This is a genomic window from Rhizobium sp. YS-1r (assembly GCF_000757525.1).
In the GTDB taxonomy this organism is placed as follows: Bacteria; Pseudomonadota; Alphaproteobacteria; order Rhizobiales; family Rhizobiaceae; genus Neorhizobium; species Neorhizobium petrolearium.
Map to the genome: position 1 here is coordinate 518,139 of NZ_JPYQ01000056.1, position 57,671 is coordinate 575,809.

Below are 57,671 nucleotides of genomic sequence, written 5' to 3' on the forward strand. Positions count from 1 at the left end.
CATCCGCCGATGGAACGGCAGACATAGTGGAACCGACGGAGGAACTCGTTCCGGACACGGAGACTACAGAGGTCGTTGCGGTCGAACAGGCTGCACCCGCAGCAGCAATCGATGCCGAGTCCGCACCGAGAACACCCGTGGTCCGCACTCTTACATCCGAACCGTCGGCCTTCGCCTTCCGCCGCGACGGCCGTGCCACCCGTTTTGTCTGGAAGATCGATGCGGAGGGCCGGTTCAGCGAGGTTTCGAGCGAATTCGCCGATGCGGTCGGCCCGCATGCGGCTGATATCAACGGCATGGCCTTTACCGATCTCGCTGCGCTCTTCCATCTCGATCCGGACGGAAAGATCGCAGAACTGCTCAACAAGCGCGATACCTGGTCCGGCAAGACCATCTGGTGGCCGGTCGAGGGAACATCGCTCATGGTGCCGGTCGATCTTGCCGCCTTGCCGACTTATACGCGCACCCGCGAGTTCGACGGTTTCCGGGGGTTCGGCATCGTGCGGATCGGCGACGCGACCGAGGACCCGAACGCAATCGGCCTCACGCTGACCCGCACCGTACCGGAGGACGCCGTCGGGCCGGAGACAGATACGACCGCAGAACCGATTGAGACTTTGCAGGAAGCGCCTGAATTGCAGGCGGAAGAGATCACCCTCCAGCCTGACGAAGAAAACGCCGCCGAAGAGCGCTCTTCGGATCGGCCATCGGAGGAGGCTCAGGCGCCCGCGTTCGGCGGACAGGCCCCCTCCCTGCTCGACTGGCCGGAAGGCGAACGCCCTGCGCTTAAGATCGTGGAAAATCCTGGCCGTCGCCATTCCGACAAGGTGATCCAGCTCGAAGAGCGGCGCTCCAACCGCCGCGATGGATTGACGCCCGGCGAGCAGGCGGCATTTCGCGAGATTGCCCGCCAGCTTGACGATTTCGTCGGTCGACGCGACGAGGAAACGCCTGAAACTCCGGCTGAACCGGAAACGCCCGCCGTGGAGCGGATCGAACCAGTTGCAAAGGGGGCCGAAACGCCGCAGGGCGAAGGCTTCAACCTTACAGCACCCGAAGCGGTTGACGATGCTTCGCCGGAAAGCCTGATCGAGGCGCAGGACACATCGAAAGAGCAGGCCGCTCTCGAAGAAGAAATTTCCGACGCCGAAGCGGCGGCTTTCGCGGAGACAGCGAACGAGGCTTTGGCCGATATGCCGGACGGGCCAGCCGAGGACAGTGAGACGGCTGCGGAAGAGCCGGCAGACCTGCAATCGGAGTTTTCCGACCGCGAGATCCTGAACCGGATGATCCCGGTGCGGGAAAGGATCGGTTTTTCCGCCGAAATCATCGACCAGATGCCGGTGGCGCTTCTGATACATAGCGGCGACCGGCTGATCCACGGCAATCCGGAATTCCTACGGCTCACCGGCTATGCGTCTATCGATGCACTGGTGGAAGTCGGCGGCCTTGACGCGCTCCTGCAGCGCCAGGATTTGGAAGGCAAGACGACGGAGGCCGGCGGCATGGTCGTCGTGCGGGCCGACGACGTCATCGTACCGGTGACGGCCCGCCTGCAGTCCGTCCGCTTTGACGATACAACCGCGCTGATGCTGGCCCTGATGCCCGTCTCCGCCGAAAGTTCGGCAATATCCGAGAGCGGCGAAGCGAGCGAGGTCATCCCGATTCGGCCCCTGCGGCCCGCCGACCAACTGGCAAGGCTCCAGGTCGAAGTGGAGGAGTTGCGCGCCATCCTGGAAACGGCGACCGATGGTGTCGTGATCATCGGCGCGGAAGGCGATATCCGTTCCCTGAACAGGGCGGCGAGCGCGCTTTTCAACTACGACAACGAAGAAATCAACGGCAAACCCTTCGTCACGCTCTTTGCGCATGAAAGCCAGCGGGCCATTCTGGATTACCTCAGCGGGCTTTCGGGCCACGGCGTCGCGAGCGTGCTGAACGACGGCCGCGAGGTGATCGGCCGCGAGGCATCGGGCGGATTCCTGCCGCTCTTCATGACGATCGGCAAGCTCACCTCCTCCAACGGCTACTGCGCCGTCATCCGCGACATCACCCAGTGGAAACGCACGGAAGACGAGTTGCGCACCGCCAAGCGTGCCGCCGAAACGGCGAATGCCCACAAGAGCGAGTTCCTCGCCCATGTGAGCCATGAGATCCGTACGCCGCTCAACGCGATCATCGGCTTCGCCGACATGATGGCGACCGAGCGCTTCGGGCCGATCGGCCACCCGCGCTACGTCGAATATGCCAACGACATCGGCCGCTCGGGCCGGCATGTACTCGACATCGTCAACGACCTGCTCGATATTTCCAAGATCGAAGCGGGCGAGATGGAACTCGATTTCGTCTCCGTCGGCCTCAACGAGACTGTTTCGGAAGCCGTTTCGCTGGTGCAACCGCAGGCAAACAGCCAGCGGGTGATCATCCGCACCGCGCTGTCGCATGCCGTGCCGCCTGTCGTCGCCGATCTTCGCTCGATCAAGCAGATCGTGCTCAACATCCTGTCGAACGCCATCCGCTTCACGCCTTCGGGCGGGCAGATCGTCGTCTCGACGGCCTACGAGTCGAACGGCAACGTGGTGCTGCGCATCCGCGACACGGGTATCGGCATGACCCGCTCGGAACTCGAGCTTGCCATGAAGCCGTTCCGGCAGGTAGCAGGCAGTTCCCGCAGGCGTGGCGACGGCACCGGGCTTGGCCTGCCGCTCACCAAGGCGATGGTGGATGCGAACCGGGCCGCCTTTGCGATCACCTCCGCGCCGAACGAGGGCACGCTGGTGGAAATCAGCTTCCCCTCGCCAAGGGTGCTTGCGAACTGAGCCGGCGCGCTTTAGCACTCCTCCTATAAAGAGGAGTGGAGTTTGCAGGTTTCAGTATCTCCCGTCGTGGCGCCAAAAGCGCGTCAGCCACGCCGATCGTTGTCCTTGATCGCGATGGGGATAGCGGTCATCGTCGCGATGCCGATCCTGGCCATCATCTGGATTGCCGCATCGGGCGGCGACGACACTTGGCAGCATGTGATCGCCAACGTCGTGCCGCGCGCCACTGGCAGGACTATCCGGCTGCTGTTCTTCACCGGAATGGTGACCGCCATTTTCGGCATTCTTACAGCCTGGCTGGTGACGAGCTTCGAGTTTCCCGGTCGCCGGCTGCTCTCCGCCGCCCTGGTGCTGCCGCTTGCGATCCCTTCCTATCTTGCCGCCTACGCTTTCGGAGAATTCCTGGATTTCACAGGGCCCATGCAGACCTGGTACCGGCAAATCTTTGGTTACCGGACAGCCCGCGACTATTGGTTTCCGGATATCCGCTCGCTCGGCGGAGCGGTGCTCGTGCTTTCTTCCGTGCTTTACCCCTATGTCTATCTCGCCTGCCGATCGATGTTCATGATGCAAGGACGCGCGGCCGCCGATGTCGCGCGCACGCTCGGTGCCGGACCGCTTCGCGTATTCCTCAAGGTGCAGATACCGATGGCACGGCCGGCGATCATGATCGGCCTGACGCTGGTGATGATGGAGACGCTGAACGATATCGGCGCGGTGGAATTCCTCGGCGTCAATACGCTGACCTTTGCGATCTATGATACCTGGCTCAACCGCGGCAGTCTTTCCGGCGCAGCGCAGATCGCCGCCATCCTGCTGCTCTTCGTCGCTGTGGTGATCCTCATCGAGCGCACCGCCCGCCGCCAGCAACGTTTTGCAGGCAACAGGACGACCGCGCCTGCCAGTGGTGTCACCCGGCCGCAGCTTCCCCGAACAAGGGCCTGGCTCGCGACCGCCTTCTGCGCCCTGCCTGTGGCGATCGGCTTCCTCATCCCGTTCCTGGTCATGGGCCGCTTTGCAGTGGCACGCATCGAGGACTTTGCCGATCCGCGGCTCATCAATGCATTCTGGAACAGCGTCGCCGTCTCGGCGGCGGCGGCTCTCTGTGCGGTCTGCCTTGGCTTCATCCTCTCCTATGCTGCCCGCAGCGAACGATCCGCTTTGACGGGCTTTGCCGGACGGGCTGCTTCTCTCGGCTACGGAGTTCCGGGTACGGTGCTGGCCATCGGCGTTCTCATTCCGCTTGCCGGCTTCGACAATGCCGTCGACGGCCTCCTGCGGACCAGCTTTGGAATTTCGACCGGACTTCTGCTTTCGGGCACCGGATTTGCGATCGTCTATGCCTGCACGGTACGGTTCATGACCATGGCGGAGGGCAATCTCGATGCCGGCTTTCAGAAACTTTCGCCGCATCTCGATATGGCGGCTCGTGCGCTCGGTCGGAACCGCCGCCAGACGCTTTGGTCAGTGCTTCTACCCAACATGCGCCCCGCACTGCTGACCGCTGCACTCTTCGTCTTCATTGAAACTATGAAGGAACTGTCCGCGACGATCCTGCTTCGCCCGTTCAACTTCAACACACTTGCGACCCTCGTCTACGAAGACGCTTCGCGAGCGAGGATCGAAGATTCATCCGTCGCCTCAATCATCATCGTCCTGGCCGGACTCATTCCCGTAGTGCTGGTTTCGCGATCCCTGGACAAATTGCATTAAGTCGTGACAGCAATCTAAAAGTGCAGATCATTTCAAAAGAAAGGCAGCCAAAGCTGCCTTTAAAGTTAAATGCTGTCCAACGAGGGTCGGTGGAGACATCATGTCTATGAAAGCTCGCGGCTACGCGCCTTCCATACACCGGATGAGTCCATGTTGCGCCACTTTTGATCAATGCGGCTTAACGGGAGGTTAACGGCGCCCATTTTTGGGAATTTCCCTCCGGGATGCATCATCCTGACACACCTTGATGCCCGCATTCAGTTCTTCAATTCGGCAAGGCCGGCGAACAGGTCGAGCGCTTCCGGGTTGGCGAGAGCTTCCTTGTTCTTGACCGGCCGGCCATGCACCACGTCGCGGACCGCCAGTTCGACGATCTTGCCCGACTTGGTGCGCGGAATATCGGTTACCTGGATGACCTTGACCGGCACATGGCGGGGCGAGGCGCCGGTGCGGATGCGGTTCTTGATCGCCTTGACGAGATCATCGTCGAGCGTGAGGTCACGGGCTAGGCGGACGAAGAGAATGACGCGCACGTCATCATCCCAATCCTGGCCGATGCAGATCGCTTCCGCGACCTCTTCCATCTGCTCCACCTGATTGTAGATCTCGGCCGTGCCGATGCGCACGCCGCCGGGATTGAGCGTCGCGTCCGAGCGGCCGTGGATGACGATGCCGCCATGCTCGGTCCACTCGGCGAAATCGCCGTGGCACCAGACGTTGTCGAAACGCTCGAAATAGGCTGCGCGGTATTTCTCTCCGTCCGGGTCGTTCCAGAACATGACCGGCATGGAAGGGAAGGCCTTGGTGCAGACGAGTTCTCCCTTCTCTCCCCGTACCGGTTTGCCGTCGTCGTTCCAGACATCGACGGCCAGACCGAGACCAGGCCCCTGGATCTCGCCACGCCAGACGGGCTTCAGCGGATTGCCGAGCACGAAACAGGAAACGATATCGGTCCCCCCCGAGATCGAGGCCAGATGCACATCACTCTTGATGCCTTCGTAGACAAAGGAAAAGCCTTCCGGCGAGAGCGGCGAACCCGTCGAGGTCATCAGCCGAAGCGCCGAGAGATCATGGCTCTCTTTCGGCACGATACCGCCCTTGCGAACGGCATCGATATACTTTGCCGATGTGCCGAACACCGCAAACCGCTCGTCCTGCGCATAGTCGAACAGCACATTGCCATCCGGTGCGAAAGGCGAGCCATCAAACAGGCAGAGCGTGGCGCCGACCGCAAGGCCGGAGACCAGCCAGTTCCACATCATCCAGCCGCAGGTGGTGAAATAGAAGAGCTTTTCGCCGGGCTCGATACTGCAATGGAAGCGATGTTCCTTCAGGTGCTGCAGGAGCGTGCCGCCGGCCGAATGGACGATGCATTTCGGCACCCCCGTCGTGCCGGACGAAAAGAGGATGTAAAGCGGATGCGAGAAGGGCAGCGGCTCGAATTCAATCGCCTTCGCCTTGAAGGGCGCCATGAAATCTGCAAGCGTCCGGCCATCGGCAAGCGACGCGGCCAGCGCCGGCGCATCGCCGGCATAGGGCACGACGAGGACCGGCGCGTTCAGGACCACGGAAACCGCCTTCACCTTGGCGGCGACATCCTGAAGTTTGCCGTTGTACCAGTAGGCATCGCAGGTGATGAAGAGCCTCGGACCGATCTGGCCGAAACGGTCGAGCACGCCCTGCTCGCCGAAATCGGGCGAACAGGAGGACCAGATCGCGCCGATCGAGGCGGTGGCGAGCATGCATGCGATCGTCTCCGGCATGTTGGGCATCATGGCGGCGACACGATCGCCCTTTTCTATGCCGAGTGCCCTGAAAGCCTGCTGGAGGCGGGAAACTTCCTCGCGCAGCCTGTCCCAGGACCAGCGGTAGCTCACTTTGTCCTCACCGCGGAAGATCAGCGCGTCACCCGCGCCGGTTCCGGTCAGAAGGTTCTCGGCGAAGTTCAACCTCGCATCGGGGAAGAAACGGGCGGCGAGCATATCCTCACCGTCGATCAGCGCGCGAGCCCCCCGCTCGCCTCTGACGCCACAGAATTCCCAGACCGCCGACCAGAAATCGCCGCGCTCCATGATCGACCACGTGTAAAAAGAATCGTAATCCGGAAAGCTCTTTCCATAGCGCTCCGCACACCATTCCATGAACTGAAAAAGCGGCGTCTTCTGCTGCGCTTCCTTCGAGGGGCTCCATAGCGGCTGTTCGTTGCCCATTCCCAATCCTCCTCCCATCCGTGTACTGCGAGCGCGAAGCCCAAGCGTCGGCCTGTATAGCATGTTGCACCGCATGATAAAGAGGACAGCAGCAGGACGTGGCGCGGATTTGCGCAGGGTCGTCATTTCCTATATTCGCCTGGAACATGCACACCAACGGGTTTGGAAATCTCTTGAAAAACTTGCGCCGCCCGCTTGGCCGGCGGTGGCGACGCTTGCTGATGACCGCCCTCTCCGTATTGAGCCTTTTTGCGCTTTTTCAGATCGTCGCGCCATTCCTCATCTCCTCGACCGCCGTGCGGGAGGGCATGGAGCGGGCGGTTGCCCAATGGACAGGCCACAATGTAACGATCGAAGGGCAACCGGACATCCGGTTCTGGCCCGAGCCGCGCATCACGCTGCGAGACATCACAATCCGCAAGCCGACAGAGAGCGGCGAGCGGGTACTCGGGCGGGTGTCGCGGCTTTCCGCTTCATTCGATCTTTTCGAAGCCGTGATTGGCAAGCCAGAGTTCCAGGATTTTCGCCTCACCCGTCCGGAGATCTACGTTTTACGGGATGCGAGCGGGCGACTTGATTGGGCAAATGACGGACTGCTCAGTCGTGCTGTTCGGGACGCCAAGGCGGACGGCAATGGTCAGGCACTCGCTTCCGATGACGACGCCCAAATGGGCGAGGTCCGCATCACCAACGGGATTCTGGAAATTTCCGATGTTTCGAGCGGCCACGTCACGCATTTCTCGGCCATCAATGGTACGCTGCAATGGCCCTGGCTTTCCCGTCGCCTTGAGATAATAGCCGATGCGGAATTCAACGGTCGCAGGCTGAGCCTGGACATGAGTTCAACGCAACCTCTGCTGCTGCTCTCCGGCAAAAGCGGCAATGCATCCGGCACAATCCGGTCCGATCTATTCCACGGTCGCTTCGATGGCGTTGCCAACCTTGCGATTCACGGTTTCCTTTCCGGCGAGGCCGATTTTACGGTTCCCGATCTTCCCGCGCTCATGGACTGGGCCAGCGTAAGACTCGCCGGTGCTGAACGGTTAAAAAGCCTTTCGTTCAACGCCCGGTTGGTGACCAATGACGATTTCCTGCGCTTCGAGAACCTGTCCCTCGGCCTCAATGACGCGAAGGCGACGGGCATCCTCGATCTTCTGCTTCCGCCGAACCGATTGCCGAGACTGACCGGCACACTCGCATTCGACCGGATGGATCTTTCCGGGATTCTTGATGCGATCGCCCCCTCGGGCATGAAAGATGCCAATGGCAATGTTGATCTGCACAATGGCCTTGAACTCGACCTCAGACTTTCCGCACAGCAGGCAAGGCTCGGTCCCTTCCAGATCTCCGAGGCTGCCATCAGCGTGATGAAGACCGCAGACCAGTCTCGTATCGACATTGCCGACAGCGATTTCGAAACCGGGCGCCTCACCGGCCGGATCGCCACGATCAAGAACGAAGGGGCCGGCGGGATCGCCTTGCGGCTTTCCGTTCAGAGTGCCGACTTCGGCAACATCGTCCGCGAACTCGGATTGGCCGGGCCACTCCCCATCGCGCGCGGATCGCTGGACCTGTCGCTTGATACCGACCAGCCGCTGACTGCCACGGCGTGGCGGGACGGAAAGGGAAGCATCCGCTTGCGCACGGAACGTGGTTTCCTGCCAGGCGTGAACCTCGCGGGCGTCCGGCAGCTTGCGACGCAGAAAACTTACTTCCCTCTCAGCGAGGCCGGCAGCGGCAACTTCGAGTTCGACAGCATCGACATATCGGCCAATCTTGAAGGCGGTTCGGCCGATATTCTGGACGGCAAAGTCATTAGCGGCGGAGAAACACTCTCACTTTCCGGCGTTATTCCCTATGCCAGCAACAGTCTGGCGCTCTCCGCCAGCATTGAGCCAACGACCTCGACCCCGAACGTCACGCCGTTCATCGTCTTCATCGGCGGGTCCTGGCCGAACCCGGTCATCTGGGCGATTTCGCAAACTCCAGCCAAGCCCGCTCAATAAACGGTCCTGCTGCACTTGCCCCATCAGGTCGCCCCGCGCAGCGCGACATGCTCGTCACGGATACGGCGAAGCTCGGCCCGTTTTGTGCTGATCGACGCGGCGATGACACCCAGCGTGACCAAGCCGATGAGAATGGTACAGATGGCGTTGATTTCCGGCGTCACGCCCAACCTCACCTGGGAATAGATCTTGATCGGCAGGGTCGTCGCGCCGGGGCCGGTCGTGAAACTCGCGATCACCAGATCATCAAGCGACAGCGTGAAAGCGAGCATCCAGCCGGCGATCACCGCCGGCATGATCAACGGCAGAGTGATCCTGAAGAAGGTCTTGACCGGCGGGCAGCCGAGATCGAGCGCCGCCTCCTCCAGGCTGCGGTCGAAGGTCATGAGGCGTGACTGCACGACGATCGCCACATAACACATGGTGAACGTCGTGTGCGCGATGACGACCGTCCAGAAGCCGCGGTCGACCCCAACCGCTACGAACAACAACAGCAACGACAGGCCGGTGATGACCTCCGGCATGACGAGCGGCGCATAGATCATGCCCGAAAACAGCATCCGGCCCGGAAAGCGGGAAAAACGCACGAGCGAAAGAGCAGCAAGCGTGCCGAGAACGGTACCGATCGTGGCGCTAAGGACACCGACCCGTGCCGTAATCCAGGCGGCGTCCATCAGGCCCTGGTTCGACCACATCGTGCGGTACCATTGAAACGAAAAGCCGCCCCAGACCGTCACCAGACGGGAAGCATTGAAGGAATAGATTACCAGGATGATGATCGGGATATAGAGGAAAGCGAAACCCAGCGTCAGGACCGTGGCGTCGAAACGAGACGATTTCATTTCAGGCCACCTTCTTCTGCTGGTTCTGGAAGATCGCGATCGGCACGACCAGCAGGATCAGGAGGATTACCGCCACGGCCGATGCGAGCGGCCAGTCGCGGTTGCCGAAAAACTCCGTCCAGAGCGTCTTGCCGATCATCAGCGTATCGGCGCCGCCCAAAAGATCCGGAATGACGAATTCGCCGGTAATCGGAATGAAGCAGATCAGCGAGCCGGCGACGACACCCGGCAGCGACAGCGGGAACGTGATCTTCCAGAATGCCTTCAGCGGCGTGCAGCCGAGATCGCTCGCGGCTTCCAGCAGCGTATTGTCCATTTTCTCCAGCGCCGAATAGAGCGGCAGGACCATGAAGGGCAGATAGGAATAGACGATACCGATGAAGACGGCGATATCGGTGCGGAATATCTGCACCTGCTCGTTCGGTCCCATGAGGCCGATCGTCTGAAAGAGCAACGTCAGAAGGCCGTCCGGCTTCAGGATGCCGATCCAGGCATAGACCCGGATCAGGAACGAGGTCCAGAAGGGCAGGATGACGAGCATCACCAGGGTCGGCCTGAGCATCGAAGGCGCGCGGGCCATGGCAAGCGCCATGGGATAACCGATCAGCAGCAGCAGGAGGGTGGAGATCAGCGCGATCCTGAGCGACGACAGGTAGGACCTGATGTAGAGCGGGTCCTCCGTCAGAAAAAGATAATTCTCGAAATCCAGCCTGGAGATAAAATCCCCGATCGCTCCCTGGAAGACCGGCACATAGGGCGGCATGGCGATCGCCGTATCCGACAGCGAGATCTTCAAGATGATCAAAAAGGGCGCCACGAAGAAGAGCAACAGCCAGAGATAGGGCACCAAGACCACAAGCCAGCGGGCGGGGCCAGGCTTGTTGGCGGCATGGGTTTCGGAAACGCTCGCCATATCCGTTCTCTCCCGCTCAGCGTGTCAGAACAAGGCCGGCATCGAGCGGCCAGGTGAGCCACACCATGTCGCCGAAGGTTATCGGCCGGTCGACAAGGCGCGAGACGTTGGCCTGGGCGGCGCGGACGATGCGATCGTCGGCAAGCTTGACCAGAAAGACGGAAAAATCCCCGAGATAGCCGATGTCCCAGACTTCGCCGTAGACGGCGTTGACGGAGGTATCGGACGGCTGGTCAGGCGAGATACGCACCTTTTCCGGCCGGATCGCGAAGGTCACCCTGTCGCCCTTCACCGCCTGGCATTCCTGTTCGACGGCCACCGTGATGCCATCGCAATCGATCCGCACGGCCCCCGGCGCGCCAAGCGCGCTTTCGGTCGATGAGACGGTGCCTTCGAAAAGGTTGATGTCGCCGATGAAATCCGCGACGTAACGGCTGTTCGGCGCCTCGTAAATTTCCGCCGGCGTCGCCACCTGCATGATGACGCCCTTGTCCATCACCGCGATGCGGTCGGACACGGTCATCGCCTCCTCCTGGTCATGGGTGACGATCAGGAAGGTGAGGCCGAGATTCGTCTGGATGTCCATCAGCTCGAACTGCGTCTCTTCGCGCAGCTTCCTGTCGAGCGCGCCGAGCGGTTCGTCGAGCAGCAGCACTTTCGGACGCTTGGCCAGCGAACGGGCGAGCGCGACGCGCTGACGCTGGCCACCCGAAAGCTGCGCCGGCTTGCGCCTGGCGAAGGGCTCCAGCTTGACGAGCTTCAGCATTTCCTCGACGCGCGTGGCGATCTCCACTTTCGAGAGACCATCCTGTTCGAGGCCGAAGGCTATGTTTTTCTCAACCGTCATGTGCGGGAAGAGCGCGTAGCTCTGGAACATCATGTTGGTGGGCCGGCGATAGGGCGGCACGCCGGAAATATCCTTGCCCTGCAGCAGGATGCGCCCCTCCGTCGGTTCCTCGAAGCCGGCCAGCATGCGCATCAGCGTCGTCTTGCCGCAACCGGAAGGGCCGAGCAGCGAGAAGAATTCCCGCTCGTAGATATCCAGGGTCAGATTGTCGACGGCAGTGAAATCACCGTAGCGCTTGGTGATATTCTCGAAACGGATGAAAGGAACGGCCGAGGGATCGGTCCAGGGAGAGAATTTGCGCTTTACCGGTCCAAGAGATTTCGCCATGCCTTGCCCCATTTCGCCCCATCACAGCCTGAAAGCATTCGGGGCAGACGTTTCCGCCTGCCCCGCCTTTGTTCAGCTACCGGTCTTGATCTGCGTCCAGACCCGGTTCAGCACGCGCTGCTCTTTAGGCCCGTAGGGCGAGATGGTGAAAAGTTTCGAAACGACGTCTTCCGGCGGATAGACGGACGGGTTTTCGAGCACTTCCTTGTCGATAAATTTCTGGGAAGCAAGATTGCCGTTGGCATACTGCACGTAGTTCGAGGCCTTGGCGATGATTTCCGGCTTCATCAGATAATTGATGAAGGCATGCGCCTCTTCGACGTTCTTCGCATCCGCGGGGATCGCGAGGTTGTCGAACCACATATAGGTGCCTTCCTTCGGAATCACATATTCGACATTGACGCCATTCTTGGCTTCCTCGGCGCGGCTCTTCGCCTGGAGGATATCGCCCGACCAGCCGATCGTGACGCAAATGTCGCCATTGGCGAGTTCATCAATATAGGCTGAAGCGTTGAACGACCTGACGTTGGGCCGAATTTTCTTATAGACCTCGCCACCCGCTTCCAGATCAGCCGTCTCCTTGCTGTCGGGGTTCTTGCCGAGATAATTGAGCGCGATCGCAAAGGTTTCGTCGGAAGCGTCGAGGATGTTGATGCCGCAGGATTTCAGCTTCTCGGCATTCTCCGGCTTGAACAGCACATCCCAGCTATCGACAGGCACGTCGCCAAGGGCGGCCTTAACCTTGTCTACATTGTAGCCGATGCCAGTGGTGCCCCACATGTAGTTGACGGCATATTCATTGCCGGGGTCGTATTTGGCGAGACGTTCCGTGACCTGCGGCCACATATTCGAAAGGTTCGGCAGCTTGGATTTGTCAAGTTTCTGGAAGACGCCGGCCTGGATCTGACGTGCGAGGAAGGGAGCTGTCGGAACGACGACGTCGTAACCCGAACCGCCGGCCAGCAGTTTGGTTTCGACAAGATCGTTGCTGTCAAAGACGTCATATACGACCTTGATGCCCGTCTCCTTGGTGAAGTCCTCCAAGATCGATTCATCGATGTAATCGGACCAGTTGTAGACATGGACTTCCCGCTCCTGCGCCATGACAGCATTCGCGGAAAAAGCCGACGCGGCCAAGGCTGCGGCGAGGCTGAGCAAACGGTTTTTCATGATCTCTCCAGTTCCAGTTTTTCCGCGCGGTTATGGAGCCGTGCGCAAATTCCCTTATCGTTTTTGCGAGAGTAGAAAGGAATTTTTCTCCCCACAAGGGGGAATGTGCAGTGCCGAAAAGGTCACTGGAAATCAAAGGCACTCAAGCCGGTTACCATTTCGTCAAGTCCGAGCGGTCGGGTAACCGGCGGCTCAGCGCGCGAAAGACAGCCCTGCCGCTCGCAAAGACGGCAGGCCGTGCCGGCAAGTACAGTACCGGTCGCTCGGGGAAGCGCCTCGCCATAAACGGTGTCACCTGCGCTCGAAAGATCACAACCGAGCAGGACCGCGGTGCGGCGGATGCGCTCACCGAACCCCGCCTGCGGCCCTTCGAGCGTGCGCGAGAGTGTCAGAAATGCACTCCCGTCGGGCATTTCGACGCGATCGGCAAGAATCTGGCCCGGCTGAGCAAAAGCGGAATGAATGCCGAGCTTCGGACAGAGACCGCCGAAACGGGCCTGCGGAAACCCTTGCGCGCCGGCCCGCCGGATCACATTGCCCGCATGATCGAGTTCGAGCAGGAAGAACGGTATTCCACCGGCATCCACACGGACCAATGTGGTCAACCGGTTGGCGGCCTGCTCAAAGGAAACCTCGAAGCGCGAACGCAGCACCTCAAGGTCATAGCGGGCACGGTGGGCTGCCCCGAGAAACGCGCCATAGGGCATCATCAGTGCATGGGCGGCATAGCGGGCAAGTTCAAAACGGCCGATGCGCCGCGCCTCGTTGGTGGAGAAGGAGAGTTCGTCGAGCTCCGCCGCGATCTCCTGCCCCAGAGCTAGAAGCGCCGCCTCCATGGCCAATTCCCGGGTGCGATCGAAGGGCGACAGCCGCTCCGAAAGGAACAGCCGCATCGAATGGCGGTCGTAGCGGCGGCGCAGATTCGGCATGGCATGGACGGGAAGCGTGCGCACGACGATGCCATGCTCGCTCTTCAGCCAGGCCTTCAGGGCGCCGGGCAGTTCGTCACCCGTTCCAAGTCTCGCTGAGAAAGCCTCCGCAGCATCCTCGATGCGCGCGAAGAAATTCGGCCGCCGCTCCAGGGCCTCCCGCACTTCGTCGATCGGCAGGCGCGTGCCGGCAATCGAGGTTTCATGCCCTTCGCGCGCCAGAAGATCGGAAAGGTCCGAAAGCCGGGCCGCCTGTTCGCGATAGGCGCGGTAGAGCTTCATCATGCCAAGCGCCGCATTCGGCGCAGCCTCGGCGACCTCGATGATTTCCTGATCGCCGGGGATTTCGCCAGCCAGCAGCGGATCGGCGAACACTTCGCGAAGCTGGCTCGCCAGGCCGCCGCCCTCGCCCTGCAGCGCATCGAGATCGACCTTGTAGACGGAGGCGAGCTTCAAGAGGAGCTGGACCGTCAGCGGCCGCTGGTTGCGCTCGATCAGGTTCAGGTAGGAAGGCGAGATGCCGAGTGCCTCGGCCATCGCCGTCTGGGTCAGCCCGAGACCCAGACGCACCCGCCGCACGCGCGGGCCTGCAAAAATCTTCCGCTCGGCCATTTGTCACCATTTTTACAAATTCGGGTCATCACCCGATTTTACAATTTTGACATTTTCACCGAAGTCTTTGTGAAAGACAAGACATCCTAACTTCTTTCCCAATCCATATTTCGCTTATTTTCTGGCAGTGCAGCATTCTTCTCTGTAAATTCAGTCACATCAAAATCAGATTGACTCCGTCACCGGTTTTACATGGGAGAAAGAAATGACAGGTTTTTACACGCTGATTCCAGGGGCATCCAAAGGCCGTTTCGACGGTATTGAGCGCCCCTATGGCGCCGAAGAGGTCAAGCGACTGCGCGGATCGGTCGATATCCGATATTCGCTGGCTGAAATGGGTGCGAACCGGCTCTGGAAGCTCATCAACGAGGAAAACTTCGTCAACGCGCTGGGCGCGCTCTCGGGCAACCAGGCCATGCAGATGGTGCGTGCCGGCCTGAAGGCGATCTACCTCTCGGGCTGGCAGGTCGCAGCAGACGCCAACACGGCTTCCGCCATGTATCCGGACCAGTCGCTCTATCCGGCCAATGCCGCGCCTGAGCTTGCCAAGCGCATCAACCGGACGCTGCAGCGCGCCGACCAGATCGAGACAGCGGAAGGCAAGGGCCTGTCGGTCGAAACCTGGTTCGCACCGATCGTTGCGGATGCGGAAGCAGGCTTCGGCGGGCCGCTCAACGCCTTCGAGATCATGAAAGCCTTCATCGAAGCGGGCGCCGCAGGCGTCCACTACGAAGACCAGTTGGCCTCGGAGAAGAAGTGCGGCCATCTCGGCGGCAAGGTGCTGATCCCCACCGCTGCGCATATCCGCAACCTGACGGCCGCGCGGCTAGCCGCCGACGTCATGGGTGTTCCGACGCTGGTCATCGCCCGTACGGATGCGGAAGCGGCAAAGCTTCTGACCTCCGACATTGACGAGCGCGACCGCCCCTTCGTCGACTACGATGCCGGCCGCACGGTCGAAGGCTTCTACCAGGTCAAGAACGGGCTCGAACCCTGCATTGCCCGCGCCGTCGCCTACGCCCCCTATTGCGATCTCATTTGGTGCGAAACCTCGAAGCCGGACCTCGAGCAGGCGCGGAAATTCGCCGAAGGCGTGCACAAGGCTCACCCGGGCAAGAAGCTCGCCTACAACTGCTCGCCCTCGTTCAACTGGAAGAAGAACCTGGACGATGCGACGATCGCCAAGTTCCAGCGGGAACTCGGCGCGATGGGCTACAAGTTCCAGTTCATCACGCTCGCGGGCTTCCATCAGTTGAACTACGGCATGTTCGAATTGGCCCGCGGTTACAAGGACCGGCAGATGGCCGCCTATTCGGAACTGCAGGAAGCGGAATTCGCCGCCGAGGCCAACGGCTACACGGCGACCAAGCACCAGCGCGAAGTCGGCACCGGTTACTTCGATGCGGTCTCGCTCGCCATTACCGGCGGCCAGTCGTCGACGACCGCCATGAAGGAATCGACCGAGCACGACCAGTTCCGCCCGGCCGCGGAGTAATAGCGTTCCCTCCCGCTCGCCCCCCGCTTTCCTCCCGGAAGCGGGGGGCGGAGAGGACGGAAATTCCATTCAAAAACCCCGACCAAAAGAGAGGAGAAATGCCATGAACGTCCAGACCCGCGTCAAGGAACGCGCAGAAGAACAAGCCAGCAGCATGACCGCCGAACAACAGGCAGCCATCCGAACGCTCGCCAATGACCTGCATCGCCTCAACCACGCTGTCATGAAGGCAGTCGAAGCCGGCGTCTCGGTTGAGCTCGTCCGCTCCGCCCGGCATCACGGCGGCGACGGCCACTGGGGCGACCTGATGATCCCCGTCATCGTCACCAACCGCACCGTAAATTAAGGCCTGCGCCCGGCAAAGAGCTCGGCATGGCCCTTGATGAACTTCACCATGCGATCGACCACCGTGCGGATTTCCCGGCGGTGGCGATCGTCGTTGTTCATTACGGTCCACTGACTATGGCGGAGGCCGGCGATCTCCTCGCCGACGCGCTCCAGCCGCATGTCCTGATCACCTACGAAGCACGGCAATACTGCCGTGCCGGCGCCTGCGAGCGCAAGATCGCGTAGCGAACGGGGCCGGTTGACGGTGACGGCCACCTGATCCGCCCGGTTCTCATGCGGCCAGCGCAGGTAGGCGGAAATGGCATCCTCCTCCGAAACCGCGAGCCATCGGTCTGCAATGGACGGATGGGCGCTGCGGGCGCGATAAGCAGCATAGGCGACTTCACCCAGCTTGATTGCCGCCAGGTTGGGCTCCTGGGGTTCGAAGGCCCTGATACCGATATCGCTTTCCCGATGCGCGAGGCTCGCACGCCGCTCGGCGATATAGAAATCCAGGCGGAAACGATCCTGCTCCGTGCGGACAGCCGAGAAGTTCCGGGCGAACATCCAGGCGAGCCACGTGCCGCAGGCGACCCTTACGAGCGGCGAACCGGTGCCTTCGCGCTTCCAGCTTTCAATGCGGCGAGCCGCCCCCTCCATTTCCAGAATCTGGGCAAACAAGGCCGAACCCTCGGCGGTGAGCCGATAGCCCGTGCGGCTGCGAAGGAAGAGCGGGCGACCGATCGCCTCTTCAAGATCAAGCATGCGGCGGCCGATCGTGGCGGGGCTCAATCCCGTGGCGACGGCGCCACCGGAGAGCCCGCCATGGCGCGCCACCTGCATGAAGAGCTCGTAGGCATCCCAATTGATGTTTTTCATGGGTGAAAAACATAGCCGGATTTATTCCGTACAAGAAGCATATTTTTATCTATAGGAAAGGAGACGGCTTTTTTCGAACGGAGATTTCCGATGTATGAGAATGTCGTCGCTATCCATCTTGCCAGGCAATTCCGTGCAAGGGGCGAGATCTACTGCCGCCAGGCAGAAGATCGCTTTTATGAGCAGTTTAGCGAACCGTTGCCGCGCTGGCTCACCGGTCCAATCCTACTCCTCGGCGGACGAAGAACGGCAAGGAGCGGCATCGCTGCCGCTCCTTCCGATCCTGTTGACGGTCCTCAGGCCACGCGAGAGGCCTGCGGGTGCGCCGACCTTTCTTCGTCGATACGGAACTGCTGCACAAGCTGAAGCAGCGCATCCGCCTCATCCGCCAGGCATCGGCTCGCCTCACTGGTTTCGCCGACCATGGCGCCGTTCTGCTGAGTCATCTGGTCCATGCGGTTGACCGAGTTATTGATGTCCTGCAGTGCCGCCGACTGGTCCTGGCTGGCGGTGGCGATCATTTCCACATGCTGGCTGATACCGGTGATCTGTTGGCTGATCGACGCGAGTACCTCACCGGCATGCTGGACGAGCGAAGCACCTGAACCGACCTCGGCACTCGACTGGCTGATGAGTTCCTTGATCTCCTTGGCCGCACCGGCGGAGCGCTGCGCCAGCTCCCGCACTTCCTGAGCCACGACGGCGAAGCCTTTGCCGGCCTCACCGGCGCGTGCTGCCTCGATGCCGGCGTTGAGGGCAAGCAGATTGGTCTGGAAGGCGATGTCGTCGATAACCTCGATGATGAGTTCGATCTTCTGCGAGGCTTCCTCGATCCGGCCCATCGCATCTATGGCATTGCTGACGACCGTCCCTGAACTGTCGGCGCTCTTCCTCGTCAGTACGACCGCATTGTTGGCTTCGTGCGCCCGCTCGGCAGAGGAGCGGACCGTTGCCGTAATCTCCTCCACGGCGGCAGCCGTCTCTTCCAACGAGGCAGCCTGGGTCTCGGTGCGGCGGGCCAGTTCAGACGACGAATGGCTGAGATCGGCGCTGCTCTTCTGGATGGCGAGCGTGCTTTCCCGAATATGGGAAAGAGTGTCGCGCAGCCGGATGATGGAGCCGTTGAAATCGGTCCGCAGCTGTTCCAGCCGGCCGGAGAATTCCGTTTCGATGGTGCTGGAAAGGTCGCCCTGCGACAACCGCGCGAGCGCGGCACCCAACTCATTCACAGCGACGTCGATCTGCCGGTCGACACGCTGCTTTTCCATGTCGTTGCGATTGCGTTCGGCCTCCGCCTCGGCGCGCTCCTGCGCACTACGGCTTTCGATCTGCAGCTTTTCCCGCGCATTGTCCCGGAATATCTCCAGCGCGCGAGCAATATTGCCGAATTCATTGTGTCGCTCGATATACGGGATTTCGACAGTATCGTTTCCGCCGGAGAGCGTATGAACCGTACCGGTCAGCACGGCGAGCGGACGGAGCAGCACCCTGAGGGTAAAGAAGCTCACCAGACCGACCAGAATCAGAGCGGCGAGCGACGTGCCGACTACGACGTAGCCCGAAGCAGCAATATGTTCGAAATAGACTTCCATCGGGATGCCGATGAAAAGGAGCCCGGTCACCGCGTTGGAGGCATCGGTGATCGGGAAATAGCCGGTCATGAAATCCCTGCCGAACAGGACTGCAGGCCCGAAATAGGCCTCGCCGCGCGCCAGGATGGGCTGCGCCGGGTGATCGGCGGCGAGCTTCGTGCCGACCGCACGTTCGCCCTTCTCGGTCTTCACATTGGTGGAGACGCGGACATAGTCGCTACCGCGCTTTTCGAAAACGGTCGCAACACCTCCGATTGCGCTCGCGGTACGGTCGACCATCCCATGGTCGTTCAGATTGCCCTCACCCTGGGTGACACGAACCAGAGCCCCGTTCTTGATTTCACTCACCGAACCCGGCAGTTCCAGATCATAGAACAGGCTCATGGTGCGCATGGCGTTGCGGGCGTCGACCCTTGCCGTCTCCATGATGTCACTGCGCAGATAGGCATAGGCAAGACCGCCAACTGCCATCACCGCGATGAAGATCATAAACAGACAGAGGAATACGATCCGCGATACGACGGACGTCGGCAGTAATCTCGGCATGACTAGTCTTCCCCAATATGACCAGCTAATCGTTTTAATATTGAGGATATACGTAAAGATTTACTGAATTTAAATGTAACTGCTACGTGCTGCCTCAAGCAGACCTGTATCAGGCGGCGATATGATATTTGCCTTGCAGGGCTGCATTCGATCGGATCGAAGCAGAAGGCGCCTTAATGGAAAAGCGCCGCAACCGACAGAAGCGCTGCGGTGGCGCCGATCGCGATTGCCAAAAGCCTGAACCGCTTCATCCTTGCGTCGTCCTGGACCAGAGCGATGGCAATTGCGCGGGCACGGCGGGTTTTCTGCATAGGTCTTTAACCCCAAAACACTGTTGCTCTTGGCGTCCTGCGGCGAGCCGACAGGCAGCGCATGCCAATACTAAATCGCAGAATTTAGCTGGCATTAAGGCAGGATGGCGAAGGCACATTAAGAAGTGCTGAATCGCGCGATACTACAAAGCCTCCCCACAAACATGGCCCGAGGCCCAGGCCCATTGGAAATTGTAGCCGCCGAGCCAACCCGTCATGTCGACGCACTCGCCGATGAAATAAAGCCCCGGCACCGCCTTCGCCTGCATGGTCTTTGAATCCAGTTCGAACGTATCTATGCCGCCCAGTGTGACCTCTGCCGTGCGGTAACCCTCCGAGCCGGCAGGCCGGATCGTCCAGCTCTGGATAGAGGTGGCAAGCCCATCGATCGCCTTGTCGGAAAGATCTGCGAGATGGGTATTCTGCAGACCGCGACTTTCAGCGAAAAACTGCGCCAGGCGCTTCGGCAGCGTCTCGGCAAGCACAGTCTGCGCCGCTTGCCGTCCATTTGTCTTGCGGGCCGCCCTGAGGATCGCCGCGATGTCGAGATCCGGTTCGATAACGAGCGTAATATCGTCCCCCTCGCGCCAGTAGGAAGAAATCTGCAGGATCGAGGGACCGCTCAGCCCCCGGTGGGTAAAGAGCAACGCTTCGCGGAAAGTCGTCTTGCCGTGACGGACCTCGGCCGGCGCGGCGATGCCGGAAAGCGGCGCGAGCTTTTCCAGAAGGTTCGGGTCGAGCGTCAGCGGTACCAGCGCCGGACGCGGCTCCACGATCTTGAAGCCGAATTGCCTGGCGATCTCATAGGCAAAACCGGTGGCGCCCATTTTCGGGATGGACTTCCCACCGGTCGCGACCACCAGCGATCGGGCTTCGATCACCCCATCGGGCGTGGCGATGCGAAAGCCGTCCGGTGTTTTCTCCACCGCCGTGATCTGCTTCTGCAGTTCGAGAACGACGTTTGCCGCCTTCATCTCGGAAAGCAGCATGCGGATGATGTCCCTGGCGCTCTCGTCGCAGAAAAGCTGACCGAGCGTCTTCTCGTGCCAGGCGATCCTGTGCGCTTCCACCATGTCGAGAAAATCGCGCGGTGTAAAACGCGCGAGCGCAGACTTGGCGAAGTGTGGATTGGCGGAGAGAAAGTTCCTCGCGCTCGCGTGGATATTGGTGAAATTGCAACGGCCGCCGCCGGAAATACGAATCTTTTCGCCCGGCGCCCTGGCATGATCGAGCAGAAGTACGGAACGGCTTCGCCGGCCTGCACGGATCGCGCACATCATCCCCGCCGCGCCTGCGCCCAGGATCACCACATCGAATTTCCGCGCCACTCGCCGCTCCTTGACTTCTTCCGCTCCGCTCTTCGCGATCCTTTATTCAAAGTCAATGCCGCCCCCTCGCCAATCGCCAATCCGTGGTTATGATGGGAACTCCGATCAACCCTACCGGTGTCTCATGCCGCGCAAGAAATCCAATCCCGCTCCCGAAACAGGCAAGGTGCTGAAAGCAGCCACGTCCCAACCGACACTCACCTCGCTTCGAGGCGTGTCGGGCTGGCGGGAGGCTACTGCGTGGCTGAGGGCGCGCGGGATCGAGGACGTGGAATGCATCACGCCCGATCTTGCGGGCGTTCCGCGCGGCAAGATGATGCCGTCCTCCAAGTTCACCTCCAACACGTCGCTGGCACTGCCGTCCGCCCTCTACCGGCATACGATCTCAGGTGAATATCCGGAGGAAACCGACACTTTCCGCTACGAGCCTCGCGATAGCGATCTCAAACTGATGCCGGATCTTTCCACCCTCTCGGTTGTGCCCTGGGAAACCGACCCGACGGCGCAGGTGATCTGCGATATCATTGATACGAATGGCAAGGCCGTCTCCTACACGCCGCGCAACGTTTTGAAGAACGTCGTCAGGCTCTACAATGAGCGCGGCTGGAAACCCGTCGTGGCGCCGGAAATCGAATTCTACCTCGTCGCCAAGAACGACGACCCTGACTATCCGCTGCATCCGCCGAAGGGCAGGTCCGGACGCTCCATCCTCGGCGGCCAGGGCTATTCGATCGCCGGCATCAACGAATTCGACGAACTGATCGACGACATCTATCATTTCTCCGAAAAGCAGGGGCTGGAGATCGACACTCTCATTCATGAGGAAGGCCCGGCGCAGCTCGAGATAAACCTACGGCATGGCGATCCGGTCGAGCTTGCGGACCAGGTCTTCCTGTTCAAGCGCACCATCCGCGAGGCGGCGATGAAGCACGGCATCTATGCCACCTTCATGGCGAAGCCAATGCAGGGCCAGCCGGGTTCGGCCATGCATATCCACCAGTCCGTCGTCGACATCGAGACCAGGAAGAACATCTTCTCCAATCCGGATGGCTCGGCCTCGAAGGCCTTCTTCCACTTCATCGGCGGCATGCAGACCTATGTGCCCAAAACACTGGCGATGATGGCGCCTTACGTGAACTCCTACCGCCGCCTGACGCCGGACATGTCCGCTCCTGTCAATAATGCCTGGGGATACGACAACAGAACAACGGCCTTCCGCGTGCCGGTCTCCGACGCAGCGGCCCGCCGGGTCGAGAACCGGCTGCCGAGTTCGGACGCCAATCCCTATCTCGCGCTTGCCGCCTCGCTCGGCTGCGGACTGCTCGGCATCCTCAACGAAGTGGAACCGGAGCCGCCGACGGAAGACACCGCGAATGAAGGATCGATAGACCTGCCCCGCGGCTTGCTCGAAGCCGTCTCCCTGCTCGAATCCGAGCCGGCGCTGGCGGAAGTCTTCAGTCCCGAGTTCATCGGCATCTATGCCGGCGTCAAACGCGGCGAATTCGAGACCTTCATGCAGGTGATCAGCCCGTGGGAGCGGGAATTCCTGCTTCTCAACGTGTGAGGACCAAGGCCTTGGATTCGTGGCAGAGCCCGATCGCACCGGGAATTTCCTGGTATCAGGCAACCGTTGGCGAGCGGGCGGCCTATCCGGCTCTCGACGGGTCGAAAACCGTCGATGTGGCCATTGTCGGCGGCGGCTATACCGGCCTCCAGGCGGCCTGCAACCTTGCCAAATCGGGTGTTTCGGTCGCCTTGATCGAAGCGCATCGTTTCGGCGACGGGGCCTCGGGCCGCAACGGCGGCCAGATGGGCACTGGACAGCGCTGGTGGCCGGAGGACCTGGAAAAGGAACTGGGCTACGAACGTTCCAAGGCGCTGTTCGATATGGCGGAGGATGCCAAGCGTTATCTTCTCGACTTTGCCAAAATCCACGGCATCGAGATGGATTATATGCCGGGGCAGATGAACGTTTCCCATAAGCCCGGGCATGACAAGGAGTATCGCGCGAACGCCGAGATCGCAGCGGAGCGCTACGACTATCCGCACATCTCCTTCATGGACCGGCGGGAGACCGCAGAACGGCTCGGCACGAAGGACTATTATTGCGGTGTCCGCGATATGGGCACCGGCCATATCCATCCGCTGAAGCTGCTGGTCGGTCTCGCCCGTGCGGCGCAGGAAGCCGGCGCGCAGCTTTATGAGATGACGAAGGCGACCGCCATTCGACGCACCCGGAATGGGCCGGACGGCAAGATCGTAATCGAGACACCTTCAGGTGTGCTGACGACTGATCGCGCGCTCGTCGCCACCAATGCCTATGTCGGCAACCTCGAACCGGCCACTGCCGCGCATATCATGCCAATCGGCTCCTTCATCGCCGCCACAGCGCCGCTCGATGATTTCCCAGACGTTATTCCGGGCGGCGAGGCCGTAGCCGATTCGCGCTTCGTGGTGCGCTATTTCCGCAAATCGCGCGACAATCGCCTGCTGTTCGGCGGGCGAGAGGTCTATTCCTCACGCGATCCAAAGGACACGGCCAATGCCATCCGCAAACAGATCGTCGCCACCTATCCGGCATTGAAAAATGTCGAAATCACCCACGCCTGGGGCGGCAATGTCGGCATCACCCTGCCGCGCCAGCCCTTCGTGAAGGAGGTCATGCCGGGCGTCACCTCGATCGGCGGCTATTCCGGCCATGGTGTGATGCTGTCAAACTATTGTGGCAAACTCTATGCTGATATGGTCGCCGGCAAGGCAACGGAACTCGATCACCTCGCGGCGCTCGACATTCCGGCCTTCCCGGGTGGTCAGCGCCTGCGGACTCCGCTGCTTTTCCTTGCCTTGACTTGGTTTGCGCTGCGCGACAGGCTTTGGTGACGCACCCGCCTTAGTAATCCGTCCGAGCCATTTCGGGCTAGCCATTTTAAATCGATTAGATTAAACATGCCCCCAACCATGCGAGATGAAAGAACAGCGATGAGCAGCCAGATCATCCCAGTCGAACCTTTTGATTGTATCGTCTTCGGCGGAACCGGCGACCTTGCCGAGCGGAAGCTTCTGCCGGCGCTCTATCACCGTCAGGTCGAGGGCCAGTTCACCGAGCCGACCCGCATCATCGGCGCCTCCCGCAGCAACCTTTCGCATGAGGATTACCGCAAGTTCGCCGAGGATGCCCTGAAGGAGCATCTGAAGAAGGGCGAGTATGATGAGGCCGAGGCCAAGAAATTCTGCGAGCGGCTCTATTACGTCTCCGTCGACGCGAAGGCGGATCAGGGCTGGGACGAACTTAAAAAGTTGCTCGACGACGGCAAGGAACGCGTTCGCGTCTTTTATCTCGCTGTAGCGCCCGGCATTTTCGGCGCGATCTCGGACAAGATCCGCGACCACAAGCTGATTACCAGGGCGACCCGCATCGTCGTCGAAAAGCCGATCGGCCGTGACCTCGCCTCGGCGCTCGAACTCAACGACACGATCGGCAAGGTCTTCCGCGAAGAGCAGATTTTCCGCATCGATCATTATCTCGGCAAGGAGACGGTGCAGAACCTGATGGCGCTGCGCTTTGCCAACGCCCTCTACGAACCGCTCTGGAATGCCCAACACATAGACCATGTGCAGATCACGGTCGCCGAAGCGGTCGGCCTCGAAGGCCGGGCCGGCTATTACGACACGGCCGGCGCATTGCGCGACATGGTGCAGAACCATATCCTCCAGCTTCTCTGCCTCGTCGCCATGGAAGTGCCCTCCTCCATGTATTCCGAGGCCGTGCGTGACGAGAAGCTCAAGGTCCTTCGCGCTCTGAAGCCTATTACCGAAGCCAATGTCGAGCAGATGACCGTGCGCGGCCAGTATCGCGCAGGCGCTTCCGCGGGCGGTCCCGTCAAGGGCTATCTGGAAGAGCTTGAAGGGGGTGTTTCCAACACCGAGACCTTCGTCGCCATAAAGGCCGAGATCGGCAACTGGCGCTGGGCGGGCGTGCCCTTCTACATCCGCACCGGCAAACGGCTTGCCAACCGCGTTTCGGAGATTGTCATCACCTTCAAGCCGATCCCGCACAATATCTTCGATTCCTCTGCCGGCCGCATCGCTGCAAACCAGCTCATCATCCGCCTGCAGCCCGATGAAGGCGTCAAGCAGTCGCTGATGATTAAGGACCCCGGCCCGGGCGGCATGCGGCTGCGCGAAGTCTCGCTCGACATGAGCTTCGCCGAAGCCTTCAGCGTGCGCAATCCCGACGCCTATGAGCGACTGCTCACAGACACGATCCGCTCCAACCAGACGCTGTTCATGCGCCGCGACGAAGTGGAGGCCGCATGGCGCTGGGTCGATCCGATCCTGAAAGGCTGGGAGGAAACCGGCCAGCAGGTGCAGGGCTATACTGCCGGCACCTGGGGCCCGAGCCAGGCCATCGCCCTCATCGAGCGCGACGGTCGCACCTGGCACGAAGGTTGAGACGATGGCTGCGAACCTGCATGAATTTTCCGATGCCGCAACGCTCGCCACCGCTCTGGCGGACGAGGTCGCGGCACGTCTTGCCGCGGCAATCCCCGAACGGGGTTCCGCCTCGATCGCGGTTTCCGGCGGCTCGACGCCGAAGCGCTTCTTCGAAACGCTTTCCACCCGCGATATCGACTGGGGCAAAGTCACGGTGACGCTGGTGGACGAACGTTTCGTGCCGGCCGACAACCCACGCTCCAATCACCTTCTGGTCGCAACCCATCTCCTGAAGGACAGGGCGGCAGCAGCGAAATTCATCCCGCTCTATTACGACTGTTCCTCGATCGATGAGGCGGCCGTGATCGCGACAGAGAAGGCCGCGGGCATCGGAAAGCCCTTCGATGTGGTTATCCTCGGCATGGGAACGGATGGCCATACCGCCTCGTTCTTCCCGCATGGCAACAATCTGGGGCAAGCGCTTAACCTTTCCGGTCCGCGCGGCGTGCTGACCATGGAGGCGGAGGGAGCGGGAGAAGAACGGCTAACCTTTTCCTTCGCGAGCCTTTCGGATGCGCGCTTCCTCGCGCTTCATATCGAAGGCCAGGGCAAGAAGGACGTGCTCGACAAGGCGAAAGCCGGTTCCGACGAAACCGAAATGCCGATCCGCGCCGTGCTCAACCGCGCCCAATCGCCGCTCGAGATTTACTGGGCGCCTTGAACGCCCGCATTTTTTAACAGGAGCAATCCCGGTCGGCTTTCGCCACTCCCAAGCCGGGATTGACGATAGAGGACAAGACCATGGCCGCCCATTCCAGTATCGAGGCGATCACCGCCCGCATCGTCGAACGATCGAAGCCGCTTCGCGAAGCCTATCTAGACCGCGTGCGACGCGCGGGTTCCAGGGGGCCTCACCGCGCTGTCCTTTCGTGCGGCAATCTCGCGCATGGCTTCGCGGTCTGTTCCCCCGCCGAGAAGGCGGCACTCGCGGGAGACGTCGTTCCAAATCTCGGCATCATCACCGCCTATAACGACATGCTCTCGGCCCACCAGCCGTATGAAACCTTCCCGCCGATCATCCGGGAAGCGGCAAGGGAAGCAGGCGGCATCGCCCAGGTCGCCGGCGGCGTGCCGGCCATGTGCGACGGTGTCACCCAGGGCCAGCCGGGCATGGAGCTATCGCTCTTCTCGCGCGATGCGATCGCCATGGCGGCCGGCATCGGCCTCTCGCACAACATGTTCGATGCGGCCGTCTTCCTCGGCATCTGCGACAAGATCGTGCCGGGTCTGGTAATCGCAGCATTGAGTTTCGGCCACCTGCCCTCCGTCTTCATTCCGGCCGGACCGATGACTTCGGGCCTGCCCAACGACGAGAAGTCGCGCATCCGCCAGCTTTATGCGGAAGGCAAGGTCGGCCGCGCCGAGCTGCTCGAAGCCGAGTCCAAATCCTATCACGGGCCGGGCACCTGCACCTTCTACGGCACAGCCAATTCCAACCAGATGCTGATGGAGATCATGGGCTTCCATATGCCCGGCGCATCCTTCGTCAATCCCGGCACGCCGCTGCGCGATGCGCTGACGAAGGAAGCCGCCAAGCGGGCGCTCGCCATCACTGCGCTCGGCAACGAATTCACGCCGGCCGGCGAAATGATCGACGAGCGCTCGATCGTCAACGGCATCGTCGGCCTGCATGCGACGGGAGGCTCGACCAATCACACGCTCCATCTCGTCGCCATGGCGCGCGCCGCCGGCATAAAGCTTACCTGGCAGGATATTTCCGATCTTTCCGACGTCGTGCCGCTCATCGCGCGCGTCTATCCGAACGGCCTTGCCGATGTGAACCATTTCCATGCGGCCGGCGGCATGGGTTTCCTCATCAAGCAACTCCTGAAACAGGGCCTGCTGCATGACGACGTCCGCACCGTCTTCGGCCAGGGCCTGGAAGCCTATACGGTCGAGGCAAAGCTCGATGCCAATGGCCAGGTCGTGCGCGAACCGGCACCGGAAGAGAGCGGCGACAAGAAGGTACTTGCCTTGATCGAAACGCCCTTCCAATCGAACGGCGGGTTGAAGATGCTGACGGGAAATCTCGGCAAGGCGGTCATCAAGATTTCCGCTGTCAAGCCGGAACGGCACATCATCGAGGCACCGGCAATCGTCTTCCATGACCAGCAGGAGCTGCAGGATGCCTTCAAGCGCGGCGAGCTCAACAGGGATTTCGTCGCCGTCGTGCGCTTCCAGGGTCCCAAGGCGAACGGCATGCCGGAACTGCATCGGCTGACCCCGCCGCTCGGCGTGTTGCAGGACCGCGGCTTCAAGGTGGCGCTCGTCACCGACGGACGCATGTCCGGCGCATCCGGCAAGGTGCCTGCGGCAATCCACATCACACCGGAAGCCTCTGATGGCGGTCCGATCGCCAAGATCAGGGATGGCGATATCATCCGCCTCGATGCGATCGCCGGAACCCTGGAGGTACTGGTAGGTGCGGCGGAGTTTGATGCCCGCACGCCTTTCGTCGTCGATCTTTCCGACAACGAGTTCGGCATGGGCCGCGAGCTCTTCGCCGCCTTCCGCCGCAATGTCGGCCATGCGGACCAGGGAGCGAGCGTCTTTGCTTGACATGTCATATGGTTGTCTTCACCGGTTTCTATGAAGCGCAGGAACCGCCGAGAACCGAGGAGACACCCGATGCGTGCAGCAATCACCCGCCGTAACCTCATGGCCTTGCTGGCATCGACTGCCGCCATGCCGGTCTTTCCGACGATTGCCATGGCCGCCGGCGAAGGGTTTCAGGCAATCATCCTTTCGGACCTGCATTCGGCCTACGAACGCATGGGCCAGCTTCTTTCCGTCGTCGAGAAGCAGGTTACCGGCGCAGGCATTCCCCAGGTCATCCTGATCAACGGCGACATCTTCGAACTCGGAAATGTGGTTGCCTCCCGATCCGGCGGCGAAATCGATTGGACTTTCCTCGACGCTCTGGCGAAGCTTGCCCCGACCATCGTCAACATCGGCAACCATGAGCCGGACCTCGACAACGACCTCGCCCATTTCGTGGCGCGCGCTCGCGGGCTTGGCATTACCGTCCTCAGCAACATCATCGACAAACGCAGCGGCAAACCCTACACGCAGGCCGGCACGACGATCGAAGCCAGCGGGCTCACGGTGAAAATCGCCGCGCTGGGCACGGACGCCATCAACACCTATCCGAAGACGGCGCGCGACAAGCTGGACATTCCGAAGCCAGTGGAATGGGCCAGAGCAAACCTGCCGACACTGCTTGGCGGCGATGGCGTCAACATCGTGCTTAGTCATGCCGGCGTCGTGCCGGACCGCGATATCCTGCCGGTCGTGCCCGACGGCACGCTGATGATCGGCGGCCACGACCACCTGACGCTGACGCACGAGCAGGGTGAAACCCGCTATGTCCATACCGGATCGTGGTCTTCCGCCATCACGATCGCCACCTTCACGACTGCGGGCAAGGCTGCCGAACTGACGAGGATCGAGATCGATCGCAGCGGCCCCACCTCCTCCGTGCTCAAGGATCTCATTCCGACCGTGCTCGCCAGGCATCTCAAGGAAGAGGAGCGCGCCGTCGTTGCGCATACCGCGAAAACCATGACGCTCGGCGAAACCGCCCGGTTCGCGGCGGAAGCCATGGCGGCCAAGGCGAACGCCGATATCGGCTTCATCGGCCATACGTCGTTCGGCACCGGTCTGCCTGCCGGCGATATCAGCCGCTTCGACTTCAATGCGGCGCTGCGCTTCGAAGGCAAGCTCATGACATCGGAAGTCGATGCTGCCGTGCTCTCCGCCATATTGGCACGCTGCAATCAGGACGGCGCAATCCCGCTTGTCGCCCGCACGGGCGACTTCCTCTATGCAGCACCGAACGCTCCAGAAGGCAGTCAGCGCTACAGAATCGTCTGCAACGACTGGTCGGCCATCAATCAGAAGAGCTATTTCGGCCGCGACGACATCGCCTTCGTCGAAGTGCCCGATATCAAGCTGAAACAGCTCGTCATCGAAGCACTGGCGGACGGCTAAATCGTCACCGCAGCCCTCTCACCAGGAGCGGATATCGAGCGTCCGGTCGCGGTGGTTCGGATGGGTCGAGAAGACGAAGATGCGATCAAGCTCCTTCTGCGACAGCAGCCGCAGGAAACGGACCTCGACCGTGTTGTTGGCGAAGGTCTTCATCAACAGGCAGCCGACCTTGGTGATGCGCGCGTCCGGAATATCGAGATAGAACTGCTGCGGCAACGTATATTGCGTGAGGATGCCGAGAATGGCCCCGCTTTGGGAGATGCGCAGCACGTCGCAGCGGCGCTGCGCCATGTTCATCACACCCTTTTCGGTATACTCGATGCGGGCGGCATTCATGGTGTCTTCCATCTTGAACCGGGCCTCCCGGTCGTACATGAAAGACTCTTCCTTGTTCAAAAAATGATTTTTGGTCGGAGCAGCACTCACGACAAACCTCCTATTCTTCAATAGGAAAAGACTAGCCGGCGAAGTTTAACAGAAGGTTTGGAAGTCCCGCCCTGGAACAATTCTGCGCAGAGACCACAACAACATGGTAAACACCCCTTCACTCACGCAGTGCGATAAGTCTTACCCTGCGCGTCAAAAAGATGCAGTTTCTTCGGATCGGCCGAAAAGCGCATCGCTTCACCCTTGCGCACATTCAGGATGCCGGGAATTTTGACGATAATCGGCTCCTGATCGGCAAGGCCCTCGATATAAAGCAAGGTCACCTCGCCAAGCGCCTCGACGATCGAGACCCGCCCTTCAAAAAGATAGTCGTCACCGGTTGCGACCGAAAGATCCTCCGGGCGGACGCCAAAACTTGCCGTCTTGCCAGCTTCCGACGCGGCAGTGGCTACCGGCACATGCACCGCCTTGCCGCCCTTCAGGGCAACGGTCGTCACGTCGCCTGTCTCCGTGACGGTCGCGGGAATGATGTTCATCGCCGGCGAACCGATGAAGCGGGCAACGAAGAGGTTCTCCGGAGATTCGTAGAGTTCAAGCGGTGCGCCGACCTGCTCGATCCGGCCGGCCGAGAGCACGACAATACGATCGGCAAGCGTCATCGCCTCCACCTGGTCGTGGGTCACGTAAATCATCGTCGTGTCCGGCATCTGCTCCTTGAGCTTGGCGATCTCAATGCGGGTCGCGACGCGAAGTGCCGCATCAAGGTTCGACAGAGGTTCGTCGAACAGGAAGACCTTGGGATCACGGCAAATAGCGCGTCCGATCGCGACACGCTGGCGCTGGCCGCCGGAAAGGGCTTTCGGAAGACGATCGAGATAGGGGGTAAGCTGCAGGATTTCCGCCGCCGAACGGACACGGCGGTCGATCTCCTGCTTGCTCTCGCGGGCAATCCGCATGCCGAAGGCCATGTTGTCGTAAACCGTCATATGCGGATAGAGCGCATAGGACTGGAAGACCATGGCAATACCGCGCCGCGAAGGCGGGACTTCGTTCACGAGCTGGCCGTCGATATACATCTCCCCGGCAGTGATGCTCTCCAGGCCGGAAATCATCCGCAGCAGCGTGGACTTGCCGCAACCAGAGGGACCTACGAAGACCACGAACTCGCCCTGGCTGATGTCCAGGTCGATGCCATGCAGAACCTTCACCTGTCCATAGGCCTTGCGGATATCCTTCAGAACGACGCCAGCCATGATCACCTCCCCTTTTTGTTAGGCTTGACGGGCAAAGAACGCCCCCCAAGCCGGTAACTCCACTCGTCTGTCTTCCAGGCTGCTTTCAAATCCGTGACCGGTCAGAACTTCCCATTCGCCGACCGGAAGTTCCGTTATTGCTGCGGCCGCACTCATATTGAAAACGCAGAGCACAATTTCGTTGCCATGGCGCCGCTCGTATCCCAGGACTGTACCGTCTTCCGGCAGGAAAAGGATATCGCCCTTGGCGAAAGCCGGGTGCTGTTTGCGGAAGGCGAGGAAACGCCGGTACTGCTCCAGCACCGAAGCCGGATCGCCATATTGAGCCCCCACAGCCCGAAGCTGATGCTCGACAGGAATCGGCAGCCAGGTCTTCTCGGCCGTAGAGAACCCCGCTTGCAGCGCCTGAGAATCCCACACCATCGGCGTACGGCAGCCATCGCGGCCCTTGAATTCCGGCCAGAACTGAATGCCGTAGGGATCCTGGAGATCCGCGTAAGCGATATCCGCCTCGGTAAGCCCCAATTCCTCCCCCTGATAGATGCAGACCGAGCCGCGCTGCGTCATCAGGATTGCGGAGGTCATCTTGGCATAAGCATCCCGGTCAAGAATATCGGAGCCCCAGCGCGTGACGTGGCGCACGACATCATGGTTCGAGAAGGCCCAGCAGGCCCAGCCATCGGGTGCCGCCAGGGAAAACGCATCCTGGACCGCGACAACACGAGCCGCCGTCAAAGGATCGGGTGCCAGGAACTCGAAAGCATAGCACATATGCATCTTGTCGTTACCGGACGTATATTCCCCGACGATCTCCAATCCCCGCTGGCTGTCGCCGACTTCGCCGACCGCAGCGATCGCAGGGAACTCATCGAGCACCGCACGAAAGCGCCTCAGGAATTCCAGGTTTTCCGGCCGATTCTTGTCGTAGAGATGTTCCTGGAAGTTGTAGGGGTTCACCGCCGGCGCGGTGGAGGCGTTGCGCCGCGACGGTTCCAATGCCGGGTTGTCGCGCAGTTCCTTGTCGTGGAAATAGAAGTTGATCGTGTCGAGGCGGAAACCGTCGACGCCGCGCTGCAGCCAGAAGCGGGTCATGTCCAGCAACGCGTCCTGCACTTCCGGATTGTGGAGGTTCAGATCCGGCTGCGAGGTCAGGAAGTTGTGCATGTAATACTGCATGCGGGTCGGGTCCCACGCCCAGGCCGACCCACCGAAGATCGACAGCCAGTTGTTGGGCGGCGTGCCGTCCGGCCTGGCGTCGGCCCAGACATACCAGTCCGCCTTGGGATTGAAGCGGCTGGACCGGCTTTCGATGAACCAGGGATGCTGGTCCGAACTGTGCGACATCACCAGGTCGATCATCACCTTGATGCCGAGACGGTGTGCCTCGGCGATCAATCCATCGAAATCCGAAAGTGCGCCGAACATCGGATCGACATCGGTATAGTTCGACACGTCGTAACCGAAATCCTTCATCGGCGACGGGAAGAAGGGTGAAATCCAGACGGCATCGGCCCCGAGCGCGGCCACGTGCGGCAGGCGTGCCGTGATTCCCTTCAAGTCACCGATGCCATCGCCGTTCGAATCCTGAAAGGAACGCGGATAGATTTGGTAAATCACGGCTCCGCGCCACCAATCCTTATCGGGTGTTGCGGGGGTTTCTGCCGAAATGGTCATTCAATATCCTGTTGTTGTCAGATGAAATATCGGCTCAGCCGCCCTTGACCGAACCAGCAAGCAAGCCGCGCACGAGGTAACGCTGCAACGCGAAGAAGACAATCAGCGGCACGAGGATGGAGATGAAAGCAGAGGCCGTCAGGATTTCCCACCTTCCACCCATCGAGCCCAAAAGCGCGTTCAGAGCACCGGTCAGGACGAGCTGCTCCCTGTTGGTTCCGAGGAAGACCATGGCGACCAGGAGGTCGTTCCAGGTCCACAGGAACTGGAAGATCGAGAAAGATGCAAGGGCCGGGAACGACAGGGGAAGCACAATCCTGATGAAAATCTCGAAATCGCTTGCGCCGTCCACTCGAGCCGATTCGATGATCTCCTTCGGCAGCCCGGCGATATAGTTGCGCAGGAGATAAATGGCGAGTGGCATGCCGAATGCGGAATGCGCCAGCCAGATGCCGGCGTAACTTCTCGACGGCACGCCGAAGAACGTGCCGATCTCGTTGTACATCCGCAGCAGCGGAATGAGCGACATCTGCAACGGTACGACGATCAACCCCACGACCATTGCGATAATCAACGCACGGCCGGGAAACTCCATCCAGGAAAGCGCATAGGCCGCAAAGGCGGCGATCAGGATGGGTATGATCGTCGAGGGAACAGCAACCGTCAGCGAATTGACGAAAGACTGCCCGATCCCCTGGGATGTGAGCACGGTATTGTAATTCTGCGTGGTGAAAGTCGGCGGCGTAGCGATCGTGAGGTACACGCGTCGTCCACGCTCGCTCTCGAATGGACCGTTCTTCGTGTAGGTGTAGCTGCCATCCTCATTGACGGTCAATGTCTCCCCTTCTCCGAGATCTGCCGGCTGGCCGGCCTGGAACTCCCCTGGAGCAGCGACACGCGTGCCGAAAGCCCGCACGGTTACGCCCTGCCCCGCCTCGAAAACCGAGCCGGAGATGACATAGTTCGTCCCTTCCTGCCGTGCGGCAGACGGGTCTGCCAATCGCGACGCCGTGGTTTGCGAGGCGCTGCCGAAGGCGGTCCACCACCCCGACGATGTGATCTGCGCCGGATCACGGAAGGAGGTGACGAGGATACCGAGCGTCGGGATCAGCCAGATGATGCAGATCAGGAGCACCGACAGGTGAACGATGAGACGGGGAAGTCCGATACGGCGAAGACCAGCAACAGCATTCATCTCAATGGCCTCCCGTTTCCTTGTTCGCCTGGCGGATATTCCAGATCATGATCGGTGTCACCGCCGCCATGATGACAAGCGCGATGACTGCACTTCGGCCGGAATCGCCTCCGCCCCGGAACATCCAGTCGAACATCAGGTTCGCGAGTACCATCGTGTTCCACTGGCCGTTGGTCATGGTCAGCACGATGTCGAAAACCTTCAGCACCAGAATGGTGATGGTCGTCCAGACGACGGCGATCGTGCCCCAGATCTGCGGCACCATGATCTTCCAGAAAATCTGCCAGCCGTTGGCGCCATCGATGACCGCCGCCTCGATCGTCTCCTCGGGAATGCCACGGAGCGCTGCCGACAGGATGACCATGGCAAAGCCGGTCTGTATCCAGATGAGGATGATCATGAGGAAGAAATTGTTCCAGAAGGGCATCGCTATCCAGACCTGCGGATTGCCGCCGAAGAACTGTACGACGGAGTTCAGGAGGCCGATCTGAGTCTCGTTGCCGCCGCGATACTCGTAGATGAATTTCCAGATGACCGAGGCGCCGACGAAGGAGATCGCCATCGGCATGAAAACGAGGCTCTTGGCGACATTGCCCCACCAGATGCGGTCGGTCAGGACGGCGATGACGAGGCCGAAGAAAGTGCAGGCCGCCGGAACGACGGCGAGCCAGAGGATGTTATTGAAGATCGACTGGCGAAACTGATCATCGAAGAGCGCCCATCGGTAATTCGCAAAACCGACGAAACTGCCGCCGGACCGATCATAGAAGGACAGGATGAAGGTCGCGACGACCGGATAGACCAGATAGACCCCGAGCAGGATCAGCGCCGGCCCCAGGAACAACCAGGGGCGGACGACGGCCCGGCGATTGAGATTGACAGACGCCGTCCGGACATTCTCCTTCGGCACCGGAAAGACGATCTGGAGCAGCTTGTCGGAGAGCCAGTAATAGAGCGCACACGCAAAAACGCCGGCGATTACCACGCCGACGGCCGAGACGATCTGCGATACCATGTCCCCTCCTTGTGGCCAGCATCGCAGGAGGATGCTGGTTCTTTTTGGCGGCTATCCGCCCGCTGTTATGGTCGAAGAACAGTCAATCTTTTGAAAATCAATCTGTTGGAAGCCGCGCCGGTCTCGCCGGCGCGGCAATAAGCGGATTTACTTCAGGCCGTCCCATGCCTTCTGAATGTCGGACGCGACCGTCTTGGCGTCCTTGCCGCCGACATAGTCGACCATGCCGGTCCAGAAGGCACCGGCGCCGATCTTGCCCGGCATAAGGTCGGACGCGTCGAAGCGGAAGGTCGTCGCAGTGGTCAGGGCCTCACCCTGCTTCTTCAGGACCTCATTGGCGTAGGCATCGGGATTGGCGCCCTTGAACGGCGTCAGGAACGATGACTGCGCCATCCAGACCTCATGCGCGATCGGCGTTTTCAGGAATTCGATGAAGGCCTTGGCGGCTGGCGAATCCTTGGTGATCGCGAACATCGTGCCCGCGCCGAGGACCGGCGTTCCCAGTTCCGGCTTCGAAGCATAGGTGGGCAGGTAGAAGAAGTCGGCATCGGTGCCGAGCTTCGTATCGGGCGGGAAAAAGGACGGAACGAAGGAGGCCTGGTGATGCAGGTAGCATTTCGGCGGAATGCCGAAGAGGCCCTTGGGGCTGTCGCGGAAATCGGTGGAAGCCACTGCCGCCACGCCGCCACTGACATATTTCTCATTTTTTGCGAACTTGCCGAATTCCTCGATCGCGCCAACGACGGCCGGGTCGTCGAACTTGACCTCGTTACTGACCCACTTGTCATAGACCTCCGGTTTCTGGGTCCGCAGCATCAGGTCCTCGACCCAGTCGGTCGCCGGCCAGCCGGTCGCGCCGCCCGAACCGAGGCCGATGCACCATGGAACGCCACCATCCTCAACGATCTGGTCGCTGAGCTTGAAGAGGTCCTCCATGGTCTTCGGGACCTCGTAGCCCGCTTCCTCGAAGTTTTCCGGCACGTACCAGACCATGGACTTGAAGTCCGCCTTGAAGGGGAAGCCGAAATAGGCCTCCTTGCCATCCTTGCCCTTGTAGGTGCCGTAGCGGATCCAGTCGGCGCCCGAGCCGTAATTGCTCTTGACCCAGTCGGAATTCTCCTGGCCGAGCGGGGTCAGGAGGCCCTTGGCGGCGAGATCGGCCAGCAGACCCGGCTGCGGAATGATGGCGATATTCGGAGGGGAGCCGGCCTGCGTATCGATGACGATCTGCTGCTCGTAATTTTCCGAGGAGGAATAACGGCCGTCAATGCCGGTTGCGGCATTGAAATAAGCGAGAACGCTGTTGAACAGGACCTCGTCTTCGCCACGCCAAGGGCCGAACAGCGTGAGGCTCTGTCCTTTCAGATCCGAGTGAGCGGCCTTGAAATCCTCATAGCTCTTCCAGTTGAAACGCGAATCCTCACCCGGTGCGAACTTAAGTTCCTGGGCGGCTGCGCTGCCTGCAAGGAGTGTCGCAAGCGCCGCGCCGATCCAAAATGATGTCTTCATAAAATCATCCTCCCATTGCCCCGGCTTTTGCTACCCCGCCGGGAGTTCCCAAACATAGGAAGAGATTTAACGCTCTGGCGACGGAGTCAACCCCTCCGCCGACAGCATGTCGAAGATCGCAAACGCTCAATGCTACCCTAAAACTTCGGCGCCGGCTTTCCCGCGGCGCGATAGGCGGCGATTACGGTGTTGGCCATCAGCATTGCGATGGTCATAGGGCCGACGCCACCGGGAACCGGCGTAATCGCGCCTGCGATCTCAACGGCTTCGGCATAGGCAACGTCACCGACAAGCCGGGTCTTGCCCTCGCCCTTGTCCGGCGCCGGCACGCGGTTGATGCCGACGTCGATGACCGTTGCGCCAGGTTTCACCCAGTCTGCCTTGACCATCTGCGGACGTCCGACCGCAGCGACGAGGATATCCGCGGTGCGGCAGATCGTGGCGAGATCCCTGGTCTTCGAATGCGCCATGGTGACGGTCGCATTGGCAGCGAGCAGCAGCAGCGCCATCGGCTTACCAAACAGGTTGGAGCGGCCGATGACGACGGCATTGAGGCCCGAAAGATCACGACCGTGTATACGGTTGACGAGCAACATGGCACCGGCCGGCGTGCAGGAAATGAGACCGGTATCGAGATCGCCGGTGGCAATCTTGCCGGCATTGACGACATGCAGGCCGTCGACATCCTTTTCCGGCGAGATGGACAGGATCACCGGCTCGGCATTCAGGTGCTTCGGCAACGGGAGCTGAACCAGGATACCGTGGATGGCCGGATCGGCGTTAAGCTCCGCAACAAGCTTTTCCAGTTCCTCCTGCTTCGTGTCTTCCGGCAAGCTGTGCTGGATCGAGTTGAAGCCGCACTGCTTGGCCATCTTGCTCTTGGAATTGACATAGGCATGGCTCGCCGGATCGTTACCGACGATGACGACCGCCAAGCCCGGCTGGACGCCTGTTTCCCTTTCGAGCGAAGCAGCCGCTTCGGTCACGGCCGCAATGACGGACGCTGCCGCCTCTTTCCCATCGATCACCACAGCCACGCGTACCTCCCGCTTGAACCGTTGCCAATGTATACACGGGCACGTATAAAATTTGCTCGCCAACGCCTATGCTGGTCGCAGACGGCAAATGCAAGAGGATTCGATGTCGCGGGGCCTTATCTTGCGGATGCGCTCCGGCGGGCGGAGTGCATCTGCACACGTTCTCGTAGCTCGGTCATGTGACGGCGCAGCTCACGAACCTCTTCAGCCCTGCGAATATCCTGTTGAGAAACAAGCGGCCTCGCATGGCTCGCTTCTTCCGCAAGGCGGGCGGACGTAATGGGCGAGACCAGCGGCGGAAGGTCGGCCTCCTGCGCCAGCCTCCGGTTAACCATCAATACTTCGCGGATATGATCGACGAGCGGGCGATCATTGGCGGGAGCCGGATAATGCGGGCGCCGAGGGTGCTTCGGCTCATGGAAAGGATCATCGCAGCGCGGGGCATGAAGCTCTTCGAAAGCATTTTCCGGCTCGGGAACGTCCTCCCGCCAGTCCGGCCCAACTGTCAGCTCCGGCTCGGTTGCGAGTTCCGCTTCAGCGCCATCTACCGGAACCTCGCCCGGTTTGCGACGCGTAAAAAAGACGAGCATCGAACCGAGGCAGAAGCCGGCCAATGCACCTGCACCCGATATCTCGGCGACCGACAGGCCGCGCGCTTTCACCCTCTCGACCGTTGCCGGAACAAGAACCTCAACCTTCGCTGCCGCAGTTTTCGGGTGCGTCTCGCCGCGCTGAAGCGCATCGAGATAGTTCCTGCGCGCCTCACCGACCGCGGCTTCGAGACCTGCGAGCCTCGCGGCGGAATCGACGATCTCCTTGTCACCCGGCTTTCTCGACTTCGCCGCCTTGAGTTCGGCCAGATGTATGGCAGCCGCCTTCTCCTGCTGGCCAAGTGAAGCCGAAAGCTGCTTCAGAGCCGTCTGAATGCCGGACCGCGCATCCTCGAGCGCCGCTCGGGCTGCGAGCAAGCGCGGGTGGCGAGGGCCGAGATCGCCTGCGAGCCGATCGACGGCGAGCTTTGCTTCGATATATCTCTGCCGCTGATAGTCGAGGCCGGTATATTCCAGGCTATCCGGCAACGGTTTGCTCAGAATGTCGTCGAATTTCATTTCAGACGCCTGCACGGCCTTCTGCTTCAGCTCTGCAAGCTGAGCTTCTGCGCCAGAGATCTCCGCAGTCAGTTGTTGTTCTTCGCTTTCCGCCCGGCGCAGTTGGGCAAGCTTTTGCTGGTCCGTTTTCGCGATGAAGCCGGAAAGCGACGCCTCGGCATGCTCAAGAGTCTGACGCAGCTTTTCCACCAACGGCTCAGACGCGCCGTTCCCCGAAATGGCGATCTCGTCACTCAGCGTGTCGCCGAGCATGTTGGCGATTTTCACCGCCTCGTCCGCTTCCGCGGCGGTGACTGAAACCGTGAGTTCGCCTGCCTGGCGGTCGTAGCTGGTCAAGATCGCCTGAGAAAGCCGGTCACGCAGCCGGTTCTCAGCCTGTGATACCGTCATCGCCTCGCCGGAGACGATATCGGAGGCCACACTTAGGAGGCTCGAACGATCAACGGCGAATTCGCTGCCGCCTCCCAGGTTGAGAGCGCGGATCAGATTGTCCAGACTCCGCTTCGAATGCAGCGCCGCAGCGGCATCGTTGATCGCGCGCTCGCTTGCTGCTTCGATCTTCAGCCGGGTTTCAGCTTCGAACTTTTGCGGAACCGATGCAGCCATTGGAAACGCCAAGGCAGCACCAATCAGTGTAATGACGCTGACCTTGAGGAGAGTGAAACGCATCGCGGCATGCATCGATCCGGCGTCGGCGGGTATGGCCGACGCCTCCGGATTCCGGTCTTCTATGATTTTCACCGACTGATACATGGATGACCACATAAATCCATGCCGCCGGCATCCTCGCAGGCAGCCTTTGATTAAGGCAGTCTAAATTTGTATGGCAAAGAAAGAGTTAACTTGTCAGGCGAAAGACGCTTTAGCCGGCATCGACGGAACTTTCGCTCCAACCCGAACCGGCGCGTCTTCGATGAAGCCGGATAAGCCAGATCCCGCCATGACGACCAGACCAGCGGGAACCGACGATAGACGCCGCTCCATCCGCCTTTCCGCAGCTGGGTTTGCCGCGTCGACGATGATGAGATCGCAACGCTGCACGATATCATCATCAGCATTGATCGTCACGATATCGTGCCACGGCGCATGGCGGGCAAAATGGCTCCGTAAAGCGGCTGTACGGGCGGTATCCTCGCTGGCGATACCGATCCGGCAGCCCTTTTCCAGGAACGTCAGCAGCGCGGGAACGAATGTGCTCGCCGAGAACCGGACGCGGGCAGGCTTTGCCCGCAGCGCATTTGCCAACCGGCCGAGAATGCCGTTTCCGCCCGGCAATAGCAGTCGACGACTCAGCTGATCCCGATAAAGGGCATCGACAACCTGACGCAGAGCCGTCCGTTCATCGACAAATGCGAGCGTCGTTCGGTTGCCGCGCAATGAAATCAGCCCCTCCGCGAGAGCGAGCGCTGCATTCCAGCCGAGGTCGCAGGTGCGCAGACCGAACAAAGTCCGGGATGACGCAGATACCAGGAATTCTACCGATGCGTTCATCGGTGTGCTCCACGATGAAGGACGAACAATTTCGCCGAACCTTAAGGGAGCGCGCTGAAATTCCACTTAAACCATTTGTTAAAATTCGAGCGATCCGTGCATTTCCGGGACTGCTCATAAACGAAAAGCCGGCCCATAAGGCCGACCTCTGTCAGGGTCCACCTAAATCATTTCAATGGCCTGATGATTGCGGCGCCTCGATTTTCACGCCTTCGACGATCTTCCGGCCCGGATTCGGATTCTTGTTGCCGCGCGAAGCATTGTTGCGAATATCTTCCTTCGAAAGATAATCAAGCTGTTCGACCAGTACTTCCGACACCAGGCCCTCGCCGAGCTTCTTGTTCATGCCGTCCTTGATGCTCGAGCGGAATTTTTCGAGATCGAAGGCGCCCGGTTTGCTGAGATCGACCATCTTGTTGCCGATCAGCAGGGTGAAGAGCTCATCAGTCGTCACCTCCGTTATCGGCAGCTTGACGCCCGTGATCTTCTGTTTGTCCACCATGAAGGAAACGCGGCCCAGGAAGTAACCGGTGATCGCGCCATCCGAAATCACCGGTATGGTGATCGATTCCCCCGGTATCAGTTCAAGAAGCTCCTTCTTCTTGGCCTCCTCATCGACCGGCGTCGGCGCGGCAGACATCTGCACGGAGAAATATACCGCTCCGAGCGTAACGATGCAGACCCAGAGACCTGTAAGAAGGAGCTTGATCATCAGACCTCGCCGTAGGTGAACTGTTCCTGGGTATAGGTTCCATCACCATCGGCGTCGCGAGCGGCGTTCTTCAGGAGATCCGCAACCGCACGCACGGCATGCAAATGTGCCTCGACCCGGCGAGCGTTGAGGGCAAGTTTGTCCTTCAAGCCATGCATCTGGTCGACATAACCGATGGCGAGTTCCCTGGGGTCGGTGCCACGGAAGAGCATGGTCAGTTCATAGAGGCATCGGCTCTTGTGAGCATTCGAGACCTTCAGATCAAATTCCGGGTCGCGGCCGATCCGCTGATTTTCATTGTCGATTATCATCTCCAACCGGCCAAGCACGGTCTTGATGCGATAATCATTCGAAACGACTTCCATATTTTCTGCCCCAGTCTGAGTCATGTCAGGCCTCATTGCTCTTGCCGACGCCGAGAACCTGACGTTCAAAATCGGTAATCATGCTCATCGCGCGGCTGCGATCATTCTCGTCGGTGGTGGTGTTGACCGTCCCGTGCCGTTCAGCCCGTGCGAGTGCCTGTGAATACATCTGCTCGGCGATGCCGATTCCACCCTTCTCGGACATCTCGTCAGCAATCTTCTCGGCCATCATGCTCTTCCAGAACTCACCCGCCGAGCCCTTGCCGTAAACCTCCTCGGTTTCCTTGGGGAGCATGGAATTCACGAAAGTCTGCAACACCGAAGCTTCGAACTTGCGGTATTCGTCCGGCATTTCGGCGATCTCTTTCGGCATGACCGGGTTGCCGAGGCCTGCTTTCGTCGCAGGAGTGTCGATGATGTTCATGGCGGCGCCGAAACCCTTGCCGACTTCCGCGAGACTCGTCGCAGCAAAAGCCGCCTTGCTCGCCTTCAGCTTCGCCTGCGCCTCTTGTACGGCGGCAGGGTCGGCGGCACGGACGACATCCAAAACCAGATCGCTTGGAGGTGAAATCGCCACGTCAGTTCCTTTCAATGAATGCCGTGAACTGCATCCAGGAAAGGCGCAGGGCACAGCAGCAAGTTTGCAACGGCACATGATCCTGTCGGAATCCGATTCGCATCGGGTGATCTGCGCAATGAGGGGACTATGGCGTCCGAAGCTTGCTGGAGGCTGGCGAGTCTATTTGATCATCTGCACGCCCAAGGTGATCTCGATGAGCTCACTTATGGTGTCATCAGCCGCCTCGCGGTCTTCGTGATCGCGGGCCTCCTTCATGTTCTCCTCCAGGCGATCGGCCTTGGTCCGCTCCTTGAGAACCTTCATCTCCTGAAGTTGCTGGATGCCCGCAAGCTGACGCTCCTTCATGGTCAGGCGACCGAAGCGCTCGGCATAATGCTGTGAGAATTGCCGATGGATGGGTTCCATCGAGCCGATAGCTCCGATCACGTCCTCCATCGACTGATTGACTTCGGCCCGGTGGCGGGTCGTCGCGGCAAGCTCGTGTTCGGCCATCTTCTCCATATGCCGCTGAACCGCCACCAGGCGCTTGAGTTTGTCCGACCTCTTTGCTGGACCTGCCATTTTCGCCTCTCCTAGAAGGATGTGAAGATCGGCACGAAGCCATCCACGTAGAGGCGAATGAAGGCGGCGATCGAGAGATAAAGAAGGAAAAGCCCACCCATCAGCAGAAAGGGCGTGGAAATAAAGTAAACCGGAATCTGCGGCGCGAGCTTGTTGATGAAGCCGATCGCGACGTTGAACATCAGACCATAGATCAGGAACGGGCTTGCCAGCCGCAGCATGATCATGGTCGAGGCACGCAACGTATCCGTCAGCGTAATCAGAATCCTCTGTGAATCGATCACGGCACCCACAGGCGTTGCCGCGTAGGAATCGACGAGGGCACGGAAAACGATGTGATGAAAATCCATCATGAACAGGAGCAGCAGACCGCTCAACGTCAGCAGGTTTGTCAGCTGGTTTTCCGAAGCATCTTCCAGAATGTCCTGGCCGCCTGGCGCAGTAAAACCGATCGACATGGTCAGAATCGCGCCGGCGAACTGCATGCTGAGGGTGTAGAGCCGGGCGATCAGGCCATAGCCGATGCCAATCAAGGCTTCGGTAAAGATCAGGCCGATATAGGTGGCATCCGGTGAAGACGCCTTCGGGTAGATCATATCCCAGAGAACCGGCAGTATTGCCATGGAAAGGGCGACGGCCAGGAAGAGCCTGACCTGTGCCGGCACGCGAGCGCTTCCAAAGCCCGGCAGGACCATAATGCACCCGCCCATGCGGCAAAACGCAAGGAAGAGTGCGAGAATGGTCCCCTGCGGGTCGGTAATCATAAAAAGTCCCTTAGGCCCTAGAGGCCGGCGGTCACGAGATCGCACCCAGAATCTTGATCTCGAGGCCTTTCGCCAGTTCCACATGTGACAGAACCGGCAATGTTGCAAAGAGTCGTTCGATGATCATGCGGACATAGGAGCGTGTTTCCGGGGACGTGACAAGCACGAAGGGCAGACCCCGATCCATGAATTCACGGATAACTTTGGTCGCCTGCTCACTGAATTCCTCAAGCGTGCGCGGATCGATGTCGAATTCGACCACTTCTCCCTTGGCATCTCGCTTGAGGGCCTGATGGAAAAGCATGTCCCACTTGTTACCGAGACGCAGCACGCGCAGCACGCCGTTGTCGGCAAGGTCACCGCAGAGCTGTTGCGCCATTCGCACGCGCACATGCTCGACGATCTGTTCCGTCTTGCGGACATGCGGCGCCAGTTCCGCCACCGCTTCCAGGATGAGATGCAGATTGCGGATCGAGACGCGTTCGGCCAGCAGCAGTTTCAGCACCGCCTGCAGACCGGAATAGGACATGTGCGATGAGCAGATTTCGTCAGCAAGCTTCTTGTATTCCGGATCGAGACGGTCGATCAGGATCTTGACGTCCTTATAGGAGAGAAGCTGCGGCAGGTTGTTGCGGATGACTTCCGACAGATGGGTCAGCACGACCGAAACGTTGTCGATCGGATGGAATCCTTCGCGCTTCAGGTCTTCGGCGAAAGTTTCAAGGATCGAGACCGCGGGCATTCCAAAGGCGGGCTCGCGGATTTCGTCGCCGGGAATGCTCGGCTTGCGGCCAGACCCGGTGACGACAAGCACATCGCCGACGCGCAATACGTTGGAAGCGATCGTCGTGCCATGGATGCGGATCTGGTAGGACTTTTCAGGGATGGCGATGTCGTCGCAGACCTTGATTTCCGGCACTACGAAGCCGTACTGGGTCGCAAACTTCTTGCGCATCTTGCCAACGCGGAAAGCAAGTTCCTGATGCTGGCCGAGCAGTCGGGTCGAGACCTGCTTGCCGAGCGCAAGTTCGATTTCAGCAGTCTTGAGGACCGATTTGACCGATTCCTTCTCGGCTTCCTTGCTCTGGACGACCTTCTTTTCCTCGTCTTCCCGACGGGCCTTGTTCTCTGCCTCGACACGGCGTGGCACCAGCCAGGCACCGAAACCCAGAGCGCCACCCAGGGCAACGAAAGGCAGGAGGGGCAGACCCGGCACGATGGCAAGCAGGCCCATCAACGCAGCGGACATCGATAGGGCGCGCGGATAGCCGCTCAATTGATCGACGACAGCCTTGTCGGTGGACCCGGCCGTGCCGCCGCGGGTCACAAGGAGGCCGGCCGCGAGTGAGACAATAAGTGCCGGAATCTGTGAGACGATGCCATCGCCGACGGAAAGCTTGACGAAAACATCCGCCGCCTCGCCGATCGGCAAGCCGTGGCGGAAGTAACCGATGATGATGCCGCCGAAGACATTGATAGCGGTGATGATGAGACCGGCAATCGCGTCGCCGCGAACGAATTTCGACGCACCGTCCATCGCCCCGAAGAAGGAGCTTTCCTCTTCAAGCTCGGAGCGGCGGCGCTGGGCCTCCTTCTCGTCGATAATGCCTGCCGACAGGTCCGCGTCGATCGACATCTGCTTGCCGGGGATGGCGTCGAGGGTGAAGCGGGCGCCGACTTCCGCGATACGCGTCGCACCCTTAGTGATGACGATGAAATTCACGGTGACGAGGATCATGAAGACAATCACGCCGATCACGAAGTCGCCGGACATGACAAGGCCGGAAAAGCCCTGGATCACGTTGCCCGCGGCGCCATGACCTTCATGGCCCCGCGAGAGGATCACGCGCGTCGTTGCGATGTTGAGCGACAAGCGCACCATGGTCGCGATCAGCAAAACTGTCGGAAACGACGAGAAATCGAGCGGACGCTGGATCCACAGTGCCACCATCAGGATCAGCACCGAAAATGCGATCGAGAAGGCAAGACCGATATCGATGAGGAAAGGCGGTATCGGCAGGAAAAGGATGCAGAGGATGGCGACGATGCCGAGAGCAAAGCCGATGTCACGGCCGCTCGGAGCTACCTTCGGTATGGATAATGCAGGTGGTTGCGCCATGGATTTCCCGTCTCTTCATGAGATGGCGGCAGGACATTCTCCTACCAGTTCACATCCTGACTAACGGGCGAAGCTTGCGCGAAGGTGGGGTGGGAAAAGCCGGCGGGCAGCAATCGCTCAAAAGCCGGACTGCACCCGCGAAAAGACCAGATTGGCGAAAAGATTGATCTGACCGCCGATAAATGGTGCTGTGATACCGATCGTAATCATGATCGCGACGATCTTCGGTACGAAAGTCAGCGTCATTTCCTGGATTTGCGTCAGCGCCTGGAGAAAGGCGATGGCCACGCCCACGACCATAGCCACGACAACCGCGGGGCCGGAAGCGATCAGGACCGTCCAGATCGCCGCCTGCATGATGTCCAGGGCATCGGCCTCATTCATCGCGCTTATCCTGATTCGCAGCTATTTCGATCAGGTATCTGTAGCGCCGTCGTCGGTATCAGTCGAGCCATCGGAAGTGTCATCCTCGGCCGGGAACGGTTCATCCGAGAATACGACGCCGGCCTGCAGCAGGATCTTGTTGTCGTCTTCCGTGATGGCGACGACGCCGTCGGAATAGACCTCGACTTCCTTGACCTTGCCGGTGAGCGTATCGTCGGCGCTCTTGACATATTTGCCGATCAGATCGCTCGCACGCGTCAACGCCTCTGCCTGCAACATGCTCTTCAGATGCGTGTTCGTCTGGATCGACTGCTCGACCTGCGAGAACGTCGCAAGCTGAGAGATCTGCTCGCTCGCATCCATGGGATCGGTCGGATCCTGGTACTTCATCTGCGCTATGAGAAGCTGCAGGAAGTTATTGTAGTTGAGACTGGCGTTATTCGCCGCATCGCTCGATGCACCGGCATTCGCCCAGGGGTTGGCCGCTGCCGATGTAACCGGATCTACCGCCATGGCGCGATCTCCTTGCGGATGCGCTCGACGGTCGCGGGCGCAATTTCCTGGTTATTGAGAATGCGGTCTTCCACCGGGTAGAGCGCTCGGATCGCCTTGAGTGCATCGAAGGCCCGGCCGGAAGCAACCATCCCGTCAATCCGTTTCAATTCCGCCAGAACCTCATCGTCATTGAAGCAGGTGAGCAGCATGGCGACAGACTTGCGGAACAACGTCATCGACTGTTCCCGGCCGTCCGGATTGATAAGCATCATCTGGGCGATGAAGTAGAGCTGACGAAGCGGTGTGGTCGCATCTTCCGGCTGAAGAACATGGTTTTCCAAAAGGAATGTGACGTCGTTGAGGAATTCCAGCGCGACCTTGCGATCAACGCGCAACACGGCGCCGTTGATGAAGATCCGCTCGCCGGATTTCAAGGAGATGCGAAGCGTACTTTTCATTTAAGTCCATCCCTGATGATGGTGGTCACGTCTATAACGCCCTGGAAATTGGCCGATTCGCGTTTTCTGATCTTCTCGCATTCCTTCAATATCCAGATGGCAATGGAGATCAGATCCGCCCGCAATTCGGTAGCCAACTCGTTATCGGGTTGCCTCAAGTCTTCGATGAACCGGATCCAGACACGCCGGGTATAAAACAGAGCCTCGATCGTCGCGCGCGAATAACCTTCTTCATCGCGAGCCGCGATCAGAAGTTCAATGGAACGATCAAGGGCCTGCCGCTCGCGATCCTTGGCGTCTGCGACGCCGTCCTCCATGATCTCGGCGTATGAAAACTGGTACATTCATGTATCCTTCATCTTCACGACCTTCCTTTTAATCATCAAAGGAAGTTGGCGAGGCTCAGCTGCTGTATTTTAGCCGTCACTGTATATGCAGTTTCGAGAAGTGTCTTCAACGTATTGAGACGAGTAGCCGCCTCCTCCGGATCGACATTTTCCATGTCTCCCAGGCTCTTCGTCAGAATATCTTCTTGCGCCTGCAACCTTTCCTCAACCTTGGAAACCCGTTCGGTGGAGATACCAATCGTCGTCCGCTGCTGATTGATGCTGTCTACGCCGTTCATCGCCTTGTTGATAACAGCGTTGGTTCGCGAGCTTACGGCTTCACGAGCCTCCTGGCTGACGCTGGTCTGCAGAAGCTCCATCGAGACGATCGATGCGAACGCGAAATTGCGCATGCCGGCACTGTTGGCATTCGTCGAGCTGTCGATGACCTCGGTCGGGCTGATACGGCTCTTCATGTTCTCGTCGCTTGCGCTGGAGAAGAAGGTTGTCCAGAGATCCTGACCAGCCAGCGCCGCCGGATGCGGCGGATCCGTGAGGGGAGCCGTCCCGTTGAACTTCGCCTCGAGGTCATCGAGGAAATCGTTCATCTGATCTTCCGTCATCGCCGACAGACTCGGTATGGGCGGGACCTGCGACGACATGTAATAATTGAGTTCGGTGTCGAAGGCCGCCTTCGCCGGTGATCCCGGTGCAAAGTAATCCTCCATCGGCTTCACGTCGGTATTGATGCCGGCGAAGATATATTCGCCCTTGACTGAAGTATTCGCAAAATCCGTGAATGCGGCAAGCGAGGCAGACATCGTCTGGCGCGCCGTCGCCAGGCTCGTCTCGTCGGTAGAACTGCCCAGCGTCAGAATTGCGCTCTGAATATCAAGGCCGAGCTTGTTCATGTTATCGAGCGAGAGTTCCGCGCTTTCCAATCGTGTGGTCGCAAGCGAGGCGGTATTGAGCAAAGATTCGATACGGCTGATTTCGCGCGAAAGGTCGAGCGCGCGCGATGTGCTGGCGCCCAAGGTAACACCAAGGTCCGCGTGCTTCATGGTCACGGACTCTTGGTTGGCCTTCACCATTTCGCGCTGCACGCCGGCGATCGAATTTCGCATCGTGGTCTGGACGGACAATGTGGAAATGAAAGAGGTCTTCATGATCAGCTCGCAATATCCAATAGGGCCTGCATCATCTCATCGACCGTCGCCATCAGCTTGGTACCGGCCTTGTACGACTGCTCTATATCGAGAAGCAGCGACAATTCCTCGTCGAGACTGACGCCCGTGTTGCTGGAATAGGCATCAAGGGTTCGGGTCAGCATGGCCGTTTTCGACTCGTCGGCCGCAGTCGCCGTACTGCGAAGCTGTTCCAGCCAACCCATGGAATCGGATGCAAAAGATAGAAGGTCCGGAGCGTCGGCGATTTCCGTCAACGGGTCGAAGGTCATCGGCGCTTCGAGATTTTCATTATACTTGTCGAGCAGATCGCCATAGCTGCTGCCGCCGGTGTTGACGACGTAGGCGGCTCCGTTGATGCCGCCATCACGCAGCTTGTCAGGCGTACCCGCCGGGGGAACCACCACCGGATTGACGAAGATCCGTGAGGCAAGGCCCGGCACGATCGCACCGGAAGCAGGAATTGCTGTCTGCTGGACGCCGGAGCTATCCTTATACGCAAAAAGACCGGTCATCGGCGTTAGAGCACCGGTAGGCCCTGTTTCAGCAAAAGCCGTAATAAGACCGCGGGCAATCTCGTCGAGCTGACTCTGGAAGGTCGGCGCAACCGTATCGCGAAGCTGCAGCAACGCCTGGATCGAACCCTTGGCGCTCGTGTTGGCGGCCTCACCGGCTTTGAGAGCCACGCCATCAATGTAGACACCATTGCCGTTGGTCGATGCGTCGAAAGCGGCCGTCGGCTGGAACGTCACCTTGCGGGGAACGGTCTCGAACAGCGTCACCCCGTCGGAGGTATAAAGCACCAGGTCGTTGTTTTCGCGAATATAAGACGTTACGCCAACGATTTCGGAAATCTGCTTTACGAGAGCTTCGCGCTCGTCGAGCGCGTCATTGGCGTCGGTGCCGCTTGCCGTTGCATTCTTGACCTGATTGTTGACGCTCTCCAGTTTGGAAAGCAGCGAGTTCAGCTCATCGACATCTTGCTTGATCTGATCGTCAGCATCCTTGCGGATCTGCTGGAGTTTGTCGGCAGCCGTATTCAGGCCCGTCGCCAGATCTTGCGCACTGGAGATGACGGAAATGCCCAGGCCGGTATCGTTGGCGGTTGAGGCAAATGCATCCAGATTGTTGCGGAAGGCCGTAATCAGCTTGGCGGGAGACAGCTCGTTGGAGTTGCCACCCATCAGGTTCTTGATCTCTTCGAGGCCATCCAGGAGCGTCCGCTGCCCGCTTGCAACCGACGAGCTTTCAATCGTCTGACGCAGGAGCGGCGCATTTTGGGAGCGGACGATATCGCCGATCATCGCCCCGTTTCCACCGGTCACCACCACTGCGGAACGACGGATATAATCCGGGTTCTGTGCATTGGCGATGTTCTTCGAAACCACGGCCGATTGCGTGCCGGAGTTGTTGAAAATGGATTGAGCCGTGGACAATGCTGACGAAAGCGACATTCTTTACTAGCCTCTTGAGATTTATTCTCTCGACTGTCCTGTCCGCTTACCTCTTCAGGTTGATGAGGACGTCCATCAAGTCTGAGCCGGTCTGAAAGACCTTGGAATTTGCGGTATAGACGCGCTGGGATTCGATCATCTCGGTCAGCTCGTTGGCGATATCGACGTTGGAGCTTTCCAGCGCACCGGAATAGATCTCACCAAAAGAGCCGCTCTGCGGGAAACCGATGGTGACGACGCCGGAATCATTGGTCGGCAGATAGACGTTGCCGTTCCGCGGCAGTAGCTTGTCGATCGCCGGCACGGTTGCCAGTGCGAGCTGATAGATCGCGCGGCGCCCGCCATCCTGATAGACCGCAGTGACCACACCATCGCCGCCGATTTCAACATCGGTGATCGGGCTCGGCGCGTTGCCGTCGATGATGCCCTTGCCCGGCGTGAAGTCGCTTGCGAACTGCGTCATGTCGGAGAGGTCGATCGTGATCGTCTGAGCCGGCGTAGCGCCGTCGTTCGGATCGGTGATTACAATGTCCGTCGGAGAACCCGACGCCAGCTTGTTGGTGTTGGGATCGAAGGTCAACGTCACCGTTTGCTGGACGAGGGTAGCCGGTGCCGTTGCAGTGTAAGGGAACCCACCGTTTGTGGACTGATCCTGACGGTAGACACTGACTTCCCAAGTATTCGTCCCGGTCTTGGTGTAGTAGAAATCGTAAAGCACCTTCGACCCGGCATGGTCGTATCCGGTCAGCGAGCTCTTATTCGTGTATGTGCTGGTCGCAACGTTGTCGCTCGGGCGGCTACCGGCAGCAACCACGTCCGCTTCCTTGTCCAGGTTGGCAGGGAAGCTGCCCTGGCTCGAAGGTGAAGACACCAGACCGAAGTCATTGATGTTGATGGCCTCGAGGCCGTTGAAGCCGTTGACGACAGCGGCTGGCGGGTTCGAACCATAGGGATAGCCCATGAGCTGATAGCCGGCCGTATTGACGAGATAACCGTTGGGATCCTTCTGGAAGGCACCGGCGCGCGTGAGATAAGGCGAACCGTTCGCATCACTGACGATGAAGAAGCCTTCACCCTGGATCGCAAGATCGGTGTTCGATGTCGTGTACTGGATGCCGCCCTGCTCGGAGATGCTGTAGCGAACGTTGGTTTCGACACCGCCCGATGAGTAGGAACCCTGGGTGGACGGAAGCACCAGCGAAGAGAATGCAGTCGATGCCCGCTTATAACCGACCGTGCTCGAGTTGGCGATGTTGTCACCAACGGTGCCGAGACGATTGGCCTGAGCATTCATACCCGAGACGGCCGTTTTCATCGTGCCGAAAATACTCATAGGAAATCTCCGTTGTGTCTTGATGGAGAGAGTAGGTGGTGGGCCTTGCGTGAAGCTGTCTGCTTTCCCGTACCCGCCGAAAATAAGCGGCAAGACCCTACTGAAAATCAGTCCCAGTCGATGCAATAGCCAAGGAAACGCTTGGAATCGACAGGATCGAAGCCGAGCTTCTTGCGCAGTTTCTTGCGCAGCTTGCTGATGTGGCTTTCGACAACGTTTTCTTCGACTTCCTCGTCGAAGATGCCGTAGATGGCGTTGAAAATCTGAGTCTTCGAGACGCGCCGGCCGCGGTTGGCGACCAAATATTCGAGAATGCGGCGCTCGCGGCGCGGCAACGGGAAAACGTCGCCGTCGATCTCCGGATCCCGGCCATCGGAGAAGACGCGAATCGAACCGATGTCGGTGTAATTCGAGATCGCCTTCAACCGGCGACGGATCGCGGCGGCACGCGCCAGGATCTCGCGGGGGTGGACAGGTTTGCGAACGACATCATCGACGCCGCTGTCGAAAAAGGCCAGCGTAGCCTCGAGGGAGGGATGGTCGCTGACTGCGATCACCGGCGCCATGGAACGGTCCCGGATCGCCCGCGGCAGTTCGAGGGCGCATTCGCCCTGACCGATCAGGAAGGCTTCCACCGCGGCGATATCCATGTCCGCCGCCGTATTCACCCATTCGCCGAATTCTTTTGGATCAAACCCCGTGGAAGGAATTCCTTCCCGCCCGAAGAGAGAGGTGTACCCATCTTTCACGAGCTCGCGCTCATCAACCACTACGATCATTCGTCCGCCTCCGAATCAGTTGTGGTGTTTCAATAGGCCTATGGGTACGAATCAGCGGAATCGGAGGCAAGCTACGTGAAATTAACCAAACAAATTAATAGTTGATTAACACATGCTCCCTGATTTGCACTAGATGTAGTATGCCGCATCTAAACAGGCACAATTCTTCAGTGGAAAAATTAACGCATCGTAAAAGAAGACTTGCGCTGCCACATTTGCCACATATGTGGCAGCGCTGCAATTTTGCGATTCTTTGATTTCTGAGTTCAATCCAGGATTGCTTACCCGTCGCAGAATCCGGAAGCCGTCGGAGTCCATTTTCCGTAGCCCGTTGCGACAAGATTGCTGATGACACGACAGACATATCTCTTCTGAGCAGGGTCGTTATTGGGTCCCGCGTGGTATCTCGCCACCGCCATCGTCCAGGTTTCATGCCTATCATGTAGATTGCGAAGGAATTTCGCTGCATATTCCACGTTGCGACGCGGATCGAACATATCCTCCGGTGACGCGAAATTCTCCCCGTGGAAATAATGATTGATCTGCATGCAGCCCATGTCGATCAGCTTTGCTCCCTGTCGCTTCGCGTCGTGGAATTTCGTCATGGCCACCTCCGCCGACGGCAGGAAATAGGCCTTCCCTTCGATGTTCATTGCATAAGGGCTAAGGCTTCCCTTTCGGCCAGTTTCCGTCAGGCCGACAGAATAGAGGATACCTTCCGGTATGCCGTATTTGGCCGCTGCACTCTGAATCTCGCGCTCGCAGACACCCGGATTGACGGGCACAGGCGACGGCGACGTGGCTGCAGATGCAGGTCGAACCGCGGCAGGTGCGGAAGGAGGCTTCACCGCGGCGTCGTCAGGCCCGCCCCATCCACCGGAACTGAACAGCGAACCGCCGTATGCGTCAGAGGTAAAGCTGACCAGAGCGAGCGTTACCAGAACCCGAAAGCTGGGTGTTCTCCGATACCGCTTCATTCGAATTCCTCGTTTGCTCCGCAGTTGCCCGCTCTTGACCGCGGCCAGTCTCATGCCCCTGCCTTCCGCCCTCTGCCATTGCCTGCTGCCCCGGCTGACCGGCTTGGCCCTGCTGACCACCTGCCGCATCCGAGGCCGACGTCGGCGTTGGCGCAATGCTGATCGTCACCCGATCCACGGCAAAGCCCTGGGCACGGAGCGCATCCAGAATGCCGCCGCTGTCCTCGCTGAGCTGTCTGTAGGCGGCACGCGTTTCGACGGTGAGATGGACGTTCAGTTCATCGCCATGCAGACGCAATGTGGCCGTCACCATGCCGAGCTCATGCGGATTCATCTGCAGCTTGAGCATGTTCACGACGGTGCCGGTGCTGCTTTGCGCGGCCGCATTCGAAAGGGCTGAACTCGGATGCGCAGCGGCGGCCCATTCCGGATCACCCGCCAGCATCGCGGTCAGGTTCGCCCCGTTGGAATTGGGAGCAAGCCCGAGGAAACGGCGCGAGTCGAGGACCGCGACATTTTCGGCTGCACCATTCGAAGGCGATCGGAATTCCACCGTGGAATGCTCGTCTCGGCCTTTACCGACTGCCATATCGACCTTCTGACCTTCACCCCGCGCGTTGCTGAAGCGAAACAGTCTGGTCTCCTCCGCACCCGCATCCGGGCCGCCAGGCACCGACGGCAACTGATCTTCTCCCGCTCCGGTCAATTTGAAACGCTTTGGATCATTGACGGCAAAGGCGTCCACATTGTTGGACCGGGCATCTCCATCCTTGGCGCGCTTCACCTGCGCGCCTGCGATATTCTTCGGCATCATAGCGTTCAGTTCGCCGGACTTGGCCTCGCTGCCGATCAGAAGCGAGAACATCTCGGCGATCTTGGCATCGTCCGCGTCAAGCATGGACGTATCCAGAGTAGCGTCCTCATCCTGCGGGTCGATCTTGTCGGCAGCCACGCGCTTCTCCGTGGCGCCCTTCTCATGAAGTTCGTCGGATTTGCGCGCCAAGGCCTTTGCAGCCGCAAGAGCGTCACGAAGTTTCTTTTCAGCCGGCGTCATCTGCCGCTCTTCGGCTTTTCCCAGTCGTTCCTGCCCAGGAAATTCAACATTATTCTTCAATTCGTCCGGGGGGCGACGAAGGGATTCCGGCCTTATGTCAATGATCGGTTTTGACGTGGCGGATTTCACCTCGGCAGCCATCCGATCCCCGAGAGAGGATGACGTGCCCTCGTTCTCAAGGGCATCGTCATCCGATTGCTGCGGGGGCAGATCGCGATCAAGACCCGAAAGAGCATCGGAGAAGCTGTTCGAAGATGCGTCGGTATCCTTGCGGCCCGAAATCGCCTGTTTTGCGGACGAAGCCGCATCGGCCTTACCACCCAGAATGTCGGTAATCATTTGGACGGATTCTCCTCCTTCAGCATTTCATCGATAGCATTCAATTTCGAACGACCACTATCGACATATGTCTGGAAGGCCGGATCGAATTTGGCAGCTGCGCCAGCCGTCGGATCTTCCGTGGTGGCAGCAGGCCCAGCGATCTCATTTCTGGGCGACGCGACTGGGGATTTTGCGTCTTCTGTATTAGTCATATTGATTGGCTTTTCTTGTGCGAGGCTTTCGGCTGTCGGCCAGCCAACGACTTGCTCCGCCACAACTTTTGCCGCCTCACGCAAGGCCCGATCGCGCGGCGAAAGCGTCTCTTCGGGGATATCGGATATCGCCTGCATGGCTGCTCGAATGTCATTCGTCGGAATATCGGCAAGGCCGCCATAGAGCCGCGCGAGTGCTTCAGGCGTCGGATTCCCGGAAAGCGCTTCCACTTTTGCAGAGGCCAGACGAGCAAGGTCATTCTTGCCGGCGATGGCGGCTGCACGTGCAACACGGAGGAAGACCTCGCGGCGGCGGTCGACGTCCATGAATTCGAGTGCTCCGTCGATATCCTCTTCCGTAATCTCGCCGAAATGCCCCACGACAAGCTGTACGAAGAAATCGGCGAACTGGCTGGCATAAGGCGAATGTATGAAGCGCCGGGCATATTTGCGCGCGTAAGAAAGCGCCTGCTCGACCATGTCGGCATCCACGGTGATCGCAACCGAACGGCGCAATGCGGCTTCTTCGATGATGGTACCAGGGGCCGTCAGCCGCGCCCAATCGTAAAAGACCAGCGCATCCTTCGGATCCGTCGCCACCATCACATTGCCACTGACCAGCGAGAGATAGGGGCCGATCTTCTCGTCTCGGTATTCCTTGGCCATTTCGCCCAGACTTTTTGCAACCAGAGTGCCCTTGCCGCTCAGATATTTCCTGAGCGCATCGGCAATGCGGCTGTCGAAATTTCCGGCAATGTCGCGCGCGGCGAGGAATTCGAGCGTGGCCGGATTGCCACCGCTCATGGCATAGATCAACGCGGCGTCGACATTGCGCGGATCCTCGAAGATCGACGGATTTGCCGCCCTAAACCTTTGATCGACCCTCTCCAGCATGAAACGCTGCATCTCCGCCGCCGAGTGATCACCGAGCACGACGGAATCCTGCACGAATTGCAGCGAGCGAAGCATGACATAGGGCGCAAGCTCGCCATGATCCTGGGCGGATGCCGGATATGCAAAGGCAGCCCCGAAAACGAGCGTAGTCGCCAACAGAGACCGTATGCCCGCAAGGACCATCTTATCCCTCGTCCGCCTGGATCAGGATCTCGATACGGCGGTTCGCCGCGGCAAAGGGATCACCCGGCACCTGCAGACGCCTGTCGGCGAAGCCCGAGACCTGCTTGATGCGATCTTCCCCCAGACCGCCATGCACCAGCATGTAGTAGGCGCTGTGAGCGCGGGCCATGGAAAGCCGCCAGTTGTCGTTCTGCGTGTCTTTGAACTGGCGACCGTCCGTGTGACCTCGCAGGATGACGCTTCCCTTGCGTTCCTTGAGGATCCGGCCGATCTTCTCCATCGCCAGCACCATTTCGCGGCGCGGTACGGCCGAGCCGATATTGAACATCGGATCATCCGTCTGATCGGAAATCATTACCAGCAAACCGCCTTCGGCAGGCGTGACGACGAGGCCTTCGGCGAGTTTGCCCGCAACGCCGGAAATCTGTCGCTCGATTTCCTGGCGCAAATCGTCCGCCGCCTTCTGCTCCGCTTTGGCTTCATCCTCCGCCTTGCGCCCGTCGATATCCGCCGACTTGCCTGCCTGCGTATCCGGCTGGGTCTGTGTCTTGTCCAATTGTGTCGGATCAGGACGCGGCATAGGAGCGGCGGCCGCCATTTGCGTGACCGGTGGCTGCGGCTGGCCCTCTGTCGATTGTGGCGCCTGGGGAGATTGACCGATTTGCGCCTGCGGATCGTCACTCGGAACCGCTTTTACAGCTTGCTCAGGACCGTCAGCGCGCGTTACCTGAACCTGCCTGGTCCAGAAATCAGGATCGAAGGGATCGCGATAGGCTTGCCCGCCATCCGCTCCGGTCGCGGGACCGGATTCGCTTGCCCCCCCTTCCCCCTTTGCGCTTACATTGGCTTGCTGCCCCACCTCCTGCGCAATCTCGGCAAGAACGGAATAGGGGTTCTCAAAGAAATCCGCCTCGGAGTAGTTGGGTTCGTCGCCGGAGGTTGACGTCATATCCTCGCCGGTCGCCGCAGCAGAGCCTTGAACGTCGGCATCCGCTTTGACCCGCGAGCGCTCGCCGTCTTCCTGGCCCTCCGCTGCATCGACGGGCTTCTCAAGGCCCTTCTCGGCCGGGGTCTCATCGGAAAGTTTGATCGGGTTGAAATAGCTCGCCATCGAGGCCTTGGTTTCCTCGTTGGCTGCGTTGACCAGCCACATCACGAGGAAGAATGCCATCATCGCAGTCATGAAATCGGCATAGGCGATTTTCCAGGCACCGCCATGATGGCCGTCATCGTGCCCGCCGCCATGCCGTTTGACGATGACAACCTCATTCTTGCCGTGATGATGGTTCTCGCCCTCGCTCATCCCAGTACCTTCTTCAGACTCGCGGACCACGCGGACATGCGGGTCACAAGAGCGGTTTCACCTATATCGACTGCGATATCGAGGTCGGGCGCTTCGACATGGCGCAGGAGCGGCGTGGGGTCTCCAAGCGCTTCCTTCAATTTTTCAAACAGATGCAGCGGACCACGCACCGTCAGCGCCCCAAGATCGCCCTCGATCATGGCGCCGCGAATGATATCCGCCATATCGGATACCGCCTTCTGGGCAAGCGCGTCATCGAGCAGCGGTGCCAGAATTCCCGCCGTCTGATCGCTGACCGCCTGCGCCGTCAATCCGGCAATTTCCTGAAGCCGGGTCGCGATCATTGCTGCCGCCTCGGTTTCATATCTTTCGCGCAGTGCTGCCATTTCCTCAGCATGGGCAGAGAAAAGTGCCTGGCGCTCTTCCTCGAAACGTCGCTGCAGTTCCTCGGAGGCGGCATCATAGCCCTTCGAGTAGGCTTCGGCGCGTTCCGCCTCCACATCGACCGGGCTCTCGACCACGGAAGGGAGTGCCAGATCGTCGTCGAAACCCTGAGTTAAGCTGTCCGCCATCAACGGTAACGGAATGGCTTGCGGTTCGCTGAAGTCCTTCAGATAGCGGGCGAGCGAGGCACTCATCGGATACCCCGCCGTTCCGTGCCCACTTGCCGGGTACTCGTTACGAGCTCGCCGAAGGAGCGAAGTTCCGCTGCTGCAATCATCGCATCATTCCGATAAGGTTTTCATTCGTTCGTCGGTGGCGAGATGGCAATTTTCGCCAGACCACAGCGATACGGTAGGAAGTCAAACTTGCGCGAGGATGAAGATGCGGCAACAGCGCACCAGAGCATAAGGGCAGGTTCAACGACGTGCCGTACCGCAGTCGAGAAAAGTGCGGCACGGAGAAGGCAATCAATCTATACGTGTTATTGCCGGAAGAGCTGAAGGATGTTTTCGGCGTTGGTATTGGCGATCTGAAGCGACTGAATACCAAGCTGTTGCTGCGTCTGGAGCGCTTTCAGTCGAGTTGATTCCTCGTTCATGTCGGCATCAACCAATCGACCCACACCCTTGTCGATCACGTCGGTCAGCGAAGCGACAAAACTCTCTTGAAGATCGATACGTTTCTGAATGGAGCCGAGGCTGGAAGCGGCACTCGTCATCATCTGCAGTTGCTTATCGACGAAACGCTCC

Annotated in this window: 49 protein-coding genes and 1 pseudogene (1 of these 50 only partly in view); 11 read left to right on the plus strand and 39 right to left on the minus strand. The window is 59.7% G+C overall.

Annotated elements, in window-relative coordinates:
* Together JL39_RS31375 and JL39_RS28165 are read left to right on the plus strand one after the other, a co-directional pair.
* A partial coding sequence (locus JL39_RS31375; RefSeq protein ID WP_152601316.1) for an ATP-binding protein occupies nt 1–2,819 on the plus strand: 2,819 nt, incomplete at its 5' end.
* A 114-nt stretch (nt 2,820–2,933) separates the two neighbouring features.
* A complete protein-coding gene (locus JL39_RS28165) occupies nt 2,934–4,532 on the plus strand; it encodes an iron ABC transporter permease (protein WP_081953024.1) in 1,599 nt (532 codons plus the stop codon).
* Between the two features lie 257 nt (nt 4,533–4,789).
* Here the strand turns inward: JL39_RS28165 and JL39_RS28170 are convergent, their stop codons facing one another.
* Nucleotides 4,790–6,742: an acetoacetate--CoA ligase gene (locus tag JL39_RS28170; RefSeq protein ID WP_037158613.1), complete on the minus strand. Its 1,953-nt coding sequence runs from the start codon at nt 6,740–6,742 to the stop codon at nt 4,790–4,792.
* 221 nt (nt 6,743–6,963) lie between these two features.
* On the opposite strand from JL39_RS28170, the gene JL39_RS28175 reads away from it, so the two are divergent.
* Nucleotides 6,964–8,748, plus strand: a complete 1,785-nt coding sequence (locus JL39_RS28175; protein WP_244446987.1) for an AsmA-like C-terminal region-containing protein — start codon at nt 6,964–6,966, stop codon at nt 8,746–8,748.
* Between the two features lie 23 nt (nt 8,749–8,771).
* Here the strand turns inward: JL39_RS28175 and JL39_RS28180 are convergent, their stop codons facing one another.
* The 5 genes from JL39_RS28180 to JL39_RS28200 form a co-directional block, all read right to left on the minus strand.
* Nucleotides 8,772–9,590, minus strand: a complete 819-nt coding sequence (locus tag JL39_RS28180) for an ABC transporter permease (RefSeq protein WP_037158616.1) — start codon at nt 9,588–9,590, stop codon at nt 8,772–8,774.
* 1 nt (nt 9,591) lies between these two features.
* Entirely contained in the window at nt 9,592–10,503 is a 912-nt protein-coding gene (locus tag JL39_RS28185; protein WP_037158619.1) for an ABC transporter permease subunit, read from the minus strand.
* Between the two features lie 16 nt (nt 10,504–10,519).
* Nucleotides 10,520–11,677, minus strand: coding sequence for an ABC transporter ATP-binding protein (locus JL39_RS28190; protein ID WP_037158622.1), 1,158 nt, complete (start codon nt 11,675–11,677; stop codon nt 10,520–10,522).
* Nucleotides 11,678–11,749: 72 nt separating this feature from the next.
* The gene (locus JL39_RS28195; protein WP_037158625.1) at nt 11,750–12,847 is read right to left on the minus strand and encodes a polyamine ABC transporter substrate-binding protein; all 1,098 of its coding nucleotides are present in this window, start codon (nt 12,845–12,847) and stop codon (nt 11,750–11,752) included.
* Between the two features lie 122 nt (nt 12,848–12,969).
* On the minus strand, nt 12,970–14,388 hold the full coding sequence (locus JL39_RS28200; protein WP_037158628.1) for an XRE family transcriptional regulator: 1,419 nt from the start codon (nt 14,386–14,388) through the stop codon (nt 12,970–12,972).
* Nucleotides 14,389–14,593: 205 nt separating this feature from the next.
* On the opposite strand from JL39_RS28200, the gene aceA reads away from it, so the two are divergent.
* A complete protein-coding gene (gene aceA, locus JL39_RS28205) occupies nt 14,594–15,883 on the plus strand; it encodes an isocitrate lyase (RefSeq protein WP_037158631.1) in 1,290 nt (429 codons plus the stop codon).
* 103 nt (nt 15,884–15,986) lie between these two features.
* Nucleotides 15,987–16,229 carry a hypothetical protein gene (locus JL39_RS28210; protein WP_037158634.1) on the plus strand — a complete coding sequence of 81 codons (243 nt, stop codon included), beginning with the start codon at nt 15,987–15,989 and terminating at the stop codon, nt 16,227–16,229.
* Here the strand turns inward: JL39_RS28210 and JL39_RS28215 are convergent.
* The 4 genes from JL39_RS28215 to JL39_RS28225 form a co-directional block, all read right to left on the minus strand.
* Nucleotides 16,226–17,089, minus strand: coding sequence for a LysR family transcriptional regulator (locus tag JL39_RS28215; RefSeq protein WP_037158637.1), 864 nt, complete (start codon nt 17,087–17,089; stop codon nt 16,226–16,228). The genes JL39_RS28210 and JL39_RS28215 overlap by 4 nt on opposite strands.
* Nucleotides 17,090–17,385: 296 nt before the next feature.
* Complete coding sequence (locus JL39_RS28220) at nt 17,386–19,227, minus strand: methyl-accepting chemotaxis protein (protein WP_037158639.1); 1,842 nt, start codon at nt 19,225–19,227, stop codon at nt 17,386–17,388.
* A gap of 173 nt (nt 19,228–19,400) precedes the next feature.
* Nucleotides 19,401–19,538, minus strand: a complete 138-nt coding sequence (locus JL39_RS32250; RefSeq protein WP_200884017.1) for a hypothetical protein — start codon at nt 19,536–19,538, stop codon at nt 19,401–19,403.
* A gap of 143 nt (nt 19,539–19,681) precedes the next feature.
* The gene (locus JL39_RS28225) at nt 19,682–20,866 is read right to left on the minus strand and encodes an NAD(P)/FAD-dependent oxidoreductase (RefSeq protein ID WP_037158642.1); all 1,185 of its coding nucleotides are present in this window, start codon (nt 20,864–20,866) and stop codon (nt 19,682–19,684) included.
* 124 nt (nt 20,867–20,990) lie between these two features.
* On the opposite strand from JL39_RS28225, the gene JL39_RS28230 reads away from it, so the two are divergent.
* The 6 genes from JL39_RS28230 (at nt 20,991) to JL39_RS28255 (ending at nt 29,350) form a co-directional block, all read left to right on the plus strand.
* Entirely contained in the window at nt 20,991–22,430 is a 1,440-nt protein-coding gene (locus tag JL39_RS28230; RefSeq protein ID WP_037158645.1) for a glutamine synthetase family protein, read from the plus strand.
* A gap of 11 nt (nt 22,431–22,441) precedes the next feature.
* Nucleotides 22,442–23,746 carry an FAD-binding oxidoreductase gene (locus tag JL39_RS28235; protein ID WP_200884018.1) on the plus strand — a complete coding sequence of 435 codons (1,305 nt, stop codon included), beginning with the start codon at nt 22,442–22,444 and terminating at the stop codon, nt 23,744–23,746.
* Between the two features lie 99 nt (nt 23,747–23,845).
* The gene (zwf, locus tag JL39_RS28240) at nt 23,846–25,318 is read left to right on the plus strand and encodes a glucose-6-phosphate dehydrogenase (RefSeq protein WP_037158651.1); all 1,473 of its coding nucleotides are present in this window, start codon (nt 23,846–23,848) and stop codon (nt 25,316–25,318) included.
* Between the two features lie 4 nt (nt 25,319–25,322).
* Nucleotides 25,323–26,021 carry a 6-phosphogluconolactonase gene (pgl, locus tag JL39_RS28245; RefSeq protein ID WP_037158653.1) on the plus strand — a complete coding sequence of 233 codons (699 nt, stop codon included), beginning with the start codon at nt 25,323–25,325 and terminating at the stop codon, nt 26,019–26,021.
* An 80-nt stretch (nt 26,022–26,101) separates the two neighbouring features.
* Nucleotides 26,102–27,919, plus strand: coding sequence for a phosphogluconate dehydratase (gene edd / locus JL39_RS28250; protein ID WP_037158656.1), 1,818 nt, complete (start codon nt 26,102–26,104; stop codon nt 27,917–27,919).
* Nucleotides 27,920–27,988: 69 nt separating this feature from the next.
* Nucleotides 27,989–29,350, plus strand: a complete 1,362-nt coding sequence (locus tag JL39_RS28255; protein WP_037158659.1) for a metallophosphoesterase — start codon at nt 27,989–27,991, stop codon at nt 29,348–29,350.
* Nucleotides 29,351–29,368: 18 nt separating this feature from the next.
* Here JL39_RS28255 and JL39_RS28260 read toward each other — a convergent pair whose 3' ends face one another.
* From JL39_RS28260 to JL39_RS28400, 29 genes and pseudogenes are all read right to left on the minus strand, one after another.
* On the minus strand, nt 29,369–29,725 hold the full coding sequence (locus JL39_RS28260; RefSeq protein ID WP_037158662.1) for a hypothetical protein: 357 nt from the start codon (nt 29,723–29,725) through the stop codon (nt 29,369–29,371).
* A 173-nt stretch (nt 29,726–29,898) separates the two neighbouring features.
* Nucleotides 29,899–30,990: a sn-glycerol-3-phosphate ABC transporter ATP-binding protein UgpC gene (gene ugpC, locus JL39_RS28265; protein ID WP_037158665.1), complete on the minus strand. Its 1,092-nt coding sequence runs from the start codon at nt 30,988–30,990 to the stop codon at nt 29,899–29,901.
* An 18-nt stretch (nt 30,991–31,008) separates the two neighbouring features.
* Entirely contained in the window at nt 31,009–32,664 is a 1,656-nt protein-coding gene (locus JL39_RS28270; RefSeq protein ID WP_037158667.1) for an alpha-glucosidase family protein, read from the minus strand.
* 34 nt (nt 32,665–32,698) lie between these two features.
* Nucleotides 32,699–33,859 carry a carbohydrate ABC transporter permease gene (locus tag JL39_RS28275; protein WP_037158670.1) on the minus strand — a complete coding sequence of 387 codons (1,161 nt, stop codon included), beginning with the start codon at nt 33,857–33,859 and terminating at the stop codon, nt 32,699–32,701.
* A 1-nt stretch (nt 33,860) separates the two neighbouring features.
* Nucleotides 33,861–34,874: a sugar ABC transporter permease gene (locus JL39_RS28280; RefSeq protein WP_037158673.1), complete on the minus strand. Its 1,014-nt coding sequence runs from the start codon at nt 34,872–34,874 to the stop codon at nt 33,861–33,863.
* 147 nt (nt 34,875–35,021) lie between these two features.
* On the minus strand, nt 35,022–36,383 hold the full coding sequence (locus JL39_RS28285) for an ABC transporter substrate-binding protein (protein ID WP_037158676.1): 1,362 nt from the start codon (nt 36,381–36,383) through the stop codon (nt 35,022–35,024).
* 137 nt (nt 36,384–36,520) lie between these two features.
* Nucleotides 36,521–37,420, minus strand: a complete 900-nt coding sequence (gene folD / locus JL39_RS28290) for a bifunctional methylenetetrahydrofolate dehydrogenase/methenyltetrahydrofolate cyclohydrolase FolD (RefSeq protein WP_037158679.1) — start codon at nt 37,418–37,420, stop codon at nt 36,521–36,523.
* 116 nt (nt 37,421–37,536) lie between these two features.
* The gene (locus JL39_RS28295; RefSeq protein ID WP_152601293.1) at nt 37,537–39,135 is read right to left on the minus strand and encodes a hypothetical protein; all 1,599 of its coding nucleotides are present in this window, start codon (nt 39,133–39,135) and stop codon (nt 37,537–37,539) included.
* A 240-nt stretch (nt 39,136–39,375) separates the two neighbouring features.
* A complete protein-coding gene (locus JL39_RS30680; RefSeq protein ID WP_200884019.1) occupies nt 39,376–40,086 on the minus strand; it encodes a hypothetical protein in 711 nt (236 codons plus the stop codon).
* 106 nt (nt 40,087–40,192) lie between these two features.
* Nucleotides 40,193–40,732 (minus strand): hypothetical protein, encoded by a 540-nt coding sequence (locus JL39_RS28305; protein ID WP_037158684.1) that lies wholly within the window; start codon nt 40,730–40,732, stop codon nt 40,193–40,195.
* Complete coding sequence (locus JL39_RS28310) at nt 40,732–41,097, minus strand: hypothetical protein (RefSeq protein WP_037158687.1); 366 nt, start codon at nt 41,095–41,097, stop codon at nt 40,732–40,734. The genes JL39_RS28305 and JL39_RS28310 overlap by 1 nt, the downstream gene beginning before the upstream one ends.
* A 25-nt stretch (nt 41,098–41,122) precedes the next feature.
* On the minus strand, nt 41,123–41,674 hold the full coding sequence (locus JL39_RS28315; protein WP_037158690.1) for a rod-binding protein: 552 nt from the start codon (nt 41,672–41,674) through the stop codon (nt 41,123–41,125).
* Between the two features lie 127 nt (nt 41,675–41,801).
* A pseudogene (locus JL39_RS28320) lies at nt 41,802–42,238 on the minus strand (hypothetical protein).
* An 11-nt stretch (nt 42,239–42,249) separates the two neighbouring features.
* On the minus strand, nt 42,250–43,002 hold the full coding sequence (gene fliR, locus JL39_RS28325) for a flagellar biosynthetic protein FliR (protein WP_037158695.1): 753 nt from the start codon (nt 43,000–43,002) through the stop codon (nt 42,250–42,252).
* Nucleotides 43,003–43,033: 31 nt separating this feature from the next.
* Nucleotides 43,034–45,121: a flagellar biosynthesis protein FlhA gene (flhA, locus tag JL39_RS28330; RefSeq protein WP_037158698.1), complete on the minus strand. Its 2,088-nt coding sequence runs from the start codon at nt 45,119–45,121 to the stop codon at nt 43,034–43,036.
* 117 nt (nt 45,122–45,238) lie between these two features.
* Nucleotides 45,239–45,505 (minus strand): flagellar biosynthesis protein FliQ, encoded by a 267-nt coding sequence (gene fliQ, locus JL39_RS28335; protein WP_037158701.1) that lies wholly within the window; start codon nt 45,503–45,505, stop codon nt 45,239–45,241.
* A gap of 30 nt (nt 45,506–45,535) precedes the next feature.
* Nucleotides 45,536–46,018 carry a flagellar hook assembly protein FlgD gene (gene flgD / locus JL39_RS28340; RefSeq protein WP_037158704.1) on the minus strand — a complete coding sequence of 161 codons (483 nt, stop codon included), beginning with the start codon at nt 46,016–46,018 and terminating at the stop codon, nt 45,536–45,538.
* Nucleotides 46,009–46,458 (minus strand): flagellar biosynthesis repressor FlbT, encoded by a 450-nt coding sequence (gene flbT, locus JL39_RS28345; protein ID WP_037158707.1) that lies wholly within the window; start codon nt 46,456–46,458, stop codon nt 46,009–46,011. Before flbT ends, flgD begins: the two co-directional genes overlap by 10 nt.
* A complete protein-coding gene (gene flaF / locus JL39_RS28350) occupies nt 46,455–46,802 on the minus strand; it encodes a flagellar biosynthesis regulator FlaF (RefSeq protein ID WP_037158710.1) in 348 nt (115 codons plus the stop codon). The genes flbT and flaF overlap by 4 nt, the downstream gene beginning before the upstream one ends.
* A gap of 38 nt (nt 46,803–46,840) precedes the next feature.
* Nucleotides 46,841–47,950 carry a flagellar hook-associated family protein gene (locus tag JL39_RS28355; protein ID WP_037158711.1) on the minus strand — a complete coding sequence of 370 codons (1,110 nt, stop codon included), beginning with the start codon at nt 47,948–47,950 and terminating at the stop codon, nt 46,841–46,843.
* A 2-nt stretch (nt 47,951–47,952) separates the two neighbouring features.
* A complete protein-coding gene (gene flgK, locus JL39_RS28360) occupies nt 47,953–49,422 on the minus strand; it encodes a flagellar hook-associated protein FlgK (RefSeq protein WP_037158714.1) in 1,470 nt (489 codons plus the stop codon).
* A gap of 46 nt (nt 49,423–49,468) precedes the next feature.
* The gene (locus JL39_RS28365; protein WP_037158717.1) at nt 49,469–50,755 is read right to left on the minus strand and encodes a flagellar hook protein FlgE; all 1,287 of its coding nucleotides are present in this window, start codon (nt 50,753–50,755) and stop codon (nt 49,469–49,471) included.
* A 107-nt stretch (nt 50,756–50,862) separates the two neighbouring features.
* Nucleotides 50,863–51,534 (minus strand): winged helix-turn-helix domain-containing protein, encoded by a 672-nt coding sequence (locus JL39_RS28370; protein ID WP_037158720.1) that lies wholly within the window; start codon nt 51,532–51,534, stop codon nt 50,863–50,865.
* 281 nt (nt 51,535–51,815) lie between these two features.
* Entirely contained in the window at nt 51,816–52,319 is a 504-nt protein-coding gene (locus JL39_RS28375; RefSeq protein ID WP_081953026.1) for a lytic transglycosylase domain-containing protein, read from the minus strand.
* A gap of 121 nt (nt 52,320–52,440) precedes the next feature.
* Entirely contained in the window at nt 52,441–53,904 is a 1,464-nt protein-coding gene (locus tag JL39_RS30685; RefSeq protein WP_052183158.1) for a flagellar hook-length control protein FliK, read from the minus strand.
* On the minus strand, nt 53,901–55,148 hold the full coding sequence (gene motC, locus JL39_RS28385; protein WP_244446976.1) for a chemotaxis protein MotC: 1,248 nt from the start codon (nt 55,146–55,148) through the stop codon (nt 53,901–53,903). Before motC ends, JL39_RS30685 begins: the two co-directional genes overlap by 4 nt.
* A 28-nt stretch (nt 55,149–55,176) precedes the next feature.
* Nucleotides 55,177–56,478, minus strand: coding sequence for a MotB family protein (locus JL39_RS28390; protein WP_037158725.1), 1,302 nt, complete (start codon nt 56,476–56,478; stop codon nt 55,177–55,179).
* A complete protein-coding gene (locus JL39_RS28395; RefSeq protein ID WP_037158728.1) occupies nt 56,475–57,116 on the minus strand; it encodes a hypothetical protein in 642 nt (213 codons plus the stop codon). Before JL39_RS28395 ends, JL39_RS28390 begins: the two co-directional genes overlap by 4 nt.
* Before the next feature lie 287 nt (nt 57,117–57,403).
* Nucleotides 57,404–57,671, minus strand: the 3' portion of a protein-coding gene (locus tag JL39_RS28400) for a flagellin (protein WP_037158732.1). It continues 1,007 nt past the right edge of the window; the window shows 268 of its 1,275 coding nt (coding positions 1,008–1,275); its start codon lies off the right edge, out of view; it ends in the stop codon at nt 57,404–57,406.

What these genes read in the sequence shown, in the direction of transcription:
- flgD (WP_037158704.1), bottom strand. Translation starts at nt 46,018, where the DNA reads ATGGCGGTAGATCCGGTTACATCGGCAGCGGCCAACCCCTGGGCGAAT.
- JL39_RS28285 (WP_037158676.1), bottom strand. Translation starts at nt 36,383, where the DNA reads ATGAAGACATCATTTTGGATCGGCGCGGCGCTTGCGACACTCCTTGCA.
- JL39_RS30685 (WP_052183158.1), bottom strand. Translation starts at nt 53,904, where the DNA reads ATGATTACCGACATTCTGGGTGGTAAGGCCGATGCGGCTTCGTCCGCA.
- JL39_RS28370 (WP_037158720.1), bottom strand. Translation starts at nt 51,534, where the DNA reads ATGATCGTAGTGGTTGATGAGCGCGAGCTCGTGAAAGATGGGTACACC.
- ugpC (WP_037158665.1), bottom strand. Translation starts at nt 30,990, where the DNA reads ATGGCTGGCGTCGTTCTGAAGGATATCCGCAAGGCCTATGGACAGGTG.
- JL39_RS28395 (WP_037158728.1), bottom strand. Translation starts at nt 57,116, where the DNA reads ATGAGTGCCTCGCTCGCCCGCTATCTGAAGGACTTCAGCGAACCGCAA.
- JL39_RS28195 (WP_037158625.1), bottom strand. Translation starts at nt 12,847, where the DNA reads ATGAAAAACCGTTTGCTCAGCCTCGCCGCAGCCTTGGCCGCGTCGGCT.
- JL39_RS28200 (WP_037158628.1), bottom strand. Translation starts at nt 14,388, where the DNA reads ATGGCCGAGCGGAAGATTTTTGCAGGCCCGCGCGTGCGGCGGGTGCGT.
- JL39_RS28215 (WP_037158637.1), bottom strand. Translation starts at nt 17,089, where the DNA reads ATGAAAAACATCAATTGGGATGCCTACGAGCTCTTCATGCAGGTGGCG.
- aceA (WP_037158631.1), top strand. Translation starts at nt 14,594, where the DNA reads ATGACAGGTTTTTACACGCTGATTCCAGGGGCATCCAAAGGCCGTTTC.
- JL39_RS28165 (WP_081953024.1), top strand. Translation starts at nt 2,934, where the DNA reads ATGGGGATAGCGGTCATCGTCGCGATGCCGATCCTGGCCATCATCTGG.
- JL39_RS32250 (WP_200884017.1), bottom strand. Translation starts at nt 19,538, where the DNA reads ATGCAGAAAACCCGCCGTGCCCGCGCAATTGCCATCGCTCTGGTCCAG.
- JL39_RS28270 (WP_037158667.1), bottom strand. Translation starts at nt 32,664, where the DNA reads ATGACCATTTCGGCAGAAACCCCCGCAACACCCGATAAGGATTGGTGG.
- JL39_RS28295 (WP_152601293.1), bottom strand. Translation starts at nt 39,135, where the DNA reads ATGGCTGCATCGGTTCCGCAAAAGTTCGAAGCTGAAACCCGGCTGAAG.
- flbT (WP_037158707.1), bottom strand. Translation starts at nt 46,458, where the DNA reads ATGAAAAGTACGCTTCGCATCTCCTTGAAATCCGGCGAGCGGATCTTC.
- flhA (WP_037158698.1), bottom strand. Translation starts at nt 45,121, where the DNA reads ATGGCGCAACCACCTGCATTATCCATACCGAAGGTAGCTCCGAGCGGC.
- fliQ (WP_037158701.1), bottom strand. Translation starts at nt 45,505, where the DNA reads ATGAATGAGGCCGATGCCCTGGACATCATGCAGGCGGCGATCTGGACG.
- JL39_RS28305 (WP_037158684.1), bottom strand. Translation starts at nt 40,732, where the DNA reads ATGATCAAGCTCCTTCTTACAGGTCTCTGGGTCTGCATCGTTACGCTC.
- pgl (WP_037158653.1), top strand. Translation starts at nt 25,323, where the DNA reads ATGGCTGCGAACCTGCATGAATTTTCCGATGCCGCAACGCTCGCCACC.
- flgK (WP_037158714.1), bottom strand. Translation starts at nt 49,422, where the DNA reads ATGTCGCTTTCGTCAGCATTGTCCACGGCTCAATCCATTTTCAACAAC.
- JL39_RS28390 (WP_037158725.1), bottom strand. Translation starts at nt 56,478, where the DNA reads ATGAGCGAGGGCGAGAACCATCATCACGGCAAGAATGAGGTTGTCATC.
- JL39_RS28170 (WP_037158613.1), bottom strand. Translation starts at nt 6,742, where the DNA reads ATGGGCAACGAACAGCCGCTATGGAGCCCCTCGAAGGAAGCGCAGCAG.
- JL39_RS28230 (WP_037158645.1), top strand. Translation starts at nt 20,991, where the DNA reads ATGCCGCGCAAGAAATCCAATCCCGCTCCCGAAACAGGCAAGGTGCTG.
- JL39_RS28365 (WP_037158717.1), bottom strand. Translation starts at nt 50,755, where the DNA reads ATGAGTATTTTCGGCACGATGAAAACGGCCGTCTCGGGTATGAATGCT.
- zwf (WP_037158651.1), top strand. Translation starts at nt 23,846, where the DNA reads ATGAGCAGCCAGATCATCCCAGTCGAACCTTTTGATTGTATCGTCTTC.
- JL39_RS28175 (WP_244446987.1), top strand. Translation starts at nt 6,964, where the DNA reads ATGACCGCCCTCTCCGTATTGAGCCTTTTTGCGCTTTTTCAGATCGTC.
- JL39_RS28185 (WP_037158619.1), bottom strand. Translation starts at nt 10,503, where the DNA reads ATGGCGAGCGTTTCCGAAACCCATGCCGCCAACAAGCCTGGCCCCGCC.
- JL39_RS28190 (WP_037158622.1), bottom strand. Translation starts at nt 11,677, where the DNA reads ATGGCGAAATCTCTTGGACCGGTAAAGCGCAAATTCTCTCCCTGGACC.
- fliR (WP_037158695.1), bottom strand. Translation starts at nt 43,002, where the DNA reads ATGATTACCGACCCGCAGGGGACCATTCTCGCACTCTTCCTTGCGTTT.
- JL39_RS28180 (WP_037158616.1), bottom strand. Translation starts at nt 9,590, where the DNA reads ATGAAATCGTCTCGTTTCGACGCCACGGTCCTGACGCTGGGTTTCGCT.
- edd (WP_037158656.1), top strand. Translation starts at nt 26,102, where the DNA reads ATGGCCGCCCATTCCAGTATCGAGGCGATCACCGCCCGCATCGTCGAA.
- JL39_RS28260 (WP_037158662.1), bottom strand. Translation starts at nt 29,725, where the DNA reads ATGTACGACCGGGAGGCCCGGTTCAAGATGGAAGACACCATGAATGCC.
- JL39_RS28220 (WP_037158639.1), bottom strand. Translation starts at nt 19,227, where the DNA reads ATGCCGAGATTACTGCCGACGTCCGTCGTATCGCGGATCGTATTCCTC.
- JL39_RS28310 (WP_037158687.1), bottom strand. Translation starts at nt 41,097, where the DNA reads ATGGAAGTCGTTTCGAATGATTATCGCATCAAGACCGTGCTTGGCCGG.
- flaF (WP_037158710.1), bottom strand. Translation starts at nt 46,802, where the DNA reads ATGTACCAGTTTTCATACGCCGAGATCATGGAGGACGGCGTCGCAGAC.
- JL39_RS28275 (WP_037158670.1), bottom strand. Translation starts at nt 33,859, where the DNA reads ATGAATGCTGTTGCTGGTCTTCGCCGTATCGGACTTCCCCGTCTCATC.
- JL39_RS28280 (WP_037158673.1), bottom strand. Translation starts at nt 34,874, where the DNA reads ATGGTATCGCAGATCGTCTCGGCCGTCGGCGTGGTAATCGCCGGCGTT.
- JL39_RS28355 (WP_037158711.1), bottom strand. Translation starts at nt 47,950, where the DNA reads ATGAAGACCTCTTTCATTTCCACATTGTCCGTCCAGACCACGATGCGA.
- JL39_RS28255 (WP_037158659.1), top strand. Translation starts at nt 27,989, where the DNA reads ATGCGTGCAGCAATCACCCGCCGTAACCTCATGGCCTTGCTGGCATCG.
- JL39_RS28210 (WP_037158634.1), top strand. Translation starts at nt 15,987, where the DNA reads ATGAACGTCCAGACCCGCGTCAAGGAACGCGCAGAAGAACAAGCCAGC.